The sequence below is a fragment of the Mycobacterium sp. IDUB_28 genome (genome assembly GCF_055419285.1).
Genome location: NZ_JBVAXK010000005.1, coordinates 228,983 through 271,000 on the forward strand (window position 1 = coordinate 228,983; position 42,018 = coordinate 271,000).

Consider the following 42,018-nt stretch of genomic DNA (forward strand, 5'->3'; position numbering starts at 1 on the left):
CGCAGGTGGTCGGTGGCGAAGACCCGCCGGACCGCGGCCATCGCCGCACCACTGGCCACCGACAACCCGAACTTCTGGTCTTCGTGTGCGGTGGAGATGAATTCGTGGGTGTGCGCCTCCACACCGACGGTGAGGCGCACCAGCACGTCCTGCACGATGCCCGCCTCGCCGGCGATGGCGTCGAGTCGCTCGATCTCGGTCATCGAATCCAACACGATGTGGCCGACACCGGATTTCACCGCGGTAGTCAGTTCGGCCACCGATTTGTTGTTGCCGTGCAACGTGATTCGCTCGGGCGGGAAGTTAGCGTGCAGGGCTACGGCCAGTTCTCCGCCCGTGCACACGTCCAGACACAGGCCCTCTTCGCCGATCCAGCGGGCGATCTCGCTGCACAGGAACGCTTTGGCGGCGTAGTGCACGTTGGCTCCGCCGCCGAAGGCCGCGGCGGTCTCGCGGCAGCGCGATCGGAAATCGTCCTCGTCGACGACGAACAGCGGCGTGCCGTACTGCTGAGCCAGGTCGGTGACCGTCACCCCGGCTATCGCGGCCACCCCGCTCTCATCACGAGAGGTACTGCGCGGCCACACGTTCGGCGCCAACCGCAACAGCTCTTCGGCAGACTGCGGACGGGGCGGGCTGCCGGCTTGCCGGGCGTCCTCGGCGTGCCGGGGTCCGGCGGGATGAACGTTCACATTCTCTCCGGGGCGCTGACTCCGAGGATGGCCAATCCGTTGGCGATGACCTGGCGAGCGGCCTGGCACAGCGCGAGCCGGGCCGTGTTCAAGTCGGTTGGTTGTTCGTCACCCTGCGGCAGGATCCGGCAGGCGTCGTAGAAGCGGTGGTAGTCACCGGCGAGGTCTTCGAGGTAGCGGCACACACGGTGCGGTTCCCGCAGGGAGGCTGCAGTTTTCAGCACCCGCGGGAATTCGCCGATGGTGCGCAGCAGCGTGCCCTCTTTGTCGTGGCTGAGCAGCTCGAGATGCCCGGTGTCGGCGATCAGGCCGAGCTCGGCGGCATTCCGCGCCAGCGCCGAAAGCCGAGCGTGCGCGTATTGCACGTAATAGACCGGGTTTTCGTTGGACGCCGACGACCACAATGCCAGGTCGATGTCGATGGGAGTGTCCACCGACGAACGGATCAGACTGTAACGCGCGGCGTCGACCCCCAGGGCCTCGACCAGGTCGTCCAAGGTGATCACGGTGCCCGCCCGCTTGCTCATCTTCACCGGCTGGCCGTCGCGAACCAGGTTGACCATCTGCCCGATCAGCACCTCGACGGTGGCCGGGTCCTCACCGAACGCCGCGGCGGCGGCCTTGAGCCGGGCGATGTAACCGTGGTGGTCGGCACCGAGCATGTAGATGCACAGGTCGAAGCCACGCTCCCGCTTGTCCAGGTAATAGGCCAGGTCACCGGCCACGTAGGCGGGCTTGCCGTCACTCTTGATCACAACGCGGTCTTTATCGTCGCCAAAGGCACTGCTGCGCAACCACGTTGCGCCGTCCTTCTCGTAGATGCTGCCGGTGTCGCGCAGTTTCTCGACGGCCTCGTCGACGCGGCCGCTGGTGTGCATCGAGTCTTCATGCGTGTAGACGTCGAAGTCGGTGCCGAATTCGTGCAGCGACTCTTTGATGTGGGCGAACATCAGGTCCACCCCGATCTCGCGGAACGTCTCGCGCCGCTGCGCCTCGGGCAGGCTGAGGGCATCCGGTTGTTTCTGCAGCACCTGGGCGGCGATATCGACGATGTAGGTGCCCGCGTAGCCGTCCGCGGGAGTGGGCTGCCCGGTGGCGGCAGCCACCAGGGAGTCGGCGAAGCGGTCGATCTGTGCGCCGTGGTCGTTGAAGTAGTACTCGCGGACCACCTCGGCGCCCTGGGTGGCGAGCAACCGACCCAATGCATCACCGACGGCTGCCCAGCGGGTGCCACCGATGTGGATGGGGCCGGTGGGGTTGGCCGAGACGAACTCCAGGTTGATCTTCTGCCCGGTGAGCACGTCGGAGTGCCCGAACCCGGCCCCGGCGTCGGTCACGTCGTTGATGATCTTGGCCTGCGCAGAAGTCTCCAGGCGCATGTTGATGAAGCCGGGGCCGGCCACCTCGGCGGCGGCGATGCCGTCGGCCCGGACCAGCGCGTCCGCAAGCCATCCGGCCAGCTCACGCGGATTGGCGCCGACCTTCTTGCCCAGCTGCAGCGCCAGGTTGGAAGCGTAGTCGCCGTGCTCTGGGTTACGCGGTCGTTCCACGGTGACCGTCTGCGGCAACACCGACACGTCGAGATCATGCTCGGCCAGCACCGCGGTGGCGGTGATTCTGAGCAGCTCAGCGAGGTCGGCGGGGGTCACGAGCGTCCATCCTATTGGCTCGGGCGCGTTCGCCTCGAATCCATTACCGGTGGTCGGGCGGTCACCGGGATGCGCTAGTCTGGCGGGGCTTGTTTATGCCCTATGGCGCACATGGTGTTATGCGCCCCCGTAGCTCAGGGGATAGAGCGTCTGCCTCCGGAGCAGAAGGCCGCAGGTTCGAATCCTGCCGGGGGCACCCACGTTCTCGCAGGTCAGCACCAATTTTGCAAGTCTGTGAACAATCGCGTGCATCTTCCGTGCATTTTTGCTACCACAGGCCAGAGCGAGTCAGGCTACGACGCATTATCAGTATCTTGGCTGTCATCGGCTGGCACCGAGCCATCGACCGGCGAGAAATGTTTCAACAACATGACAGCAACAGTCAGGCGAAAGAAACTCAATAACTGGAACGATTCGCGGACATCCGCGCACCACGCATTGCGTTAACCGAGTTGATTGAATAGGCCGCGCACCTTCGCGTCCTCCGATTCAAAACGAGCCCTCATCGTCTCGACCAGGTCGCCCGACGATTCAATAGCGTCACCGGCTCGTATGCTCTCCAAGTCCTCAGCGCTTGGTTCGAAATTTTCACCATACTTCGACGCCACCGATTCTTCGAACGCTTCGAAGCTTCGGTCAAAGTAGCCGTCGTTAAAGTAAGTGCTGGCGGCAGACTGGGCATCTTCGACCCATGCCCGCGCCGTGTCTGCGTCCTCCGCGTTTTCAAGTATTGCTTCAAACTCAGCATCAAGCCACGACTCGAACGATTCCGCGACCGTTGATTCCTCAACGCTAGACCACACAACATCGCCAATCCAATCGCGGAACTCGAAAACGTCATTCCATTCTGTGTGGTCCGCAACAGCCTTGCTCCAAGCAAGATATAAGAGCTTACAACTCTCAACCTGCTCGCCCGCGGTAGGCTCACTCACGTAGCGCATCAACATTTCTGCAAGATGGGAAGCTGCAGTACCACCGATATCACCCGGCGCTTTTAGACAACCAGAAAGCAAAAGTGTCTTCTCCGCGATCCAGTCAGCCAATCCAAGTTTATGAACAGCGTCGATTCTTGATAGTGCATAAAGAATATCAGCCGATTGGTTCCTTACAGTCTCAGGGTCTGTTAGCCAAACGTTCCTGAGATGCTCTGGGACATGGGTGGCTCCGACAGCTTGAACCTTGGCGCGAAGCGAAGGGTATTTAGCCTCCGAGCCGCTCGATGTTGAATTAGCGTATTGAAGTAGCTGAGTGAGTTGCGCCGAATCAGTCGTGTGAAGCAAAACATCGAGGTAGTAATCCGGTTCTGAATCGAGAAATGACAGTACAAAATCACGACAACTCGGATTGTGAAACGAAACCACTGTATCGGAGTCGGGATTGTCCGCCACTATAGTTATCCAGCTGCCCTCAAGCTGATTCAACGCCCGTGTGTAGTCAAGCGGCCCAGCATCCCGTATCGCCGCGGCGCGAAGCCGATTCGCGGCAGCACCACGAGGCGGAAAGGCAGCAAGATGCATGAGCAGGAGTCGCGCAGGCTCTGTCAATGCTTCACGAAAACTGTTGCCCCACAAGTCAATTGGGTGGTCAAGAACATGCAAGATACGATTAACCAAGTCCTGTGCCGACTGGCCGGCTACCTGTTGCGCGATGGATAGTTCTATCAGTCGCGGAGTGAAATTCGGATGTTTAATTACTTTCCAATAGAGGGCTTTATCCACAAATTCTCGAATGATTTCGCGCTGCATGTCGCTGAAGTAAAGGTGGTTGTACAGTATCCTCGCTCTTTGAATTTGTGTATATTCAGTAACTTCGAGGACGCATTCGCGCGCATGCAAGTCGGCGCGTTTCACGGCTTCGTCGATTGCTTCCGCTTCGTTCAAAACATGTGTACGGGTAGTTACGACCAGGTTTTTCGTTCCCTGGCTCCTGCGCACACTGTTGATAAGCCGCCCGACCGTTGTGCCACTGTCATTGCTGAGGCGCTCGCGAATATCCGTTTGGCCGAAAACGTCGTCGAAGTAGAAAAACTGCTTGACATCATTATCCCATACACTCCAAGCTTCGTCGATTTTATGTGACGGCAGTTCTACGATTTGCCACTTAGACTCCCATCTCCAAAGTGATAGCATGTCGGCCAACATGCTTTTGCCGACGCCGGGAGCGCCGGTGATAACGCATACATTTGACTCAATCAGCATCTCGCGTGCCGCCGCGAAGCTCGATGAGGCCACGTACAGTCGTACCCGATCCTGAATTTCCTCCATTAACGCTTCGCTGCGCCGCCATATATTGCTTTCAATAATTTTCTTTAGAACCGACGCGGAAGCCATCCACAGCTTGAAGTGATTCTGCTCAATCGCAGGATATTGACCAAGTAGTTGATTAATATCTTTTTGAGCGAGCACTTCTTGGATATCAGTAATATGCGGGTCTAGCAGCTTTTGCAGATCTTGCTTTTGTCCAACTGTCAGGTCTTGCGTTGTGACGAATAGATACCTGCCAGGTTTCAATAGATCCATCTTTTTCTTTTCGGCTTTCGCCGCTTTCTTTAGATCGCTGAACGTAGACCCCCGGTAGTGCTTGCACTGAACGACGGTTGTCTGTCCGTCCTGATGAGCCCGCAGATCGACACCTCCGTCGGGACCGGTCGCAAACGCTTGCAGTTCTACGCCGAGGCGCTCCCGGAGAAGATCTCGAGCAAGAAGCTCGAAATCGGTCGGCGACAGAGTGTGAAAGTCGTACTCAGGCACTGATACCCCCACGCGCAATGACGGTTGAGGGACTGACATCGTCCCCACTAACTGGTACCAGACGGATCGGCCTTCGGATAGAAAGTGGGTTCGGCATCGCTGGGCAGAGGCAGTCGCATAGTGTCGTAGCGCGTGGGTATTCCCGACTTCCAGACAATGATGCGTCCCGTTCTCATTGCCGTTGAGGGTGACGAGCCGAAATCTCAAGCACAGGTCCGCGAATGTGTGGCTGAAGCCCTCGCGGTGTCCGACGAAGACAGATTGGTGATGCTTGCCAGCGGCAAACAGTCCAAGTTCGACAACAGGGTCGCGTGGGCGATTACACACATGTCGCAAGCGAAGTTGCTTGACCGTCCGCAGCGCGGGCGGTACGTGCTATCAAAGCGCGGCAGGTCCGTGTTGCAAGCGCATCCCGACCGAGTCGACATGGCGGTCCTGGCCAAGTTCCCCGAGTACGTCGACTTCAGGAACCGAAAGAAGGTCAAGCAGTCGGAAGTTGCGGTCGACATCGCCACCGACGAGGTATCGCCGAGCGAGGCCGTCAACGCGATTATTGAAGAGTCTTACGAGACGCTTGCCGCCGAGCTACTGGATCGTATTTTGGCGCAGCCGCCTCTGTTTCTGGAGAAGTTGTCACTAAAGCTCCTGCAGGCGATGGGCTACGGCGGACGAGAATCCCTGACGGAACACACAGGAAAACCTGGCGACAGCGGCTTAGACGGCATCGTTCGCCAGGACGCGCTCGGGCTCGACCTAGTCGGCGTACAGGCGAAGCGCTACGACAAGCTAAACACAGTAGGTAGACCTGAAATTCAGGCGTTCGTTGGCGCACTCCAAGGTGCGCAAACGAGCCGTGGAGTATTCGTGACAACGGGCAGGTTCTCGGCGGGCGCGATGCAGTTCGCGGAGAGCGTTGGCATGCGGTTACGTCTCATCGACGGCATGGAACTGTCCCGTCTTATGGTGCAATACAACGTGGGAGTTCAAATCCGTGAAACCTTCGACTTGAAACAGATTGACGAAGAGACTTTCGACGAGTAAGCGGGCAGCAGGCCCTTGTGCGACCGCCCTCCTGAAACCGGCGCTCTTCGAGAAGCGAACAATAGATGACGCTTGACGCGGCACTACGCCGCGTGACGGACAGCATGGAACCGCGATATTGAGTCATCCGACTCAGTTCCGCTGACGCCCGGTTGCTCAGCAGGGAGACCGCCGACCACCGCGGAGTTCGCGCTCAGTAAGAACGACGGCCAGGAGCGGGCCTGGCAGATGGCTCGTCGGTTTCGTCCACTTCGACGACCCAGCCCGACCGAATCCATTGCTGCGCGACCGCGTCGGGGACGCCGGCTACTTCACCTGGCCCGTAGACGGTACTTCCGTAGCAAACCTGAAATGGTTGCTGCACTTCAACAGTCATCGCGTTGCACCTTCCCTACGATGTTGGCAGGTTCGAAATGGACAACACCGCTGCGGGCCGCTCGACGCACAGCTCCAAGCGTTCCTCGCAAATCCACCGTTGCAAGTTCCTGACAAAGTCGTCGTTGCTTGTCCCGGTGCGCAGTGAGATGGCTTCGCGGACGACGACGAATCCGAACTTGTTGGTGTCGAGCAGCAGTCCCTTGCCTGCCGTGCATTGCGTCGTTGGCAGTATTTCGACTCCCCATAGCGAATTAGCTTCGTCGCGGGTTGGATCGGCCGTCGCTAGGAAGCGGCCTCGCGTATCCTTGGTGCGGCGCAGCGCAGACCACGTATTGGGATGCAGCACCAGTAGATTCGCCTCCGCAAGCGCCGCACCGGATCGCAGCACAGCAATCGACTTTTCGATACTGTCCAGCGCTGTCACGTTGGTGCCGGTGTCGGTGCTGGCGTCGTGAGTGAGAATTCCGCTGGTCGAAAAGAAACCGTGAAGGTGGCCGGTCGTTCCCGCACCGGAGAGCAGCTCGGCGTTCTCGACGTTGATAACTTGTCGAGTAATCTCCCCCAGCGAATACTCGCTGAAGTTCGACCAATCCTGCATCGTCTCCCACGACAGCGCGAAGTGAGCCGCGATCTTCTGCGGGGTCGCCGTCTGAGGTGCCGTATTGAACACCAGCTCCGGCTTTACCGCACCTTCGGAGACAATCGCCGGTGCGCCCGTCGTGCTCTGGTGAACGATGTACTCCAGGCTCGGCCCATCGATGGCTTGCGTTGGCAATTTGTCAAGCAAGCGATTCTCGTAGCTCGGACCGACGACCGTGGACAGCGGGTTCTCGGGCCTCTGCGGGCATTTCAGGCTGTCCTACGGGCCGCCTGAAGCCTGCGACTCGGCTTGCCGACGCCGCGGGTCGGCGGGCAACGGAACGGTGACCGCGCTCACTGACATTCCCCACTGACGCTCATCGAAATTCCCCACCCGTGTGGCTCCGCCGAGAAGGGCGGGCCTCCCTCGAAGCTGCTGGTGTCTGACGCCAGTTGCTCCATCGAAGGAGGCCCGCTTTCTCATGCTCACATGGGAGGACGATGTGGAAGTACATGCCCTACGCATGCGTGGTTGGACGATCTCGGCGATCGCCCGCCACACCGGCTTTGATCGCAAGACGGTCCGCAAGTATCTGGCCGGCGGCGGCACGCCCGGGGTGCGTGCCCGGCCCGGCCCTGATCCGTTCGACCCGTTCGTCGACTACGTCACCGCGAGGCTGACCGAGGACCCACACCTGTGGGCCCGCACCCTGTTCGACGAGTTGGAGGACCTGGGGTTCGGGCTGTCGTATCAGAGCCTGACCCGCAACATCCGCGCCCGGGATCTGCGCCCGGTCTGTGAGGCGTGCCGGACCGCCACACAGCGCCCGAACGCGGTGATCCCACACGCTCCCGGCGACGAAACTCAATGGGACTGGCTGGAATTGCCCGATCCGCCGGCATCGTGGGGCTGGGGCAAGACCGCGCACCTGCTGGTCGGCTCACTTTCGCATTCCGGGAAGTGGCGCGGCTATCTGGCACCGAGCGAGGATCAGCCACACCTGGTCGCCGGTCTGGACCGCGTCACCCGCGGCCTGGGCGGGCTGACCAGGGTGTGGCGCTTCGACCGGATGGCTACGGTGTGTGACCCCGGCTCGGGACGGGTGACCGCGTCGTTCGCCGGGGTGGCCAAGCACTACGGCGTGGCGGTGGCGATCTGCCCGGCACGGCGCGGCAACCGCAAGGGCGTGGTGGAGAAGGTCAATCACACCGCCGCGCAACGCTGGTGGCGCACCCTGGCCGACGAAGCCACCCCTGAGCAGGCCCAGGCCAGCGTGGATCGCTTCGCCCGGGTGCGGGGTGACACCCGGCTGCGGGCCACCGCCGACGGCCGGTCCTCGGTCGCCGTGGTCGCCACAACCGAGCCCCTGCAACCGGTGCCGGCACAGGCGTATCCGGTGATCGTGGCCGAAGCCCGCACCGCCTCACGCCAAGCGATGGTGTCCTACCGCGGCAACCGCTACTCAGTGCCTCCGGAACTGGCCGCCGCCAACGTCGTGGTGTCCCATCCGGTCGGGGGCCAGTTCTGCGATATCGCCACCATGAGCGGGATCGTGATCGCCCGCCACCGGATGGCCGCCGACGGGCTCGGGGTGATGGTGCGCGACAGCGGTCATGTCATCGCCCTGGACGCTGCGGCGATGGCCACCGCAGCCACCGGGCGCCCGCACCGCCGCAAGGAACGCATCCCACCCGGACCGGCCGCCAAAGCCGCTGCCGCACACCTACTGCGGCTCAAGAATGCGCCCAGCACTTCTAGTGACTCTCCCACTCCGTCAACTGATTCCACCGTGATCGACCTGTCCGCTTACGAGCGGGCCGCCCAGAACAGGACCATCCAATGACCCCCACTCCACGTACCATCAAGACCACCACCACGGCCGAGGAATCGCCATCGGCGGCGGCGAGCCGTTATCAGCAGCTGCGCTCGCACCTGGCCGAACTCAAACTGACCGCGGCCGCCGAAGCACTCCCCGCGGTGCTCGACCAGGCCACCGCCGAAGGGCTGTCGCTGACCGTCGCGTTGGAGCGACTGCTGGCCGTGGAAGTCGAGGCCTCCACCGCCCGACGGTTGGCGGGCCGGTTGCGGTTCGCCTGCCTGCCCACCCCGGCCACCCTCGATGACTTCGACGTCGACTCCGCCGCCGGGATCGACCGCACGCTCATCGACGAGCTGGGCACCTGCCGCTACCTGGAATCGGCGACCAATATCCTGCTCATCGGACCACCCGGCACCGGAAAGACGCACTGTGAGTCTTTAGGGCGGACTCAATAGAGTCTCGGCGCCGCCGGTGGAAGGGTCGGTGTCGGTGACCGCGACTGACCCCAAAGACTCATTGGCCGCACCTCACGCGGGTAGTGCCCTTGCGTTGGATTTGTCGTCGCCGGTGACCGGCACCGGCCTGGCCCACCACGACTGGCCTGATCAGAAGCCTGGCCGACCCCATGCCGGGTCGTGCCTCATCACAGTCTTGCCGCACGGTGATCCCATCCAGGCCGGCGCCGACCTGATGCACCCCAACGATTGGAGAACACCGTGACACCCATGCTGACAGACAAGGTCGATTTCGTCATCGGCGTCGACACCCACCGCGACTCCCACACCGCGGCGATCGTCACCGCCGCCGGAGGATTGGTCGAGCGGGTAACCGTGGCCACCGACGCATTCGGATTCCGCAAGCTCGACACCTTTGCCGCCAAACATGCGACAGGGCGGCGAGTCTGGGCCATCGAGGGCACCGGCAGCTTCGGCGCTGGTCTCACCACACACTTGCTCGAACGCGGCGAATGGGTCGTCGAGATAGATCGCCCCGCACGCCCTGCACGACGTGACGGCGCCAAGTCCGACGACCTCGACGCCGTCCGAGCCGCACGCGAAGCTTTGACTCGCGAGCACCTGGCCGCGCCGCGCGCTCGCGGCGACCGAGAAGCCATGCGAGTGCTACTTACCGCGCGAGAGGGCGCAATACTGGCCCGTACCAAAGCTATTGGGCAACTCAAGGCCATGATCGTCAACGCCCCCCAATCGCTGCGTGATCAACTACGACGCGGAACGACCGACGAACAACTCAACCGCTGCGCACGGCTGCGTACCCTGCCGTCACACTCAGTCGAACACCGCGCCACTGTCCGCGCGATTCGCGCCACCGCCCGGCGTGCTCTCATGCTCGAAGCTGAAGCCGCAGAACACGAAACCGAGCTCGAACTCCTCGTCAATGCCGCCTGCCCCCAGCTGCTCGACCGGCCCGGCATCGGTGTCATCACTGCCACGCAGTTCTTGATCTCCTGGTCACATCGCGATCGCATCCGCAGCGAGGCGGCTTTCGCGGCCCTGGCTGGTGCTGCACCAATCCCGGCCAGCAGCGGCGCCACCGTACGCCACCGGCTCAACCGCGCCGGTGACCGCCAACTCAACCGCGCACTGCACACCGTTGCACTGACGCGCTTGCGATTCGAGCCTACGACAAAGGCCTACGCCGCCCGACGCACTGCAGAAGGCAAGACGCCCCGAGAAATCAAACGCTGCCTCAAACGCGCTATCGCCCGCGAGGTCTACCGGATCATGCAGACCGACGCCGCATCAATTACCACGGTCAAACAGGCTGCTTGACAGACATAGAAGCATCCTCTCGGTCGGATTGGCAAGGGCCGCAGCGTATGCCGGCTATCGGACCTACTTCACCACCGCCGCCGATCTGGCCGCCCGCTGTCATCGCGCCGCGATCGAGGGGCGCTGGGCGACCACCATGCGGTTCTTCGCCGGTCCGACGCTGCTGGTGATCGACGAACTGGGGTACTTACCGTTGCCCGCCGAGGCCGCATCAGCATTGTTTCAGGTTGTCTCCCAACGGTATTTAAAGACCAGCATCGTGATCACCACCAACCGGGGCGTGGGAGCCTGGGGAGAGATCCTCGGCGACACCACAGTCGCCGCCGCCATGCTCGACCGCCTGCTGCACCGCTCCGTAGTCATCAACCTCGACGGTCAGTCCTACCGGCTACGCGATCACCACGCCGCCGCGGAAACCCTGCGCCGAACAACCACCGGCACCCGCCAACAACTACACTGACCGCTGCTCACAGGTGAGGAATTTCGGCAAGCACAGCCGGGGATTTCCGATGAGCGCGGTCAACCCGCCGCTCCAAGCCCTGAATGCGGCGTCGACGCCGCCGGCGACGCCGCTTGGCCGGGCGGGTCACATCGGTCCTAGGGTCGTAGATCGCCTGATAGATCGACTCCGTACATAGGTGGCGCTCGGGCTGCTCAGGGAACCGAAATCGCAGTTCGTGGCTGACTTGTTCCGGACTCCACCGCTTGCCCAATAGCTCGGCGACGACACCATGAAGAGTGACATCACCGGCCACGCGCCGCGCACGCCAGGACCGGAACTGTCGCTCGGTGCTCACCCGGTGAGCGGTGGCGGCCAGGTAACGGCCGTGGTCATCAGCGTTGCGGCGCAGCTCCCGCGACACCGTCGAGGCAGCCCTACCCAGCTCCCCAGCGATGCCACGAACGCCCACGCCCGCGCGGTGCAGGTCAGCGATCGTCGTGCGCTCGGCCAACGACAGATAACGAGGGTGCGCCGCCTTCGGCGCAGTTAATCTCACCGGCGGATAGTGCACCGCCTGACCAGCCGTATTGAGGATTATGCGCCCGTAGCGCCAGCGTGTCCCCGTCCTGCGGTTGACCCCCACCATCCGGCACGCCTCAGAATTACTCACCCCCCGAGTGATCAGCCGCGCGAACCACTCCTGCTTCTCCACCCGCATTCCGCCACGCCGAGTCACAAGAACTCCTCCCACCACAACCTCTAAACAACTCCGGTGTTGCGACGATTACTAGAATCCGCCTCACCACCCCGGGGCCAAAATTCGTGAAGAACGACAGCCAAAGTGGGGCCAAGTCAGGTGACCACACTCAGACGCGTCGCGTAGTGCACATCAGCGGCATGGCAGCCATACAAATGGCAAATGAGGCAAACCGTCCCAGCGCCGCATTGCCGCCGAGAACGCTCGGGACGTGAGTCGGTGGTTGGGTCACGCCAAGATCAGCACGACCATGGACATCTACGCGGCGGTGCTCAAGACCGAGATCTGCGCAAATTTAGCCCCGCTACCCGACCGGTGCCGCTTCCAGCGGACATTCGTAGTGCCTCTACAGCGGAAGGCGCAGTAGCGGCCCTCAGTCGTCTGGGTCGGGATCATCTTGGATGACCCCTAGATCCCTCATGAAATCTTCGTTCCCTCTTGCAGCCTCTTGGTATCCCTGTTCCCGTCGGCGACGCTCTTCATCGCCAGTAGCCGCATAGACCCAAACCCCTTTGTCGTCGCGGCTGTAGCTCTGGAGCGTGTCCGCAATCTCATACAATGCCTTCTCGACCGTTTTGCCTTTGTTCTCTGTGATCCATGTTGTGTTCCAGAACATCTTGACGTCCAACGAAATTGGATTGCGGAAGCTGGGTTTGTCCGGATCCATCTTGTCGTCAAACTCCACGTGGCCGACAAACTGGTCTTGCAGCGCTCCTTTATGCTTTGCTCTCCGTGCGGCGGAATCCCACACTGTCCGCCACTCTTGGCCAGGAGCTAGCACCGCAATGCTTTCGGGTACGTAGAGATTCTTAACCTCCTCACCGGTGTGCAGGTTCGTGTATGGCGCTACCTGTAACGGCGGGATTTTCAACCGAATGTTGTAGGCCGTCGTCTGTCCAAAGTTCTTGATTACCAGATCCATATAGCGCCGTACTTCGTGGCGGTCGACGTACACAACGACATCTGGTTGTGCAATGCGTTCACGGGTTAGACGAGCTTGGTGTACTTGGCCACGGGCGTAGATTAAGGCCCAACTTGCGACTACGACTGTTGCGATTTGGCTTACAGCAGATACCGCCGCCCAATTCTGTGCGGCAGTCATGCCGATACCTTGTCGGTCCGCACCGGTTGGCTGCTGTCTACGCGCCGCCATTGGTAGCCGGCCTCATCCTCGTAATCAATCGTAATGCGTAACTTCAAATTTGGGTCGGTGGTCGCGTAGGCCATCAGAGCGCTCTGGTTGGGGCCAAGTGTCCGTTGCCACTCCGTAACGAAGTGACCAACCATGGCTTCTTGCATCGCCTGTTTCGCAGCTGGCGCAAGTTGGTTCGTTAGTTGTTGAGCTGCGGCGTGCGGAATCATGCGGCCCATGCCGGACTGCTGAAAAGCACCCTGTAGTGATCCAGACATCGCAGCTCGAATTGCCTTCTCGAAAGCTTGGTCGGCTGGCATGGTGTTGTTGGACTGCTTGCAACCATTCGGCACGATGTTGCCGTTGGTATCTACAGCACTCACGTCAACGGTCAGGATCGTTGCTGCCGAGTTGCTTACATTTTCGATTTTGACCGTCCACCAGGTATTGCCAAACATCGGTGTACGCAGACAACTAGGGACGATTTTTCGCGCCTGCGCTGCGACGCGTTCTGTCTCTGCCCGATTAAGCGCGTCCATTTGCGCTTCGTGCCGCTGGCGCTCCTCGGCGGCTTTCTTGGGTTCCCGACGAACGGCTACGTAGAGCGCAATCAGCACACCGACCGTGGTTGAAATTGCGCCGACCGCCTGCGCGATCGAAAGCCAAATGGGTGGGTTGCTCATGGTGACCTCCGGTGTCGAGACGCACCCTAGCCCCCAGGTACGACACTCTCCGGCGGAGAAATGCCGCCAGCGCTAAACGGCTCCCGGCACGTAGCCGTTAGTAGTTCTCGGGGATGGTTACGCCGTTGCACATCGGGTTGTCGTGATAGCGGACAGAGCCGAACGCCTTCTTGACCAGATCGCTCGCTTGGTTGTAGGTCATGTTCGGGTTCTGCTGCACGAGGAATAGAGCGTAATTGTCGTTCGGGTTGTAGGGATTGACGCCCGCAGCCATCACGGCCAGGCAGACCTGTCTTTGAACGTCATCAGCGCTTGCCGCAGGCGCAAGCCCTACCGCGAGACCTGCCGCCACTGCCGCCGCGATCAGCTTCTTGCCCATCTGTCGCCCCCTGTCTGCTCTACCCACAGTTGTGCAGGTGGTCACAGCATGTCAATGGCCCTTCGTCGCGAGCGACCTGGTGGCTCACCTGAAGCGCAAGTAGTCGTCTGCTCGGCAGCTTCGGACCCGGCGCACCCTTACGCTCGCTTTATTCACATCCGATTCCATTGCCGTCTCGGTCCAGGCCGTAGATGTCCCTGCCGATCACCCTCACAGGACCCTTGACGAAGGCCGGACCATTGCCGCTACCACCCGCGCAGTCAACATCACTCGCGATCGGGACACAGGCGCCCGAGTAGTTAGGGTCACATCGCGAGCCGCCCGGATCGGCGCTTGCTGTCGGCGCGAAGGCGAGCACCATGACGAAGCTGGCTACCAGCACTAATGACTTCCGCACGGTCGCAGATCGTATTCCGTTCCGTGCCGCCGGGTGGCCGTTTCTACAAAACACCACTGCCCACATCCAAGCCTCCCATGGCGCGCACCCCAGCGCAGGCCCAGTAGAGACGGACGACCATTTGTGAGAGCGATGGATCCCGCCGCAAGAATCGAAACGCAGCGTGCGCCACCAGACGCGTCGCGTAGTGCACATCAGCGGCATGGCAGCCATACAAATGGCAAATGAGGCAAACCGTCCCAGCGCCGCATTGCCGCCGCTTCGCCAGCTGGAATCGAAGCACGGGCGGCGCCGCCGGCCTTAAGCCGCAGGTAGCAAACCTGCGGTGCTCAAACGCGCCACATAGGCAAATGGTGCCCCTAGGCCGCCAGTTACCCATCCGCTACCTATGCGTCACCAAGCTATCGGGTTGAGGTCGTGGGCCCTATTGACGTCGTTGTTGTAGACAAGTGATGACTCCGCGGTAGCACGGTCCAGGGTTGTATGAGCCAGTGTCGGTAGTGAATTGGGCTTGATGTGCTTGATGAACTGTCGCCACAGCCGACAACCTCCTGACCAAATTCCACGGGCATGTCGTTTAGGTCAAGCTTTGATACGCCGTCGACCGCCGTAAGCCGTTGTCCCACAGTGCGATCCTGCACATGCATTATGTGAGTGTTGAGGGGACGTACCCAGTCACCAGGAAAACGTTGCGAGGCAATTGACTGAATCCCATACAGTGCGTTCATCCGGCCACGATTGGACCCATGGCCCGTGAAGAACTCAAGCAGCGCACGGGCATGCAGTGCGGCCGAGTCCATCGCGTAGATCTGAATGTACAACCCATCAATTCCGCGATTGATCGTCTTCTGCAACTGCCACTCAGCAGCCGCACAGAGGAGCCAGCGGAGATCGTTGTACAGGTGAATCTCTAAATAGTCACTTGCATTCGATTTGCTCAAAAGGCTGCCTCCTGCCTGACATAGCCATAGATGGGTGCGTCAAAGTCCTGCTTGCAGTCGCTGAGCTGCGACCGCCTCCAGCCGGTGCGAGATCATGTCACTGTCACGGAGCTTATCTGCGCCTATCGACTCGTCGGTGTACCAGTAGAGCAGACGGTTGTTATTGGGATGCGTCTGCTGTGCCATATCACGAGCTTGATCAATTGTCAGGAGCCACACCGCATCTCGCGATAGATCTACCAAGGCGAGCCACTGGGCAGGGCAGGCGTCAGGAAACCGAAAGCCGAGCAGCAGTTTGCCTTTGCCGCCAGCACGGTCCGACGCGGCCTTGGTCTTCACCTGAATGGTCGCGGCCGTCGTCGTGCCGGGCACATACATCACCAAGTCAATACCGGAGTCTGTGGTTAGACGTGCGCTGTCGATGCCAAGCTTGAGCAGCTTGTACTGCACTAGCAGCTCCCCAGCCGCTCCAATAGCAAGGGTTGCGAGCTTCGCGCTATCGGTCGTCACGAGGCCTCCGGCTCATATGAATCAGGGTTGGCCATGTGTGTGCATGTGGGGTCTGGACCTTTCGCGGTGGCCGCCTGTAGCTCTGCCAGTGCGTTCGCGCTCAGGTTCGCGGCGACGATAGCGTCCCTACCGTCTTGGCTGTGCTGGTAGCGCAGAGCCGCCTCCACTATCTTGTGCCCGAGACGCGCCATGTTCTCGGTCAGCGTCGCCACCTGAGCATTCTTGCTGCCGGCAAAGCGCCGTAGATCATGGGCCGAAAGATCATCTCTGCCTATGTCCTTCGCAGCCTTCTTGAACACGTCCTTGTTGAACACCCGATCACCGAGATGACAGCCGCCGCGCGCAGGCGTGAACAGTAGAGCCTCATCACTTTTGCCCACGTAGGCCTTGAGGTGGGCCTTCACGTCGTCGCGGATATGCGGAGGGATAGTGACCGTACGTTCCTCGCCGTTCTTCGTCGTGTCGATGCGGCACCGCGAGCCCTTATCACCGTTGGCATCCATGCGGTGTGTGACCGCTCGCGCCACGGTTAGCACGCTGCAGTCGCTGTTGAAGTCTTTGCGCCGAAGCTCCGACACCTCACCGAAACGCAGGCCGCACCAACCAGCTAGCAGCACTAGGGCCTTGAAGCGAGAATTGCCGTCGTCGGCTCCCAGCTTGTCCGCGATGGCGTGCAGCTCGACTGTGGAAGGGATACGTACCTTCTTCTTCGGCTTCGGGTTCATCGCGCCGACGATTTGGCACGGGTTGCGATCTAATAGGCCGTCCTTGACCGCCGTATTGCAGATCATGTTAAGGATGCCGTAGGCGTGACCGTTGCGCGTGGCCAGCTTCGCGTCCAGGCCGGAATACCAGCCCCTCACCGCCGTGGTTGTCAGGTCCCGTCCTGCCAGGCTGCCCAGTTTCGGTTCAATCAACTGGCACCACTTGGCTTCGTACTCGATACGGGTTCGCGGCTTCAATAGCCGCTGGTCAATGACCGTCTTGCCGTACTCACTCAACGTCAGATGCTTGGCTCTCTTTTCCACAGCGCGCTCGCTGGGAGCCTTCCACGTCTCCCCCGTGGCCAGGCAATGATCGCGGTAGTCACGTTCTCGAGCCAGCCACCGTTCAGCGTTCATCTTGGCCGCGAAAACTGTTGGCGCGTAGTGCCGTCGTTGGTCGGGTCCGATGTAACTCGCCTGGTAGCTAGGGGTTTTGGTGCGTTGCTTCTTGATGTTGCCCCATGCTCGGTGCCCTTTGGTTCCGCTCATCAGTGCCCCAGCCGTCTCGCCGCCTCCGCCAACTCATCCGCGGTGAATAGCTCTCGGAACTCTGGCATCAGCGCCGTGTACTCCGTGGTGAGGTCAGGCCGACGGTGCAGATGTGCCAGTGTGACAAATCCGTAGGCGGGCGGGCCTGGGCGCAAAACATGCTTGGCCGCCCCCACGGCCCCTCGCTCCCTGACCATAAGTAGATACCGAGTGGGGTTATATCCCAGCCGCTTGCCCTCCTCAATTCCGGCCAGCGTTACCTCCTGGAAGCGCTGCGCCACGCTTTCGTCGGGGTTCATGATCGGTACCTCCCGCAAATTCCCTGCGGATCTGGCAAGCTGACCAGCGGGATTGCTGGACCTACCTATCCGCTACCTATGCAGAACCAATTTAGCCGACGCGACTTGAGGCGAAAATCCGAAATACTTTGTCGTTGAGCTATTTTCGCAAGTCAGAATATACGGGATCCCGTCACGGTGCCGCATTTTCGAATCCTGCCGGGGGCACCCTCTGACCAGCACCGTCACCGATGGGCGAATGCCCACCGTGCGGCGCCGGCAAGGCGACTACAAGCACCAGGGGTAACACCGGTTACTCGGCGGAGGGTTCTCGCCGTCCCACACCCACGGCCCGGGTGGTCCGGGAATGCTGCTCGGCACATTGCCCTTGCCGTAGTCGACGAAGTAAAACGTGTGACAGATGCTCATGTCCCACACCATGTCTCGCCCGGGTCCCGGCGGGAACGACATGCTCTCTCCCGGGCACCAGTGATATGGGCCCTGGTTGTCGGCGCGGGCACTCTGCGCGCTCGGACCGATGGCACTCGAAACCAAAGCCGCCGTTGCCAACGCTGCGATGCATAGTTTCTTCATGGTGGTCCCTTCCGCGTGATCCGGACGCCACTGGGTCCGTCGGAAGCCCAGTACACATCCAGGGGCCCGCTACCGATCCCAACTATCGCGATAGTCAGTCCCGCGGCCCATCAAGCACGGAAAACCACTGGTCAGGCGAAATCGATTGCCTTTCAGCATATTTCGGACGGCACCGGCATCCCAGCCACCCAGCTGTGGTACCACCGGGCGCCCGGGTGGCCGACCCGAACACCGCCCGAGCGGTCAGGGCATCTCGGCAACCACTCGACCGACCACGTTGCCGAGTCTGAGTCGCTCGATGGCCTCGGGAATGTCGTCGAAGGTGATCGTTTCGGTGTGGATTTCAAGCTCCCCGGCGGCCATGTGCGCGAGAACCGCTTCGAGAGCCCCGGTATGACCGCCTCGTGCTCCCCGCAGGGTCACCTCTTTGATCACCAGTTCCGAGGTCGGAATCGTTGCTTCGTTCCGTCCGAGACCCACTTGGATCACGCGCCCCTGCACCCGAACCGCGCCGATTGCGCCGGCCGTGGTGGTCCCGAATCCGGCGAAATCCACGATCGCGTCGAGTTGCAGAGAGGCCAATTCGCGGACGTCCTCAGCGACATCGAGGACGCCCTGCCGTTTGGCGAGTTCCCACACCTCGCGTTTGGGTTCGGCCGCATACACCTGCGCTCCGGCCAACACGGCGATCCGCGCACCGGTAAGACCCAGCCCGCCCAACCCGACGATGCCGACCTTCTCACCGGCGCGCACGGCGCCGACACCCAGCACCGCGCCGTACGCGGTCTGGCCCGCATCGGTGGCGGTAGCCGCCTGGGTGAACTCGATCCGGTCGGGCAGTCTGATCAATGCCTCCGCCGAGGTGAGGCATTTGTCGGCGAAGCCCCCGTCGCTTGACCAACCCGGCGCGCCGGCCTTGCCCAACTCGACCACTACGCGGTCCCCGACATGAAAGTCCGCGACACCGGGACCCACCGCCCCCACCACTCCGGCCACCTCATGGCCCAAAATGATCGGCAACCTGGGCAGCAGCGGGGTCAACGTTCCGTCCAGAAATCCCACATCGCTATGACAGAGGCCCGCGGCACGGACCTCGACGACGACCTGCCCGGGTCCCGGTACCGGGTCGTCACAGTCCACCAGCTGCAGGGGCTCGTTGGCGGCGACTAGTTGCCAAGCTCTCATCGCATTCTCCCGATTCGACGCCGCCAACTATGCCCGAGTGGGACCCCCGTGCGAAGCACCAACCATCGCCTATCCGCGATCTATCCGGGCGTCGTGCAACACTGCCGACACACCTGACACCGCTACCCTGTCGCGCAGCAGCCAGGGTCGGCCGCGTTGCCTAGGAGTCCGGTATGAGTCGCCGAAACACACTATGGCAGCGATGTTTTCGGTTCTAGTGTTCTTGGTGTCCGGGGGGACCCGCGAGCTAAGGCACACCATGAAAATCACAGCAGTCAGCGCGGCGATCGTTATTTTCTCTGGCCTCGGAATCTGTGCGGCTACACCGGCCTGGGCGGAGGACCCGACCACGAACGGGACATTTCTCTATCACGACGAAGACGGCGACACCGGCAGGTGGACAATCACGACCAACTGCGCGCCAGATTGCGTCGCCCACGTGACAACGGCAACCGGACGAGAGTTCGATGCCGCACTGATCGACGGCCGCTACACCAGCACCCGCACCATCGCCGACGCCGTGACCTGTCCGGGATTCACCGCCGGGGACTACGGTCGATGGATCCCCGCCAGCACGCATCCGATCACCGTCACCCAATGGTGGGATCCGCAAACACTGGTCGGTGAGGTGGACTTCTACGACCACTCCGGTCCGTGCGGGCTTGCCGACCACCATGACCGCTTTACCCTCACCAGAATCCGGTAACACTGCGCTGCGGTCAGCGGGTACGACAGGCCGCGCTCTCGTCAGATTGGGTACTCAATACCACTGTCCCGCAATGTAATTCACGACCTTGCGGAGCGCCCATCTCGCCGGCCAGAGATCGACGCCGTCCACCTGATCGGCAAGCGAGCAGGACTTGAGGGGCTCGGGCAGGCTGCTGGTAGCGTGACCCGAAGGCGCAATGCGACGCTTGTCGGTGAAAGCCTCGCCAGGAGGACCACGATGAAGACATCGGCCGCGACTCACGTGTTGCAAGTGGGCGTTCTGGCCACTGTCCTCGGCCTCACGTTCACTACCGGCGGTTCCGGAACTGCCGGCGCCGACCCCGCCAACACCAGCCCGTTCGACATCGTGAACAACACCAACGTCGAACTCGTGTTCTGGGACTACAGCAGTACAGCGAAATACCCGGCGTCAGGCCCCAATCACAACGATCACGCCAAGCCCGGACAGAAGTTCCACTTCACCCTGCTCCAGATGGAGGGCAGCCGGTCGGACAAGCGGAGCAAGGGCCGCACCACGATCGTGGCCAACTTCCACTACGACACCAACGGCGTTGACAGCCCGGCCGGCACAGCGACCATGGACATCGCGTTCGACGCGGGCGGCAACGATGTGTGGACAAGCTCGGTGACCTGCTGGGCGAGTCGGGACCGATCCTGCGGTCCGCGGCCGCCGCAACCGGGCAACCAGTTGTTCCCGGGCAATGTCGTCACCTTCACCGGCTGACCATCGCGGGCGCTTGCATCAACGAGCACGTCGGCCGACGCCGGCCTCTGTGACACCTCACCGGATGCACCATTCGCGGCATAGTTGCAGCGGGCGAACCTATCAGCACGGCATGATGGCGATATGGCCTTGCGGCAACGCGACGACGACGTCGCGGGACAGCGCCCCTCGCGGCGCGCGGTGCTGCGGTGGGTCGCGGCGGCCGGGGCCGTCGCCGGAGCCATGCTCTACTCCAACTGGGTGCTGGAGACTGTTTTCACCCGCACGCTGCCCGACCCCGATCTCTACATCAGTGAACTGGCGGCCGCCGACCAGCCCTACGGCGAATGGTTCCGGGCCGGCGATCTGTGCGCCGCAGCCGCACTCGTCGTGGCAGCCACCGCTGCCCTGCTGAGCCGGCCCGGCAGCCGCTGGAGCATCAAGGGGTGGTTGGCGGTGGTGGTTTTCTCCGCGGCCACGGTGCTGGATAACACCATCTGGACGCTGGTGTGCGCCCCGAGTTCCAACCCCACCTGCGCCGCTCGCGAGGCCTCAGGAACGGTGCCCATCGGCCACCAACTGCATTGGCTGAGTAGTGGCGTGGTGCTCGCCGCGGCGATTGGCTCGCTTCTGGCCTTCGCCATCGCCGACGTGCGCGAGGGTGCTGCACCGAAGGTCCGTCGCTTGGGACTGTTCATGCTGGGGGCGCTCACCGGGACAGCACTTCTGACGGGTCTGGCGATGCTCCTGGACAACGCCGACCACGTAGGCGTCATCGGCATTGCCCAGCGCGCCGAGCTGACGGCTTTCGCCGGCTGGTTGATCTACGTCGCTCTGCGCACCGCTCGCAGCCGACCCGAACGCGCAGAGTAACTGCACACAACCGCACGCGCCGGCCATTTTCGCGCTGGATGAGTTGAAATCGGCACGGCCGGGAGTCACGCCGTGGCGACCGCCCGACATTTTCCCCTGAAGATTCCCGAACAGGTGCCTTGGGCAGCGTTTTTGCTGATACACTTCGGCGATATTGTCCGATGGCAACTAATTCTAGGTAGGTAGGTGGCGACTTGAGGCTCGACTTGCGGCTTGCCGCACTTGCGTTAACATTCGCCGCTTGCTGTAGCACCGGAACACCGCTCGCCCGGGCCGAAGGACCCGCGATGGACGGCACCTACCGCTACCTGGATGAAGACGGTGACGTCGGCACCTGGTCGATCAGGACCACGTGCACCCCGCAGTGCGTCGCTCACGTGACAACAGAGCCGGGCCATGGCTTCAACGCTCCACTGATCAACGGCCGGCACACAGTGACCCGGATGATTCCGGACGGCGTGACATGCCCCTCCTACTACCTGGGAGACAACGGCTCCCTCTGGGACGGCGGCACGCATCCGGTCACCGTTCATCAATGGTGGGACCCGCGCACGATGTCCGGAGAGGCGCATTTCCTGGAGAGCGCGGCTCCGTGCAACCTTCCCGACCTGCACGACACGTTCACCCTCACCCGTATCGGATAACGATCATCGGCGCCGACCGGCGGACACGGCATGATGTCCTGGTGGGCCTCACCCCGGCCGGATGGAGTACGCCACCGCAGCCCGCCGGCAGCTGCAGCGTCGGATCCGGCCCGTGACCGACCACGTCGTCGAGGTCGGCGGCCGTCAGCTCCGGGTACGCGTGGATGGCAACACCGGCCCGGTCGTGGTGTTGTGCAGCGGCCTGGGGGGCCGGGCACTGCATTGGCGTGACACGGTCACGAACCTGGCCGAGGACCACACCGTCGTGCGGTTCGACCGGCCGGGCATAACGGCGGAAACCATACCGGCGCCCGATGCCCGTCAGATGCTCCGATCAGAGGCGGACCGGATCGGGGCTGCGCTCGAGGTGGTGGGGCGATCGGATCCGGTTGTGGTGGTGGGGCACTCGATCGGCGGCTTCTACGCCGAAGCGTTTGCGCGCCTGTATCCGGAGCGCACCCGCGCGCTGCTACTGCTCGATTCCAGCATCGCTCACCGTCGGCGGCTGACGTTACCGCTGCGGACCAAGCTTGCCGTCGTCGATGGGGCCGTCGCGACGCTCGCCAAGCTGCACCTGCGGGTTCCGCTGGCCCGTGCCGGCCTGATGCTGGTGCAGCGCCGTCGTCCTGACGGACTCGATGCCCCGATGATGTCCGAAATATGCCGCGCCGCATCGACAAACGACATTGAGATCGCGCTGCTCAGCGAATATGCCGCCTACCACGAGATCGCGGAGGCGCTGTGCGACCTACGCGCCAGTCACCCGCTGACGGACGTGCGTTGCACGGTGGCCACTGCCCACACCGGCTGGTACACCCGGCGCTGGCGCGCCCAACAGGTCAAGCTCGCCGAAAACCTTGGTGCAGAACATATTACGCTCGCTCCGGCCAGGCACCTGGTGATGATCGACCAGCCGCATCGCACCGCCAACCTGATCCGCGCGGTCGCACGCTCAGATTCGCCGTCCGCGAATCGATGACGTTTTGTTTGAGTCGGCAATGAATCCGCTGCGCACGACTTCCCGCCCGCAAATCGGTTGATAGCGTTGCGTTTACGCTCAGCGAGCGCAGTCAACGATGACTAAGGGCAGACACAGATGAAGATCGTCTCATTACGTGCAGTGCTTGCGATCTCGTGCGGTTTGGGACTTTTTGCCGCAGCACCGACAGCCCGCGCCGAGAATCCGGTGATGACAGATGGTCACTACGCCTACACCGACGAAGACGGGGTGGTAGCGACGTGGAGTATCACGACCACCTGCACGCCGGGGTGCGTGGCCCACGTGTCGACGGGACCCGGTGAAGGCTTTGATGCACCGCTGGTCAACGGCCGGTACGCGGTGAAACGCGTAGTTCCGGAGGGCGCGTTCTGTCCCCCCTACATCGTTGGCGAAACCATATTCGGCAGCACGCAGCATCCCGTTCACGTGTACCAGTGGTGGGACCCGGCAACCCTGGCCGGGGAAGTGGACTTCCTGGAAACTGCGGCGCCGTGCGGTCTGCATGACCTGCGTGACTCGTTCACCCTCACCAGGATCAACTGAGCAGGGCCGGCCCCCGGACCGTCCTGACAAGAAATCTCCAAGAACTCGCCAAGATCCCCCCGGCACGCTTCTCTGCAATACCCCGCTTACGGCGGAGGAGACGCACACCAGGGAGGGACACCATGTCGAACCGCACCCGCCGCCACCTGCGGCCCGTCCGCGACATCACCGAGCCGAAGCTGCAGTTCCGCACCATCCACGGCCACCGTCGCGCCTACCGGATCGCCGGTTCCGGACCGGTCATCGTGCTGCTGCACGGCGTCGGCGACAACTCCACGACCTGGAGCCCGGTGCACGCCAAGCTCGCGCAGCGGTTCACCGTCATCGCCCCTGACATGTTGGGCCACGGCGAATCGGACAAGCCCAACGCCGACTACTCGCTGTCCGCATTCGCCAACGGCCTGCGTGACCTGCTCACCGCACTCGACATCGACCGCGTCACCCTCGTCGGGCATTCCCTGGGCGGCGGCGTCGCGGCGCAGTTCACCTACCAGTACCCGGAGTTCGTGGAGCGCGTCGTGCTGGTCAGCGCCGGCGGCGTAACCAAAGACGTCAGCATCGCGCTGCGGTTCGCGGCCATGCCGATGGGCGCCGAGGCGCTCTCGATGCTGCAACTTCCCGGTGCGCTCTCCGCAGTGGAACTCGTCGGCCGCACCGTCCAAAACGTCGTCGGCTCAACGCGTTTCACCCGCGACGTGTCCAGTCTGCCGCGTCTGGCCCGCGGCTTGAGCAAGCCCGGCGCCGTGGCCGCGTTCGCCCGCACGCTGCGTGCCGTGGTCGACACCCGCGGCCAGTACGTCACGATGCTGGACCGCACGTACCTGATGCAGGACCTTCCATTGCAGATCATCTGGGGCGTGGACGACATGATCATCCCGGTGAGCCACGCTCGGCTGGCGCACCAGCAGATCCCCGGCTCACGCCTGGAGATCTTCGAGGAGTCCGGCCACATGCCGCACGACGACCACCCGGACCGCTTCGTGCGGGTCGTCGAACAGTTCATCGACTCCACCGAGCCGTTCGCCTACCAGCCAGAACTCATGCAGAAGGCATTGCAGACCGGTGTCCGTCAGTACGCCGACTACGAGGCGGAAGAGGACCTCGCCTGACCTCAGGCGGCCGCCGGTCTGATGCACCACCCTGCGTAGAGCGCAGCTCGAGGCGCGGCGCCCGCCCACCAACGAATATCCGCCAAGAATCCATCAAGGATCCGACAAGCCCCCTGCGGGACTGTGGTCATTACAGGGGGCCTGGGAAAAGGGCCTATACGAAAGGCGACACAGATCATGCGGTTGTTCTGCTTTCATCACGCCGGCGGCGGCGCACTGGTTTTCAACGCCTGGGTGAAGGCGCTGCGGCCCGCTGTCGAGGTGATTCCCGTCGAGATTCCGAACCGCGAACGCTTCGCCACCATGCGCGACCTCGTCGACGCGGTGATCGAGCAACTCGGCCCGCTGCTCGACGAGCCGCACATGTTCTTCGGCCACAGCTTCGGCGCCATGCTCGCCTACCGGTTGGCCTGCGTGCGGGCCGCCGCCGGCGGGGAGCAGCCCCGGGCGATCTTCCTGTCCGCCTACGCCCCGCCGAACCGTCAGCTGCCGCTGCACGTCGTGGACCAGCTCGACAACAAGCAGCTCGCTGAATTCCTCGCCGAGATGGGGTTGATGCCCTCGGGTCTGACGCGCTGGCCGTCCCTGCACGAGCAGGCCCTGACCATCACCCGGCACGACCTGAAGCTGCTCAAGACGGCGGACCAGGACGGCGACGCACCCGAACTGTCCTGCCCGATCCACGTCTTCGGCGGCAGCGAGGACCCGATCGTCAAGGAAAACGACCTGCAGGAGTGGCGGTCGCGCACCAAGGCCGACTTCTCGGTGCAGATGCTGCGCGGCGGCCACTTCTACCTGCGCAACCGGCAGCCGTTGTTCGATTCGCTGCGTCCGCTGATGTCGACAGCCGCAGCCGCCTGAGCGGTTACCGGAGGCGTCGATCAGACTGGATCGATGCTGTCACTCACTCGATCCCTGGTAGCTGCTGTTGCGTTGACGCTGACCGGTGTGGCCGTCGGCGCACCGGCCGCGGCCGCCCCGGGTGGCTCCGACGAGCCGACCCCGGCCGGTCCGGTGTCCGGGGACACCGCCGGCGGCTGGATCCCGGACGGCCAGCGCCTGAGCCCCTTCGATCTGTCCGACCCCGCGGTCAACCGCCTCGACCCGGCGCTGCTCAACGCACTCGAGCGCGCCACCCGGGCTGCCGCGACCGACGGAGTCACCGTTGGCCTGACGTCGGGATGGCGCTCACCGGCGTTTCAGCAGCGCCTGTTCGACGACGCCGTCGTCACCTACGGCAGCGCCGCCGCCGCCAGTCAGTACGTTGCTTCGCCCCAGGTCTCCAAGCACGTGATCGGCAAAGCCGTCGATGTCGGTCCCGCGGCCGCCGACAGCTGGCTCATTCGCAACGGCGCCGCGTACGGCCTCTGTCAGATCTACGCCAACGAGATCTGGCACTTCGAACTGGCGTCCGACTACGGCGGTGCGTGTCCGCCGTTGCGGCCCAACGCCGCTGGGTGATTGCGAGCTCGTACAGCTGAGATGGCGGTCTCCGATCTGCCAAGAATTTATTGAGAATCCATCAAGACCGCGTGCTGAGGATGGGGTTAACGCAATCCCGCGTCCACCACCACCAGCACGGAGTCACCCATGTTCACTCGCCGCTTCACTGCGTCCCTTGCCGGCACCACCCTGACCGCCGGCGCGCTCGGGCTGGCTGCACTCGGCTTCGCAGGCACCGCCGGCGCCACCGCAGTCGACGACGCGTTCATCGCCCAGATCGAGGCTGACGGAATTCAGCCGCCGAGCGCCTCGCGCGCCATCAGCGAAGCACACACCGTGTGCAACGAACTCAACGCCGGAACCTCGACCAAGCAGGTCATCGCCAATGTTGCGCAACGAACCGGCCTGAGCAACAAAGGTGCGAACACGTTCGCCGTGGACGCCGCGAAGGCCTACTGCCCGCAGTACGTCAAGACCACCACCACGTAGATATCGAAGCCACAGTGCGGGGTCCCGTTGCGGGTCCCCGCATTTGCTTGCGGCGCTCAAGGTTTCACCCGGAACGCCGCTACCGGCATCTCCACGCTGCCCTGGCACGGACCGCTGGTGATGTCGGTGTGCCACACGCCACGCAGCGACCCGTCGGATTGCGGGGTGTAGTACGCCCACGACGTGGCCGGCGCCCACACCTTTGAAACCCCTTCTCCCATATAGCAATCCCACTGGAAGTCGAAGCGTTCCACCCACCTGGATCCATCCCAGGTGTAGTGCGAGGGCACTGAGATGGTCGGGTTGTTCGGGGTGGGACCGTTGTTCGCCGTTGCGACGCAGGTAACAGACGAACAGGCCGTGGCGAAGTCGTAGTCGGCACTGAAGGTACGCTCGGCCTGTTCGGCGGCCGCGCTGGTGCCGGATTTCTCGGCGGCGTAGCGCACCAGGGAGTACTTGCCCGTCCACGACGGCGTTGCGGCCGACGTCGCCGGGGCGGCCACCAGCGCCACGGCGGCAAGCATGGCCCACACAGTTCCCGCACGCATCGTGCCGATGATGGCGTACGGAGGACGCAGCCGGGTATCGCGACGGACACGAAGTTTCGTCGACAGGCTCATCAGCCCCGCAGCAGAAACAGTCCATAGGCGGCGATCGACTGGGCGTCGACGATCACTCCCCCACGGATCATGTCCTCGACGTCCTGCCGAGCGAACCAGGCGCTGTGCATGTCCTGTTCTTCATGCTCGCGATCGGCCAGTCCCTCCGAGATCCCGGTCGCGAGAAAAACCCACCCGCGCTGGCTACTCATGCCCGGCGCGACATCGAGCTGACCCAGGGGCTCGAAAGCAGATGCCGCCAAACCGGTTTCCTCACGCAACTCACGCGCGGCCAGGGTGGCCGGTTCGAGGTCGGCCAGATCCGGAGCGGTGCCCTGCGGGAATTCCCAGCGCCGCGCCCCGACCGGATACCGGTACTGCTCGACCAAGCGGAAACGCGTTCCGTCATAGGGCATTACGAGGGCATACGTCGGTTTGTCCACGACAGCGTAGATGCCGGGACTGCCGTCGGACCGGCGGATGTCGTCTTCGCGTAACACCATCCACTGATTGCGGTATATCTCACGGGACGCGACGGACTCTATGTCTGGCACCCGCTCAGTATCGCCGCGCTGGGTCGATGCGCTGGCTACGGGGACTTCAGCTTCATGAACCAGCCCACCTGGTTACGGCTGTTCAGCATTCTGCTGATGTTCGCCGGAGTGATCACCACCGCGGTGCTGGTCGCCTTCCTCGCCGAGCTGATGATCACCCGTCGCCTGCTGAGCTCCGCCGGGCCGCGCAAGGTCCGGTACCTGCGCAACCATGTCATCGTCGTCGGCCTCGGCTCGTTCGGTATTCGGGTGGCGCGAACTGTCCACCCAGACCCGCGTCATCGCCATCGCCGGGCCGAGCGGACGAGTGAAGTTGCATCCGCGTCGCGACGCCCGATTGCAGGGCGGCGATACCGTCTACCTGGTGGCCCCCTACCGGGAGCTGCTGGCGACCTTGCGCAAGGGACAGGTCCTCGAGCCCGATCCCGGGTCGTTCACTGAGGCGGCCGCAGGCTGACACTCACAGCGCTGCGGCGACGTCGGCCGCACGGCGGAGTTGCTCGATGTCCGAGCTGGTGGGAATCAGATGCACTTCGTCGGTACCGACATCGGCGAACTTGCGCAGTACCGCGATCAACTCGTCCTCGGTTCCCGCCCAGCCGGTCGTCGGCGCCATAGCGTCGACGAATTCGGCGGGAATCCAGTTCATGTACCGCCGCAGGTGACTATGCACCTGCGCGCGGGCCTGATCGGGTTCGCCGAACGCGAACCAGAACGAGGTCGCCAGCTGCGGTGCGGGTTTGCCGGCCTCGGCCCAGGAGGTGCGCGCGACGTCGAACAGCTCGTTCTGCCGGGCGACGTCGAGGTCCAACGTGGTCCCGGCCAGCCCGTCGGCCCAGGCTGCAGCGCTGCGGATGGTCTTGGGCCCGATGGTGCCGACCAGCAGCCGCGGGCCGCCGACCTGCACCGGCAACGGCCCGACCGGACGCTGGGAGTCGGTGGTCTTCTCCCCGGCCCACACCCGCTTCATCACCGCGACCCGATCGGCCATGCCGCGCATCGTCTGCGTCGCGGTATCCGCGCCGACCGCATGGTAATCCTCGTGCCGGCCGCCGACCCCGAGCCCGACCGTCAGGCGGCCGCCGCTGAGCAGGTCACCCGTTGCCAGCGCCTTGGCCAGCATGACCGGGTCGTGCAGCTGCGGCACGATCACGGTAGTCACCAGCCGCACCCGCTCAGTCCACGCCGACAGGGCTCCGAGCAGGGTCAGGCTGTCCGGGTTGTCGAACGCGATGCGCTCGCCCCAGCACAGCGAGGAGAACGGCCCCTGGTCGATCGCCTGCGCCCAGCGGGTGAGCACGCCCGCGTCGAGGTCGGGTTCCATCACCGGCATGGTCATCCCTATCTGCACTCCACGATTCTGGCAGCATGGGGTGGATGGCCTTCGCGAGCACGTCGATTGCGCATGTCCGGCTCACCGTCACCGACATCGAGCGGTCCCGGCAGTTCTACGAGAGCGTGTTCGGCTGGGCAGTGCTGATCGAGCTCCCCGAGAACGCCGACGTGGCGACCCGGCGCCGGCTGGGGTTCCTGTTCGGCGGCGTCATCTATGACATGGGCGGTGCGTTGCTGGGGTTGCGGCCGGTAGGCGACGACCCGTTCGACGAGGACCGCACCGGCTTGGACCACGTGGCGTTCCGGGTCGGCAGTAAAGCCGAAATCGATGCGGCTGCTGAGCATTTGGATGAGCTGGACATCGCCCACGAGCCCGTTAAGGATATCGGGCCGTCCTACATTCTGGAGTTCCGCGACCCGGACAACATCGCGCTGGAACTCACCGCGCCGAAATAGGGTTCAGCGAGGCAGGAGTAGCTATGGCCATCAGTTTCAACCACACCATCGTCGCCGCCCGCGACAAGCGGAAGTCCGCGGAGTTTCTGACCGACTTGTTCGGCCTACCCGGTCCGTCGCCGTTTGGACCATTTATGGTCGTCACGCTTGAACATGGTGCATCGCTTGACTTCGCCGACGTGGCTGAGAACGACGACATCCGGCCGCAGCATTACGCATTCCTGGTTTCCGAAGAAGAGTTCGACATGATCTACGGCAAGATCACGTCGGGCGGTCTGGCGCACTGGGCGGATCCCGGCGCGCGACGACCCGGTGAGATCAACACTCGCGACGGCGGCCGCGGGGTCTATTTCAACGACCCGGCCGGGCACTCGCTGGAAATCCTCACCCGCCCTTACGGATCGGGCGGCTAACGCGCCGGGCCGTGCCGGTGGCTTTCCTGGTCGCGATAGTCGTTGGCCATCTGGGCGACATGCTCGGGCAGCGCTCCGGCGGCGACGTCGGCCAGCGTCGTCTCCTCCAGCACCGAGCGCATGCTGGCCCGCAATGCGCGCCACACATCGGTGAGGGCGACGGTCGGGCCGGAGTAGGGCAGGTCGCCGAGCCCGATGTCGCGGACACTGGCCAGCGGTCCGTCGATGCAGCGCAACACATCGGCGATGCTGATCTCGGTGCCCGGACGGGCGAGTTCGTAGCCGCCGTCGCGACCCCGCTGGCTACGCACCAGGCGGTCGGTGCGCAGGTTGGTGAGGATGTCGACCAGAAACTGCGACGGGATGCCCTGGGCCTGGGCCAGATCGTCGGTCTTGACCAGGGTGCCGGGGGCAACCGTGGCGAGTTGGACCATCGCCCGCACGGCGTACTCCGCTTTGGCCGACATCCGCATGCTTGCCGATTGTGCCATCCGCCGCGGCGACGGGCTTTCTAGGCGCGCAGCTCGAGCAGGTCGATCACGCTCTGCGCCTGTTCTTCGAGGCTGCGATCGGCGTCGAGCCGTAGGTCGGGATTCTTCGGTCGCTGATACGGACTGTCGATGCCGGTGAAGTGCGTGATCTCCCCGGCCCGGGCCTTGGCGTACAACCCCTTGGGATCGCGTCGCTCGCATTCCTGTAGCGGGGTGTCGCAGAAGACCTCGAAGAACTCAAATCCCGCGTCGACGTGTACCTTTCGCGCCATCTCCCGGTGTTCGGCCAGCGGACTGATGGCCGGTACCAGCACGATCTGGCCGGAATCGGCCAGCAGCGTCGCCACATGCGCCAGGCGGCGCAGGTTTTCGGCCCGGTCGGCCATGCTGAAACCCAGATCGGCGTTCAGTCCGTGGCGCAGGTTGTCGCCGTCGAGAACGTAAGCGGGAACACCCTTTTCGAGCAGCTTCTGCTCCACCAGCATCGCCACCGAAGATTTGCCGGCGCCGGACAGCCCGGTGAGCCACACCGTGCGGCCCTGGATCGCGCGGTCCGCGGCGGTGACCAGTGACTTGTGCCGCACCGTGTTCGGGCTGGCCTTCTGCGCCGCCACATCCCGCAACACCATGCCGGCCGCTACGGTCCCGTTCGTATCAGGATCGATCAGGATGAAGGAACCCGTGCTGGCGTTGCGGGAGTATTCGTCGAGCAACAGCGGCACCTGGGTCCGCAGGGTGACGCGGCCGAGTTCGTTGAGTTTCAACGCTGTTGCCGTCTTGTCGCGGTGGAGCGTGTTGACGTCGAGCCGGTAGTCCAGCGCGGTGACCCGGGCGCGCGTGGTCCGGGTGGTGTGCTTGATGACGTAATCTCGGCCCGGTTCGAGTGCCGACCCGTCGGCCATCCAACACACGGTGGCGTCGAACTGCTGGGTGATCCTGGGTTGGTTGTTGGTGCGGGCAATCAGGTCCCCGCGGGAGATGTCGATGTCGTCGGCCAGGCTCACCGCGACAGCCATCGGCGGAAAGGCTTCTGCAACAGGACCATTGGGTCCGTCGATAGCGGTGACCCTGGTGGTCTTGCCGATGGGCAGCACCACCACTTCGTCACCGGGGCGCATCACCCCGCTGGCCACCGTGCCCGCGTAACTGCGGTGGTCCTGATGCTCGTGAGTGTGCGGACGAATCACGTACTGCACCGGGAACCGCACGTCGACCAGGTTGCGGTCGCCGGCGATGAACACCTCTTCCAGGTGGGACAGCAGCGCCGGTCCCTCGTACCAGGGGGTCTTCTCCGATTTGGTCACCACGTTGTCCCCGTGCAGCGCCGACATCGGTATGGTGGCGACGTCCTGCACGTCCAGGCGTGCAGCGAACGCATGGAACTCGTCGCGGATCGCCTCGAATTTCTCTTGGTCCCAACCGATCAGGTCCATCTTGTTCACGGCGAGCACGATGTGCTGAATGCCCAGCAGGGATGCCAGGAAGGCATGCCGGCGGGACTGCTCCAGCAGACCGTGGCGCGCATCGACGAGCACGATCACCAGGTGCGCCGTTGACGCACCCGTCACCATATTGCGGGTGTACTGGATGTGACCCGGGGTGTCGGCGATGATGAATTTGCGCTTGGGCGTAGCGAAATAGCGGTAAGCGACGTCGATGGTGATGCCCTGCTCGCGTTCGGCGCGTAGGCCGTCAGTGACCAGCGCAAGGTCGGTGTACTCGTGGCCGCGGTCCTTGGAGGTCTGCTCGACGGCCGCCCACTGGTCCTCCATAACGGCCTTGGAGTCATAGAGCAGGCGACCGATCAGGGTGGACTTGCCGTCATCGACGGAACCGGCGGTAGCCAGCCGTAGCAATGTAGAAGATCCCGCCATCAGAAGTACCCCTGCCGTTTGCGGTCTTCCATGCCTGCCTCCGAGATCCGGTCGTCGGCCCGGGTCGCGCCGCGCTCGGTGAGTCGCGACACCGCAGTTTCGGCGATCACTTCCGACACTGTGCGCGCCTCGGACTCCACGCAGCCGGTACAGGTGACATCGCCGACGGTGCGAAACCGTACCGAGGCCTCGAACACCTTTTCCTCGGCCCGCGGCTGCAGGTGCCGATGCACCGCCAGCAGCATGCCGTCGCGTTGAAAAACCTTGCGCCGATGGGCGAAATAGATCGACGGCAACTTGATCCGCTCGGCTCCGATGTAGGACCAGATGTCGAACTCGGTCCAGTTGGACAACGGGAACACCCGGATGTGCTCACCCTTGTGGTGGCGGCCGTTGTAGAGGTTCCACAGCTCAGGTCGTTGGCCTTTGGGGTCCCACTGGCCGAATTCGTCGCGGAAGCTGAACACCCGTTCCTTGGCGCGTGCCTTCTCCTCGTCGCGCCGGGCGCCGCCGAACGCGGCGTCGAATCGGTTCTCCCGGATGGCGCGCAACAGCGTCACCGTCTGCAGCGGATTCCGGGACGGGATGGTCTCGACCACGCGGCCGGCATCGATGTCGTCCTGGACCGAGGCCACTACCAGACGCACCCCGTGTTCGGCGACCAGCTCATCACGGGTGGCAAGCACCTCGTCGAAATTGTGGCCGGTATCGACATGCATGACCGGGAACGGCAACCGCCCGGGCCGAAACGCCTTCAGCGCCAGGTGCAGCATGACGATCGAGTCTTTGCCTCCGGAGAACAGCAGCACGGGACGCTCGAATTCGGCGGCGACTTCACGGATGATGTGGATCGCCTCGGCCTCGAGCGAACGCAGGTGGCTCAGTTCGTACTGGCCGGCAGTGGGCCCGGCAACCAGATCGGTCGTCATAGTTGTTTCCCGGTTAAGTTGGTTGGATTGACCATATTTAAGGTATTAATTGACATGAAAGCAGTCGGAATTCATCGTGTCAACGGGTCGACCGGCACAAACAGCCGCACCGGCCCCCATTTCGGTAAGAAGTAGGGGCCGGTGCGGCTGTTAACTCGGCAGCTACAGGGTGACTTCTTCGAGCTTTCCGGTCGCCACGTCGAAGACGAACCCGCGCAGCGAGTTGTGCTTGGTGACGAACGGACTGTTCTCGATGCGGCGCAGCGATTGCCGCACATCCTCGGCCAGATCCCCGAAGGCCTCCGCCGCCCACGGCGGCTTCACCCCGGTTTCCTCCTGGATACTGCGCTTGAACTCGTCGTCGGTGAAGGTGAGCATCCCGCAGTCGGTGTGATGGATCAGGATGATTTCCCGGGTGCCCAGCAGGCGCTGGCTGATCGCCAACGACCGGATGGCATCGTCGGTGGCCACCCCGCCGGCGTTCCGGATGACGTGCGACTCCCCCTCTTTGAGGCCGAGCACGCGGTACACATCCAGCCGCGCATCCATGCACGCCAACACGGCGACGTGTTTGCTCGGCGGTAGCGGCAGCGGACCTTTGAAGTCGCTTGCATAGTTGGCGTTGTTGGCCAGGTAGTCGTCGGTTACCGTCACGCACGTCTCCTCGAGTTTGCTACGCGGATCGCTGCCGGGCTGGATCCTAACAATCGAGCCGCGGGAACACACCCCTGCGGATCATCGGGATCGCAAAGATCGAACGCCCCACCGGCGTTTCCCCGTCCTGCTCGCTACCCTGTCCCAATGCGGCACGGTGGTCGGGCATGACGCGGTTCCTGTTGCGTCGGTTGCTGAACTACATCGTGCTACTGGCGCTGGCGTCCTTCCTGACGTACTGCCTGGCCGCGGTGGTGTTCTCTCCGTTGGAGAGCCTGATGCAACGCAGCCCCCGGCCACCGCAGTCCGTCATCGATGCCAAGGCCCACGATCTGGGCCTGGACCGGCCCATCCCGATTCGCTATGCAAACTGGGTTTCGCACGCGGTGCAGGGCGATTTCGGGAAGACGATCACCGGCCAGCCGGTGGGCACCGAACTCGGGCGGCGGGTCGGCGTCACCCTGCGGTTGGTGGTGATCGGTTCGGTGGTGGGCACGCTGCTCGGCGTGACACTGGGGGCGTGGGGCGCGATCCGTCAGTACCGACTCAGCGACCGGGTCGTCACGGTGTTCGCCTTCCTCGTCATGAGCACGCCGTCGTTCGTCATCTCCTACCTCCTGATCATTGCGGCACTGCGGGTCAACTGGGCACTGGGATATCAGCTGTTCGACTACACCGGGGAGACCGCGCCGGGCATTGAGGGCGGGACCTGGGCCGCGGTCGGCGACCGGCTCAAACACCTGGTGCTGCCGACCTTCACCCTGGCGCTGATGGCAGCCGCGGGGTACAGCCGCTTTCAGCGCAACGCGATGCTCGACGTCCTGGGCCAGGACTTCATTCGCACGGCCCGAGCCAAGGGACTGACCCGTAGGCGCGCACTCGTCAAGCACGGCCTGCGCACGGCGCTGATACCGATGGCGACTCTGTTCGCGTACAGCGTGGCCGGGCTGGTCGGCGGGGCGGTTTTCGTCGAGAAGATCTTCGGTTGGCATGGCATGGGCGAATGGGTGCTCAGGGGGATCTCTACCCAGGACATCAACATCGTGGTCGCAATCACGTTGTTCTCCGGCACCGTGGTGTTGCTCGCGGGTCTGCTCTCCGACATTTTCTACGCTGCGCTGGACCCTAGGGTGCGGGTGTCGTGACGGCTGTCGAGATGGAGGCAGCCGAATTCACCTCGCGTCGCACCCTGGTGCTGCGACGGTTTCTGCGTAACCGATCCGCAGTGGCGGCGCTGGTGATCTTGGTGTTGCTGTTCGTCGGGTGCTTCGCGCTGCCCCCGTTGCTGCCGTATTCGTATCAGGACCTGGATTTCGATGCACTGATGCAACCGCCGAATTCGCGACACTGGCTGGGCACCAACGGGTTAGGGCAGGACCTGCTCGCGCAGACCTTGCGTGGCATGCAGAAGTCGATGCTGATCGGTGCCTGCGTGGCAGTGATCTCCACCGGGATCGCTGCGACCGTTGGCTCGATCGCCGGATATTTCGGCGGCCTGCGAGATCGCGCCCTGATGTGGGTGGTCGATCTGATGCTGGTCGTGCCCTCCATCCTGCTGATCGCTATCGCCTCGATGAAAACCAGGAACTCGGCCAACATCGCGTCGCTGATCGTGCTGTTGGCGCTGTTCGGCTGGATGGTCAGCTCCCGCATCGTGCGCGGTCTGACCAAGGGCTTGCGTGAGCTCGAATTCATCCGGGCCGCACGCTATATGGGCGTATCCAGTCGTCGCATCATCACCCGGCATGTGTTGCCCAATGTGGCGTCCATTCTGATCATCGACGCCACCATCAACGTCGGGTCGGCTATCATGGCCGAAACGGGATTGAGCTTTCTCGGCTTCGGGGTTCAGCCTCCGGATGTGTCGCTGGGCACGCTGATCGCCGACGGCACCCAGTCCGCGACCACGTTCCCGTGGGTGTTCCTGTTTCCGGCCGGGGCGCTGGTGCTGATTGTGTTGTGCACCAATCTGACTGGCGACGGGCTACGCGATGCGTTCGATCCCGGCGCCAAGACCTTGCGGCGTGGCGCCGCATGAGTCCGCTGCTGGAAGTGACCGACCTGGCAGTCTCCTTCCCCACCGACGGCGCACCGGTGACCGCGGTGCGAGGCATCAGTTATCGCGTCGACCCCGGTGAAGTGGTGGCGATGGTCGGCGAATCGGGCTCGGGCAAGTCCGCGGCGGCAATGGCGGTGATCGGCCTGCTTCCCGAGTATGCGACGGTAGGTGGATCGGTTCGACTGCACGGCACCGAACTGCTCGGACTCGACGACGCCGCGATGTCGCAGTTCCGCGGGAAGTCGATCGGCACGGTGTTCCAGGACCCGATGTCCGCGCTGACTCCGGTCTATACCGTCGGTACCCAGATCGCGGAGGCGATCCGGGTGCACCACCCGGACATCGGCAAGAAGGCTGCCCGGGTGCGCGCGGTGGAACTACTTGACCTGGTTGGGATTTCACAGCCCGAACAACGTGCCCGCGCCTTCCCGCACGAGCTCTCCGGCGGTGAACGACAACGCGTGGTCATCGCCATCGCGATCGCCAACGATCCCGACCTGCTGATCTGCGACGAGCCCACCACGGCGCTCGATGTGACCGTGCAGGCGCAGATCCTCGACGTGCTGAAGAAAGCCCGCGACGTCACCGGCGCCGGGGTGCTGATCATCACCCATGACCTCGGCGTGGTCGCCGAGTTCGCCGACCGGGCACTGGTGATGTACGCGGGTCGGGTCGCCGAAACAGCACCCGTGGCCGATCTGTACCGCGACCGCCAAATGCCGTACACGATAGGCCTGTTGGGTTCAGTGCCGCGCTTGGACGCCGCTCAGGGCACCCGCCTGGTCCCGATTCCCGGGGCACCCCCGTCGTTGATCGGGCTGGATCCGGGGTGCCCGTTCGCGCCGCGCTGTCCCCTCGCCATCGACGAATGCCTTGCGGCGGAACCGGAATTGATCGAAGTCGGCCCCGATCACCGCGCGGCCTGCATTCGCACCCACGAGGTCGTCGGACGTAGCGCCGCCGACATCTACGGCGTCGAGACGGCTCGGAGCTCAGGGGTTTCCGACGATTCAACTGTCGTGGTGCGGGTGCGTGACCTGGTCAAAACCTACCCCCTGACCAAGGGCGTGCTGCTGCGCCGCACCGTCGGCGAGGTCCGAGCGGTCGACGGTGTGAGCTTCGATCTGCCGCAGGGTCAGACACTGGGTATCGTCGGCGAATCCGGTTCGGGCAAGTCCACAACCTTGCACCAGATTCTGGAACTCGTTGCCCCACAGTCCGGTTCGATCGAAGTCTTCGGTTCGGACGTCGCCACCCTGAGTCCCGCCGGCCGACGGGAGCTGCGACGCGATATCCAGGTGGTCTTCCAGGATCCGGTGGCATCGCTGGATCCGCGACTGCCGGTCTCCGATTTGCTGGCAGAACCATTGCAGGCCAACGGGTTCGACCAGCGCGACACCAACGCCAAAGTGGCCGAATTGCTGGATCTGGTGGGACTGCGCCGAGCCGATGCCAGCCGCTATCCGGCTGAATTCTCCGGCGGGCAGAAACAGCGCATCGGCATCGCGCGGGCATTGGCGTTGCGGCCCAAGGTCCTTGCCCTCGACGAACCGGTCTCGGCACTCGACGTCTCGATCCAGGCTGGAATCCTCAACCTGCTGCTGGACCTCCAGGATCAGTTCGGAATGTCGTATTTGTTTGTCTCCCACGACCTTTCGGTGATCAAGCATCTTGCGCACCGGGTGGTCGTGATGTATCGCGGTGCGGTGGTCGAGCAGGGTGACAGCCGGGACGTATTCGGCGATCCGCAACACGAATACACGCGACGTCTGCTCGCCGCGGTACCGCAACCGGGAGCCGGACAGTGACTGGACGCAGAATAGCGGCTGTTTTGCTGGTCGGGACACTGTTGGTGTCCGGATGTGCGGCCGGTGCCTCGACCACCGCCGAAAGAGGCGTTGCGGTCGGAGCGAGCAGCGAACTCAACCCGCAGGATCCCGCGACTTTGCGCGAGGGCGGCAACCTACGTCTGGGGCTCAGCGACCTGCCGGCCAACTTCAACGTGCTGCACATCGACGGCAACAGCGCCGAAACCGCAAACATGCTCAAAGCCACCCTGCCGAGCGCGTTCCGGATCGGCGCCGACGGCTCGACGACGGTCAATACGGACTACTTCACCAGCGTCGAACTGACCGGCACCAACCCGCAGGTGGTCACCTACACGATCAACCCCAAAGCGGTGTGGTCAGACGGCACACCGATCACCTGGCAGGACATCGCCAGTCAGATTCACGCCACCAGTGGAGCCGACAAAGCGTTCGAGATCGCCTCGACCGGTGGGGCCGAGCGTGTCGCCTCGGTGACCCGCGGGGTCGACGATCGCCAGGCGGTCATGACCTTTGCGAAGCCGTACGCCGAGTGGAAAGGCATGTTCGCCGGCAATGGCATGCTGCTGCCGGCCAGTGTGACCGCCACCCCGGAGGCGTTCAACACGGGATGGCTCGATGCGCCCGGCGCGTCCGCAGGCCCGTTCATCCTGTCCACATTGGACCGGGCCAAGCAGCGAATCACCTTGACCCGCAACCCCAAATGGTGGGGCAAGCGTCCGCGTCTGGACTCGATCACCTACTTGGTCCTGGACACTGCCGCGGCGCTGCCGGCGCTGCAGAACAATGCGATCGACGCGACCGGGGTCGGGACACTTGACCAACTGATCATTGCCGAGCACACCAAGGGGATAGCGATCCGGCGCGCGCCCGGACCGAGCTGGACCCACTTCACCATGAACGGCTCGAAGGGCTCGATGCTCCACGATCCCGGCGTACGTCTGGCCGTATGCAAGAGCATAGATCGGCAGACCATCGCCAAGGTGGCATTGAACGGGTTGACCGGTGCCCCGGTACCTCTGAACAACCATATTTTCGTGGCAGGGCAAGAGGGTTATCAAGACAACAGCATCCCTTACGATCCCGCACAGGCGAAGCGGGAACTCGACGCGCAGGGATGGTCGCTCAACGGCGAGTTCCGGGAAAAGGGCGGCCGCCAACTGGTGGTCCGGTTGTTGTACTACGACTCACCGAGCGCCAAGGTCTTCACCCAAGTCGCCCAGCACAGCCTCGCCGAGATCGGCGTGAAGTTACAGCTTCAGGCGCGCTCCGGCAGCAGATTCTTCAGCGACTACGTCAACGTCGGGGACTTCGACATCGCCCTGTTCGGTTGGCAGGGCGATGCGTTCCCGTTGTCCGGGCTGACCCAGATTTACGCCTCCCACGGGGAAAGCAACTTCGGCAAGATCGGCAGTCCGCAGATCGACGACGTGATCGAGCAGACGCTGGCCGAACTCGATCCGGGAAAGGCGCGCGCACTGGCCAACGAAGTCGACCGGCTCATCTGGCAAGAAGGTTTCAGCCTGCCGCTGATTCAATCCGTCGGCACCGTCGCGGCCCGCAGCGATCTGGCCAACTTCGGCGCTCGCGGGTTGGCCGACCTGGACTACACCGCGATCGGCTTCATGCGCTGACCGGTGCCGGGTGACTGGGCCGAAGGACCGCGACCAGAAAGTCGGAGTCGCCGTCCTGGAACGGGCGGAGATCCCACGTGGACAGCAGCAGTTCGGAGGCCAACCCGCCGGCTGCCGCGTCGTCGAAGAAATCGGTGAACTCATAGCCGCGACCGGCACCGAAGCCGACCACCAATCGGCCGTCGCCGGCCAGGTGGGCGCGCAGCCGGCGCAGCACCTGGGCGCGGGTGCTGGGGGCCAGGAACGCCATCACGTTGCCCGCCGACACGATCACGTCGAACGGCTCGGCGATGCCTTGCGCGGGCAGGTCGAGCTCGGCGAGGTCGCCGACGATCCAGCGCGGGCCGGGATGGTCTTGCTCAGCCGCTTCGATGAGCACCGGGTCGGCGTCGACACCGACGACGTGGTGGCCGAGCGTGGCCAGGTGACCACCCAACCGGCCGGGACCGCACCCGGCGTCGAGAATGTGGGCGGCCCGGGGCGCCATCGCATCCACCAGGCGCGCTTCGCCGTGCAGATCCTCGCCGGCGCGCGCCAGGGAGCGGAAACGTTCGACATACCAATGTGAATGCCCCGGATCGGCTGCGACCTTTTGCATCCACAGGCTCTGCTCGACCATGGATGCATTGTCGCAAGGGCGGTCTGCTCAGCCGCGAATGAGGTCCGCGGCCTTCTCCCCGATCAGCACCGACGGCGCGTGCGTATGGCCGCGGATCGTGCTGGGCATCACCGATGCGTCGGCGACACGCAGCCCTTCGACGCCGCGGACCCGCAGCTGGGGATCTACCACGCTGGAATCGTCGCGGCCCATTCGGCAGGTGCCCATCGGGTGGTACAGGGTGTGCGAGCACTGGTTCAGGGCCAGCGCGAAGGTGGCTTCGTCAAGCTCGGTGCAACTGCGCGGGCGCACCACAGCGCCGAGCACGTCGCGCAGCGACGGCGCCTGGGCGATCTCGGCGCACATCCGTAGCCCCGCCAGCATCGCGGCGCGGTCGGCGCCGGCGGGGTCGGTGAGGTAGCGGGGGTCGATGACAGGCTTGTCGTGCGGGTCGGCGGAGCGCAATGTGATCTGCCCCCGGCTCTGCGGGGCCACCAGGATGGGGCCGAACACCACCCCGTGCCCGGCCGCGGGTTGCAGCGCCTCGTCGTAGAAGGGCGCCGGTGCGAAGATCAGCTCCAGGTCGGGCAACTCGAGATCGGGCCGGCTGCGGACGAATCCGTAGGCCTCGCCGACGTTGGAGGTGAGCATGCCGCGCCGCCGCAGCAGGTAATTGATCAGCTGCTTGGGTTTTTCGGCGGCGAACAACGTGTCGTCGTTGACGTCGAAACCCATGGGTGCCACCAGATGGTCGATCAGGTTCTGGCCGACCTGCGGGGCGTGGTGGACGGTTTCGATGCCGTGCTCGGCGAGTTGGTCGCGGTCGCCGATGCCGGACAGCATGAGCAGTTGCGGGCTGTTGACGGCACCGCCGCAAAGCAGCACTTCCTTACGGGCGTGCACCACGGAGGTGTGGTCACCGCGCTGGAACTCGACACCCACCGCCCGGGTGCCGTCGAAGACGATCCGCGTCGCCGTGGCTTCGGTGATGAGGGTGAGATTCTTGCGGCTCATCGCCGGCGTCAGGTAAGCGTCGGCGGTGCTGCACCGGGCGCCGCGGCGCTGCGTCACAACTGTTTCGCAGAAACCTTCCGGTGCAATGGAATTCGGCCGTGCGGCCGGGTATCCGCATTCACGGGCCGCGGCCAGCCAGGCTGCGGTCAGCGGGCGCGGGCTGCGTTGGCGGGAGATGTGCAACGGGCCGGTGACCCCGCTGTCGTCACCGCTGACGAAGTGCCAGGCCGCAGTGACATTCTCGATGCGGCGGTAGTACTCGAGGATTTCCGCAGCAGACCAGTGCGAGTCGGCCAACCTGGCCCACTCGTCGTAATCCGCTCCGAATCCGCGCACCCACATCATGGCATTCATCGACGAACTACCGCCGAGCACTTTGCCTCGGGGCCAATAGATTTGGCGTCCGTCGAGCTCGGGCTGCGGCTCGGTGAGGTAGTCCCAGTCGACCTCGGTCCGGAACAGCTTGGAGAAGGCCGCCGGTATGCCGATGAACCTGTTGGTGTTGCCGGGGCCGGCTTCCAGCGCCGCCACCTCGGTGCCCGGATCGGCGCTGAGCCTGTCGATCAGGACGGCACCGGCCGAGCCGGTGCCGATCACTACGTAGTCGCGCTGAATGTCCATCGCGTACCCCCGTTTTCGGCCCGTGGCGATCGCAAGCGCGGCGTGAGCCGGGCGCAGCGGGTCGCCACCATCAGCACAGGCGATCGCAAGCGCGGCGTGGGCCGGGCGCAGCGGGTCGCCACCATCAGCACAGGCGATCGCAAGCGCGGCGTGGGCCGGGCGCAGCGGGTCGCCACCA

At 63.7% G+C, this 42,018-nt stretch carries 37 protein-coding genes, 1 tRNA gene and 5 pseudogenes (1 of these 43 running past the window's edge); 23 read left to right on the plus strand and 20 right to left on the minus strand.

The annotated features are described in order from the left end of the window. Nucleotides 1–608: the 5' end (the start) of a diaminopimelate decarboxylase gene (lysA, locus tag ACZYZ9_RS12785; protein WP_463826804.1), read on the minus strand. The gene continues 727 nt to the left of window position 1, outside the view; the window shows 608 of its 1,335 coding nt (coding positions 1–608); the start codon lies at nucleotides 606–608; the stop codon falls past the left edge of the window. A gap of 80 nt (nucleotides 609–688) precedes the next feature. Further along, complete coding sequence (argS, locus tag ACZYZ9_RS12790; RefSeq protein WP_463826629.1) at nucleotides 689–2,341, minus strand: arginine--tRNA ligase; 1,653 nt, start codon at nucleotides 2,339–2,341, stop codon at nucleotides 689–691. Between the two features lie 123 nt (nucleotides 2,342–2,464). Here argS and ACZYZ9_RS12795 point away from each other — a divergent pair. After that, nucleotides 2,465–2,537: transfer RNA gene (locus tag ACZYZ9_RS12795), tRNA-Arg, on the plus strand. A 247-nt stretch (nucleotides 2,538–2,784) separates the two neighbouring features. On the opposite strand, the gene ACZYZ9_RS12800 is transcribed toward ACZYZ9_RS12795, so the two are convergent. Beyond that, nucleotides 2,785–5,091: an nSTAND3 domain-containing NTPase gene (locus ACZYZ9_RS12800; protein ID WP_463826630.1), complete on the minus strand. Its 2,307-nt coding sequence runs from the start codon at nucleotides 5,089–5,091 to the stop codon at nucleotides 2,785–2,787. Nucleotides 5,092–5,223: 132 nt separating this feature from the next. Between ACZYZ9_RS12800 and ACZYZ9_RS12805 the strand changes: the two genes are divergently transcribed. Next, nucleotides 5,224–6,132 (plus strand): restriction endonuclease, encoded by a 909-nt coding sequence (locus ACZYZ9_RS12805; protein WP_463826631.1) that lies wholly within the window; start codon nucleotides 5,224–5,226, stop codon nucleotides 6,130–6,132. A 391-nt stretch (nucleotides 6,133–6,523) separates the two neighbouring features. Here ACZYZ9_RS12805 and ACZYZ9_RS12810 read toward each other — a convergent pair whose 3' ends face one another. Beyond that, on the minus strand, nucleotides 6,524–7,297 hold the full coding sequence (locus ACZYZ9_RS12810) for a phage major capsid protein (RefSeq protein WP_463826632.1): 774 nt from the start codon (nucleotides 7,295–7,297) through the stop codon (nucleotides 6,524–6,526). A gap of 274 nt (nucleotides 7,298–7,571) precedes the next feature. Here ACZYZ9_RS12810 and ACZYZ9_RS12815 point away from each other — a divergent pair, with 274 nt between their 5' ends. From ACZYZ9_RS12815 to ACZYZ9_RS12830, 4 genes and pseudogenes are all read left to right on the plus strand, one after another. Continuing rightward, nucleotides 7,572–8,933: an IS21/IS408/IS1162 family transposase gene (locus ACZYZ9_RS12815; protein ID WP_463826633.1), complete on the plus strand. Its 1,362-nt coding sequence runs from the start codon at nucleotides 7,572–7,574 to the stop codon at nucleotides 8,931–8,933. Continuing rightward, nucleotides 8,930–9,337: pseudogene (locus ACZYZ9_RS12820) on the plus strand (ATP-binding protein); the annotation flags it as partial. The gene ACZYZ9_RS12815 and the pseudogene ACZYZ9_RS12820, both read left to right, overlap by 4 nt. Before the next feature lie 297 nt (nucleotides 9,338–9,634). After that, nucleotides 9,635–10,699, plus strand: coding sequence for an IS110 family RNA-guided transposase (locus ACZYZ9_RS12825; protein WP_463826634.1), 1,065 nt, complete (start codon nucleotides 9,635–9,637; stop codon nucleotides 10,697–10,699). Between the two features lie 16 nt (nucleotides 10,700–10,715). After that, a pseudogene (locus ACZYZ9_RS12830) lies at nucleotides 10,716–11,159 on the plus strand (ATP-binding protein); the annotation flags it as partial. A gap of 64 nt (nucleotides 11,160–11,223) precedes the next feature. Here ACZYZ9_RS12830 and ACZYZ9_RS12835 read toward each other — a convergent pair. From ACZYZ9_RS12835 to ACZYZ9_RS12865, 7 genes and pseudogenes are all read right to left on the minus strand, one after another. Further along, a pseudogene (locus tag ACZYZ9_RS12835) lies at nucleotides 11,224–11,859 on the minus strand (transposase); the annotation flags it as partial. A gap of 412 nt (nucleotides 11,860–12,271) precedes the next feature. After that, nucleotides 12,272–13,000: a hypothetical protein gene (locus ACZYZ9_RS12840; protein WP_463826635.1), complete on the minus strand. Its 729-nt coding sequence runs from the start codon at nucleotides 12,998–13,000 to the stop codon at nucleotides 12,272–12,274. Then, complete coding sequence (locus tag ACZYZ9_RS12845; RefSeq protein WP_463826636.1) at nucleotides 12,997–13,713, minus strand: hypothetical protein; 717 nt, start codon at nucleotides 13,711–13,713, stop codon at nucleotides 12,997–12,999. Before ACZYZ9_RS12845 ends, ACZYZ9_RS12840 begins: the two co-directional genes overlap by 4 nt. Before the next feature lie 97 nt (nucleotides 13,714–13,810). Continuing rightward, nucleotides 13,811–14,092, minus strand: coding sequence for a hypothetical protein (locus ACZYZ9_RS12850; RefSeq protein WP_463826637.1), 282 nt, complete (start codon nucleotides 14,090–14,092; stop codon nucleotides 13,811–13,813). Between the two features lie 1,377 nt (nucleotides 14,093–15,469). Then, a complete protein-coding gene (locus tag ACZYZ9_RS12855; RefSeq protein ID WP_463826638.1) occupies nucleotides 15,470–15,880 on the minus strand; it encodes a hypothetical protein in 411 nt (136 codons plus the stop codon). Between the two features lie 56 nt (nucleotides 15,881–15,936). Continuing rightward, nucleotides 15,937–17,193: a tyrosine-type recombinase/integrase gene (locus ACZYZ9_RS12860; RefSeq protein ID WP_463826639.1), complete on the minus strand. Its 1,257-nt coding sequence runs from the start codon at nucleotides 17,191–17,193 to the stop codon at nucleotides 15,937–15,939. A gap of 1,115 nt (nucleotides 17,194–18,308) precedes the next feature. Next, nucleotides 18,309–19,250, minus strand: coding sequence for an alcohol dehydrogenase catalytic domain-containing protein (locus tag ACZYZ9_RS12865; protein WP_463826640.1), 942 nt, complete (start codon nucleotides 19,248–19,250; stop codon nucleotides 18,309–18,311). 439 nt (nucleotides 19,251–19,689) lie between these two features. Here ACZYZ9_RS12865 and ACZYZ9_RS12870 point away from each other — a divergent pair, with 439 nt between their 5' ends. The 10 genes from ACZYZ9_RS12870 (at nucleotide 19,690) to ACZYZ9_RS12915 (ending at nucleotide 26,783) form a co-directional block, all read left to right on the plus strand. Beyond that, a complete protein-coding gene (locus ACZYZ9_RS12870; RefSeq protein ID WP_463826641.1) occupies nucleotides 19,690–19,956 on the plus strand; it encodes a hypothetical protein in 267 nt (88 codons plus the stop codon). Nucleotides 19,957–20,196: 240 nt separating this feature from the next. Then, on the plus strand, nucleotides 20,197–20,703 hold the full coding sequence (locus ACZYZ9_RS12875; protein WP_463826642.1) for a hypothetical protein: 507 nt from the start codon (nucleotides 20,197–20,199) through the stop codon (nucleotides 20,701–20,703). A gap of 123 nt (nucleotides 20,704–20,826) precedes the next feature. Next, nucleotides 20,827–21,555 carry a DUF998 domain-containing protein gene (locus tag ACZYZ9_RS12880; protein ID WP_463826643.1) on the plus strand — a complete coding sequence of 243 codons (729 nt, stop codon included), beginning with the start codon at nucleotides 20,827–20,829 and terminating at the stop codon, nucleotides 21,553–21,555. A gap of 287 nt (nucleotides 21,556–21,842) precedes the next feature. Then, a complete protein-coding gene (locus ACZYZ9_RS12885) occupies nucleotides 21,843–22,199 on the plus strand; it encodes a hypothetical protein (protein WP_463826644.1) in 357 nt (118 codons plus the stop codon). A 61-nt stretch (nucleotides 22,200–22,260) separates the two neighbouring features. Next, on the plus strand, nucleotides 22,261–23,178 hold the full coding sequence (locus ACZYZ9_RS12890) for an alpha/beta fold hydrolase (RefSeq protein ID WP_463826645.1): 918 nt from the start codon (nucleotides 22,261–22,263) through the stop codon (nucleotides 23,176–23,178). Nucleotides 23,179–23,388: 210 nt separating this feature from the next. Beyond that, entirely contained in the window at nucleotides 23,389–23,742 is a 354-nt protein-coding gene (locus ACZYZ9_RS12895) for a hypothetical protein (RefSeq protein ID WP_463826646.1), read from the plus strand. A 122-nt stretch (nucleotides 23,743–23,864) separates the two neighbouring features. Beyond that, nucleotides 23,865–24,851, plus strand: a complete 987-nt coding sequence (locus ACZYZ9_RS12900) for an alpha/beta fold hydrolase (protein ID WP_463826647.1) — start codon at nucleotides 23,865–23,867, stop codon at nucleotides 24,849–24,851. 177 nt (nucleotides 24,852–25,028) lie between these two features. Beyond that, entirely contained in the window at nucleotides 25,029–25,712 is a 684-nt protein-coding gene (locus ACZYZ9_RS12905; RefSeq protein WP_463826648.1) for a thioesterase II family protein, read from the plus strand. Between the two features lie 33 nt (nucleotides 25,713–25,745). Beyond that, nucleotides 25,746–26,312 carry a M15 family metallopeptidase gene (locus tag ACZYZ9_RS12910; protein ID WP_463826649.1) on the plus strand — a complete coding sequence of 189 codons (567 nt, stop codon included), beginning with the start codon at nucleotides 25,746–25,748 and terminating at the stop codon, nucleotides 26,310–26,312. 129 nt (nucleotides 26,313–26,441) lie between these two features. Beyond that, entirely contained in the window at nucleotides 26,442–26,783 is a 342-nt protein-coding gene (locus tag ACZYZ9_RS12915) for a DUF732 domain-containing protein (RefSeq protein WP_463826650.1), read from the plus strand. Nucleotides 26,784–26,839: 56 nt separating this feature from the next. Here ACZYZ9_RS12915 and ACZYZ9_RS12920 read toward each other — a convergent pair whose 3' ends face one another. After that, a complete protein-coding gene (locus ACZYZ9_RS12920) occupies nucleotides 26,840–27,331 on the minus strand; it encodes an Rv2253 family sensor-like surface protein (protein ID WP_463826651.1) in 492 nt (163 codons plus the stop codon). Between the two features lie 71 nt (nucleotides 27,332–27,402). Next, nucleotides 27,403–27,885, minus strand: a complete 483-nt coding sequence (locus ACZYZ9_RS12925) for an NUDIX domain-containing protein (protein WP_463826805.1) — start codon at nucleotides 27,883–27,885, stop codon at nucleotides 27,403–27,405. 84 nt (nucleotides 27,886–27,969) lie between these two features. Here ACZYZ9_RS12925 and ACZYZ9_RS12930 point away from each other — a divergent pair. Next, nucleotides 27,970–28,393 (plus strand): annotated as a pseudogene (locus tag ACZYZ9_RS12930) (hypothetical protein); the annotation flags it as partial. A gap of 3 nt (nucleotides 28,394–28,396) precedes the next feature. Here the strand turns inward: ACZYZ9_RS12930 and ACZYZ9_RS12935 are convergent. After that, nucleotides 28,397–29,275, minus strand: coding sequence for an LLM class flavin-dependent oxidoreductase (locus ACZYZ9_RS12935; protein WP_463826806.1), 879 nt, complete (start codon nucleotides 29,273–29,275; stop codon nucleotides 28,397–28,399). 38 nt (nucleotides 29,276–29,313) lie between these two features. On the opposite strand from ACZYZ9_RS12935, the gene ACZYZ9_RS12940 reads away from it, so the two are divergent. Both ACZYZ9_RS12940 and ACZYZ9_RS12945 read left to right on the plus strand, forming a co-directional pair. Further along, entirely contained in the window at nucleotides 29,314–29,727 is a 414-nt protein-coding gene (locus tag ACZYZ9_RS12940) for a VOC family protein (RefSeq protein ID WP_463826652.1), read from the plus strand. Nucleotides 29,728–29,750: 23 nt separating this feature from the next. After that, nucleotides 29,751–30,140 (plus strand): VOC family protein, encoded by a 390-nt coding sequence (locus tag ACZYZ9_RS12945; RefSeq protein ID WP_463826653.1) that lies wholly within the window; start codon nucleotides 29,751–29,753, stop codon nucleotides 30,138–30,140. Here the strand turns inward: ACZYZ9_RS12945 and ACZYZ9_RS12950 are convergent. The 4 genes and pseudogenes from ACZYZ9_RS12950 to ACZYZ9_RS12965 all read right to left on the minus strand — a co-directional run bounded on the left by ACZYZ9_RS12950 (nucleotide 30,137) and on the right by ACZYZ9_RS12965 (nucleotide 34,088). Further along, the gene (locus ACZYZ9_RS12950) at nucleotides 30,137–30,613 is read right to left on the minus strand and encodes an Rrf2 family transcriptional regulator (RefSeq protein ID WP_463826654.1); all 477 of its coding nucleotides are present in this window, start codon (nucleotides 30,611–30,613) and stop codon (nucleotides 30,137–30,139) included. The two genes, ACZYZ9_RS12945 and ACZYZ9_RS12950, sit on opposite strands and share 4 nt — an antisense overlap. A gap of 38 nt (nucleotides 30,614–30,651) precedes the next feature. Further along, complete coding sequence (gene cysC, locus ACZYZ9_RS12955; RefSeq protein ID WP_463826655.1) at nucleotides 30,652–32,505, minus strand: adenylyl-sulfate kinase; 1,854 nt, start codon at nucleotides 32,503–32,505, stop codon at nucleotides 30,652–30,654. After that, a pseudogene (gene cysD / locus ACZYZ9_RS12960) lies at nucleotides 32,505–33,490 on the minus strand (sulfate adenylyltransferase subunit CysD). Before cysD ends, cysC begins: the two are co-directional and overlap by 1 nt. Nucleotides 33,491–33,596: 106 nt before the next feature. Further along, the gene (locus tag ACZYZ9_RS12965; protein WP_463826656.1) at nucleotides 33,597–34,088 is read right to left on the minus strand and encodes a beta-class carbonic anhydrase; all 492 of its coding nucleotides are present in this window, start codon (nucleotides 34,086–34,088) and stop codon (nucleotides 33,597–33,599) included. Nucleotides 34,089–34,255: 167 nt separating this feature from the next. On the opposite strand from ACZYZ9_RS12965, the gene ACZYZ9_RS12970 reads away from it, so the two are divergent. Genes ACZYZ9_RS12970 through ACZYZ9_RS12985 form a run of 4 tightly spaced genes read left to right on the plus strand, consistent with a single transcriptional unit; the run spans nucleotide 34,256 to nucleotide 39,607 of the window. Then, nucleotides 34,256–35,233, plus strand: coding sequence for an ABC transporter permease (locus tag ACZYZ9_RS12970; RefSeq protein ID WP_463826657.1), 978 nt, complete (start codon nucleotides 34,256–34,258; stop codon nucleotides 35,231–35,233). Between the two features lie 11 nt (nucleotides 35,234–35,244). Further along, a complete protein-coding gene (locus ACZYZ9_RS12975; protein WP_463826807.1) occupies nucleotides 35,245–36,126 on the plus strand; it encodes an ABC transporter permease in 882 nt (293 codons plus the stop codon). Next, complete coding sequence (locus ACZYZ9_RS12980) at nucleotides 36,123–37,955, plus strand: dipeptide ABC transporter ATP-binding protein (RefSeq protein ID WP_463826658.1); 1,833 nt, start codon at nucleotides 36,123–36,125, stop codon at nucleotides 37,953–37,955. Before ACZYZ9_RS12975 ends, ACZYZ9_RS12980 begins: the two co-directional genes overlap by 4 nt. Further along, the gene (locus ACZYZ9_RS12985) at nucleotides 37,883–39,607 is read left to right on the plus strand and encodes an ABC transporter family substrate-binding protein (protein WP_463826808.1); all 1,725 of its coding nucleotides are present in this window, start codon (nucleotides 37,883–37,885) and stop codon (nucleotides 39,605–39,607) included. Before ACZYZ9_RS12980 ends, ACZYZ9_RS12985 begins: the two co-directional genes overlap by 73 nt. On the opposite strand, the gene ACZYZ9_RS12990 is transcribed toward ACZYZ9_RS12985, so the two are convergent. Next, the gene (locus ACZYZ9_RS12990) at nucleotides 39,597–40,226 is read right to left on the minus strand and encodes a class I SAM-dependent methyltransferase (protein ID WP_463826659.1); all 630 of its coding nucleotides are present in this window, start codon (nucleotides 40,224–40,226) and stop codon (nucleotides 39,597–39,599) included. The two genes, ACZYZ9_RS12985 and ACZYZ9_RS12990, sit on opposite strands and share 11 nt — an antisense overlap. A 27-nt stretch (nucleotides 40,227–40,253) precedes the next feature. Next, nucleotides 40,254–41,840 (minus strand): GMC family oxidoreductase, encoded by a 1,587-nt coding sequence (locus ACZYZ9_RS12995; protein WP_463826809.1) that lies wholly within the window; start codon nucleotides 41,838–41,840, stop codon nucleotides 40,254–40,256. Nucleotides 41,841–42,018 lie beyond the last annotated feature (178 nt).

What these genes read in the sequence shown, in the direction of transcription:
- ACZYZ9_RS12815 (WP_463826633.1), top strand. Translation starts at nt 7,572, where the DNA reads ATGCTCACATGGGAGGACGATGTGGAAGTACATGCCCTACGCATGCGT.
- ACZYZ9_RS12825 (WP_463826634.1), top strand. Translation starts at nt 9,635, where the DNA reads ATGCTGACAGACAAGGTCGATTTCGTCATCGGCGTCGACACCCACCGC.
- ACZYZ9_RS12840 (WP_463826635.1), bottom strand. Translation starts at nt 13,000, where the DNA reads ATGACTGCCGCACAGAATTGGGCGGCGGTATCTGCTGTAAGCCAAATC.
- ACZYZ9_RS12845 (WP_463826636.1), bottom strand. Translation starts at nt 13,713, where the DNA reads ATGAGCAACCCACCCATTTGGCTTTCGATCGCGCAGGCGGTCGGCGCA.
- ACZYZ9_RS12850 (WP_463826637.1), bottom strand. Translation starts at nt 14,092, where the DNA reads ATGGGCAAGAAGCTGATCGCGGCGGCAGTGGCGGCAGGTCTCGCGGTA.
- ACZYZ9_RS12860 (WP_463826639.1), bottom strand. Translation starts at nt 17,193, where the DNA reads ATGAGCGGAACCAAAGGGCACCGAGCATGGGGCAACATCAAGAAGCAA.
- ACZYZ9_RS12865 (WP_463826640.1), bottom strand. Translation starts at nt 19,250, where the DNA reads ATGAGAGCTTGGCAACTAGTCGCCGCCAACGAGCCCCTGCAGCTGGTG.
- ACZYZ9_RS12875 (WP_463826642.1), top strand. Translation starts at nt 20,197, where the DNA reads ATGAAGACATCGGCCGCGACTCACGTGTTGCAAGTGGGCGTTCTGGCC.
- ACZYZ9_RS12880 (WP_463826643.1), top strand. Translation starts at nt 20,827, where the DNA reads ATGGCCTTGCGGCAACGCGACGACGACGTCGCGGGACAGCGCCCCTCG.
- ACZYZ9_RS12885 (WP_463826644.1), top strand. Translation starts at nt 21,843, where the DNA reads ATGGACGGCACCTACCGCTACCTGGATGAAGACGGTGACGTCGGCACC.
- ACZYZ9_RS12890 (WP_463826645.1), top strand. Translation starts at nt 22,261, where the DNA reads ATGGAGTACGCCACCGCAGCCCGCCGGCAGCTGCAGCGTCGGATCCGG.
- ACZYZ9_RS12895 (WP_463826646.1), top strand. Translation starts at nt 23,389, where the DNA reads ATGACAGATGGTCACTACGCCTACACCGACGAAGACGGGGTGGTAGCG.
- ACZYZ9_RS12900 (WP_463826647.1), top strand. Translation starts at nt 23,865, where the DNA reads ATGTCGAACCGCACCCGCCGCCACCTGCGGCCCGTCCGCGACATCACC.
- ACZYZ9_RS12905 (WP_463826648.1), top strand. Translation starts at nt 25,029, where the DNA reads ATGCGGTTGTTCTGCTTTCATCACGCCGGCGGCGGCGCACTGGTTTTC.
- ACZYZ9_RS12910 (WP_463826649.1), top strand. Translation starts at nt 25,746, where the DNA reads ATGCTGTCACTCACTCGATCCCTGGTAGCTGCTGTTGCGTTGACGCTG.
- ACZYZ9_RS12915 (WP_463826650.1), top strand. Translation starts at nt 26,442, where the DNA reads ATGTTCACTCGCCGCTTCACTGCGTCCCTTGCCGGCACCACCCTGACC.
- ACZYZ9_RS12920 (WP_463826651.1), bottom strand. Translation starts at nt 27,331, where the DNA reads ATGCGTGCGGGAACTGTGTGGGCCATGCTTGCCGCCGTGGCGCTGGTG.
- ACZYZ9_RS12925 (WP_463826805.1), bottom strand. Translation starts at nt 27,885, where the DNA reads ATGGTGTTACGCGAAGACGACATCCGCCGGTCCGACGGCAGTCCCGGC.
- ACZYZ9_RS12935 (WP_463826806.1), bottom strand. Translation starts at nt 29,275, where the DNA reads ATGACCATGCCGGTGATGGAACCCGACCTCGACGCGGGCGTGCTCACC.
- ACZYZ9_RS12940 (WP_463826652.1), top strand. Translation starts at nt 29,314, where the DNA reads ATGGCCTTCGCGAGCACGTCGATTGCGCATGTCCGGCTCACCGTCACC.
- ACZYZ9_RS12945 (WP_463826653.1), top strand. Translation starts at nt 29,751, where the DNA reads ATGGCCATCAGTTTCAACCACACCATCGTCGCCGCCCGCGACAAGCGG.
- ACZYZ9_RS12950 (WP_463826654.1), bottom strand. Translation starts at nt 30,613, where the DNA reads ATGCGGATGTCGGCCAAAGCGGAGTACGCCGTGCGGGCGATGGTCCAA.
- cysC (WP_463826655.1), bottom strand. Translation starts at nt 32,505, where the DNA reads ATGGCGGGATCTTCTACATTGCTACGGCTGGCTACCGCCGGTTCCGTC.
- ACZYZ9_RS12970 (WP_463826657.1), top strand. Translation starts at nt 34,256, where the DNA reads ATGACGCGGTTCCTGTTGCGTCGGTTGCTGAACTACATCGTGCTACTG.
- ACZYZ9_RS12975 (WP_463826807.1), top strand. Translation starts at nt 35,245, where the DNA reads ATGGAGGCAGCCGAATTCACCTCGCGTCGCACCCTGGTGCTGCGACGG.
- ACZYZ9_RS12980 (WP_463826658.1), top strand. Translation starts at nt 36,123, where the DNA reads ATGAGTCCGCTGCTGGAAGTGACCGACCTGGCAGTCTCCTTCCCCACC.
- ACZYZ9_RS12990 (WP_463826659.1), bottom strand. Translation starts at nt 40,226, where the DNA reads ATGGTCGAGCAGAGCCTGTGGATGCAAAAGGTCGCAGCCGATCCGGGG.
- ACZYZ9_RS12995 (WP_463826809.1), bottom strand. Translation starts at nt 41,840, where the DNA reads ATGGACATTCAGCGCGACTACGTAGTGATCGGCACCGGCTCGGCCGGT.